Source organism: Paraburkholderia tuberum STM678 (assembly GCF_902833905.1).
Classification (GTDB): Bacteria; Pseudomonadota; Gammaproteobacteria; order Burkholderiales; family Burkholderiaceae; genus Paraburkholderia; species Paraburkholderia tuberum.
Window position 1 is genome coordinate 170,183 of sequence record NZ_CADFGP010000009.1, and the last position, 55,547, is coordinate 225,729.

Here is a 55,547-nt window from a genome sequence, read left to right on the forward strand (position 1 = left end):
AATTCCGGACACCCCCCGCGCTTGCCCGTCACGCATTGGTCCGCCCACGACCTTCGACGCGCAACTCGGACGCTTCTTGCAACGCTGGGATGTCCCAACGATATTGCCGAGGCAGTCCTCGGCCACGTACAGCCCGGAATCATCGGCGTCTACAACCGCCATACTTATCACAGGGAAAGGCGTGAGTGGCTCACGCAGCTGTCGCATCGCCTGGCGGCTCCAGCGCCGCCCAGATCTCGTTGCTTATTTTTCGTCTTGTCATCCTGCCAGGATATGGCGTTTGGGCCCAGCCGCGCTGTCCAGGTTGTATTAACGACTCTTAGCGGGAAACGGCATACCACTACACCGCGTAGCTGATCACGTCGGGTGGAAATCGATAGCCAACATAGGAGAGCGGGTTGTCGACGGCGGTATCGTTCTGTTGGGCGGCTGCTTTCATGAACGAAATCATCGCCGGGCCCCTTAAACCTGCCGATACGTGAACAAAGCCTGGAGAGTATCTCCGTCTTAAGCATCCTTTCAGTTTCGTCTGCATACCATACGATTGTCCATTTCGTCCGGTGGCCCAGCCGATGTCCACGTGATTTGGTGGCGGTCGAGTTGATCACCAGGAAAAGAGTCCAGGGGCACCTTCATGACCTTCGGGGACTTTCGTGTTCCGCCTGACTCGCGGCGGTTCCCATGATCCATAAAAGTTCGACCGTTAGCGTACCGGCCGTGACCGACGTGCCGCGGCACATTGCAATCATTATGGACGGCAATGGCCGCTGGGCGGCGCAGCGCAAGCTGCCCCGAGTGGCCGGTCACGTGAAGGGTGTCGAAGCGGTCCGCGCGATCGTCGAGGGCTGCGCGCGGCGCGGCGTCGAATTCCTGACGCTGTTTGCATTCAGTTCGGAGAACTGGCGCCGGCCGGAGGACGAAGTGTCGTTCCTGATGCGTCTGTTCGGGGCGACGCTACAGCGTGAAACGGCACGGTTGCACAAGAATGGCATCCGCTTGCGCGTCGTTGGTGATCTATCGGCGTTCGATGCGCACCTTCGGGCGCTCGTGAAGCGAGGGGAAATCAGAACCGCCCACAATACACGTATGACGCTGACCATTGCGGCGAATTACGGCGGTCGCTGGGATATCCTTCACGCTATAAGCGAGCTACCCGCACGGAGTGCCGTCGATGGTCACGCCGTGCCGGTCGACGAAGCCAGCTTCGCGCAATATCTGGCGATGGCGTACGCGCCGGAACCCGATCTGCTGATCCGGACCGGAGGTGAGCAGCGCATCAGCAACTTCCTGCTATGGCAGCTCGCGTACACTGAACTCTACTTCACCGACATATTCTGGCCAGATTTTGACGACGCCGCGCTTGATGCAGCGCTCGCATCATATCGGGCGCGCGAACGTCGTTTTGGGCGCGCAAATGCATGACAGAGGTGTGAAGTATTCACTCATGCTAGACGCCTACTTTATCGGAAGGAGATGGGTCACTCAGACAATCTCCTGCTGTACGAAATGGCCGGTGCCATTCTGTCAGCCGCGCCGCGATCGCGGCACGCCACTGGCGAATTGCGCAACCGCTACTTTTCCCCGCTCGTCGAAGTGCTTGAGGCCGTCAAGGCCTGTTTCCGACACTGGATCAGGTCAAACGAGATTTTGCGAAGATTATGCTGCATTATTCAAGACGCTCTGTTTAGTTATCGCGACCCAGCGACATTTGGCTCAAAAGCTGTGATTTGCAGGAGACGAACTATGGGCTACTGGGCTTATAAGGAGGTTCGGTCCATGCATTTCCTTGGGACTCGGTGCTCGCCGTGCAGGATTCGCTCAGGCGGGCTGGCCTGTGGTTGCTGCAATGCGGAGACGCCGGGTCATTTGACCAACGTCAAAACCCTGCGGTGCAATGAGAAGAACGTGAGAGAAGTCCAGGATGCGAAGCTTATCTGATGCTTAGCGACGTCATGTTTGGGATGACTGAACAAACCGGAGCGATGCTTCGAGCCGTGGGATTTCTCATGTAATCAGCGTACTCCTGGGCAACTTAAGGCGGAGGTTAACGATGCGCATCAACGGCGAAGGTGTCGAAGCGTGCATTGTCGGCGCGCTATTGGTGTTCAATGCCGCGCCCGGCCTCTTTCAGGAAGAGCAGGCAAATGGTGTCGTCGATGCATTGAGGCAGCGCAGAGTCGGCTCGGTGTCGATCCGGCTCGCGCGTTATCGTGATGATGTGGGCCGCCGGCCTTCAATGCTTCAGGCAAGTGTCGGCGTTCTTCCATGTGCAGACGTCGAGTCCGGTGTGAATGACCGGAGGTACCGACTTCCCTTCCGCGAGGTCACGCATGACCATCGCGGCGCGGTAGCCCATTTCCTCGGGCCGCTGGCCGACGAGCACATTCACCTTGTGTTCCTTGAGCGCTTGCAGTTCGGGCCCGAGCGTATCCGCCGAGACGATCACGAACTTGCCGTTCTTGATCTTGTCCATTATCGGCGCGACAACCTGCGAATAGGCCTGCGGCGCAAAGAGAGGCCAGCCGCCCGCTAGCAGAAAGGCGTCGAGACCGGTAGGGTGGGCGGTCAGCGTGTCCTGCATCATCTGGTTCGCCTTGGCGGCGTCGTCGTTCACGTAGAGCGGACAGCCACTGATCTCATGCCAGCCGTTCTCGCCAGCGAGCTTCGTGATCCCTTTCTTCCCGGAGAGCACATCGCGCGCGCCCTGGGCCCGCTGGTTGATGTTCTCCGCTGCCGGATTGCCCATCACCAGGCAGACATTGCCGCCTTTCGGCATCAGCATCTTCAACTGCTCGCCAAGCTTGGCGCCCAGTTCGTAGTTGTCGGTGCCGACATAGGCCTTGCGCAGCGACGCATCCTTCGGCAGCAGATCGGCATCCGCGGTGATGATCGGGACCGATCCGCCGCGGCGGCGCAGCACCTCCGCCACAGCCGGCGCGTTCGCGGGCGAGATCGCCATGCTCGCGACGCCCTTGGTCAGCAGGTCGTCGATGATCTGCACTTGCGCGCTCTCGTCCGCGGCGGTCGCGGGACCGGTGTAGTAGCAGTTGTAGCCTTCCTTGTTGAGTTCCTTGTTCGCCCGTTCGCATCCTTGATGCATGAGGTCGAAGTACGGGTTGTCGAGACCCTTCACCACCAGCGCAAGGGTCTTATCGGCCGCGAAGCCAGAGGACGCCAGCATCGCGAGTCCTCCAGCCGCGGCAAGACACATCCACAGTTTCTTCATTGCTTCCTCCTGTTCGGCGCCGGCTCTACGGTGCCCATGTGGGCCTACACAGTCTTCATAACGATCCAACGTCAGGCCCGAAATCGGAACTCGGCCTTGGAGCGGATCCTCGCGGTCTTGTGAACCCATGCGTGCGGCAGTTCCGCGCCTGATCCGGCCGCACCCGCTTCCCGCGGCACCGGCCGGGAAGCGGCCGGCGCGTCCAACGACATTTCAATCTCCTTGCCGCTCGCCACCGAGCCTGTTAAAGAGCACCGCGACGACGATGAAGCTGCCGACGACCGTGCCCTGCCAGAACGCGTCGACGCCGAGCAGGATCAGGCTGTTGCGGATGACCTCGATGAGCGCCGCGCCGACGATCGTGCCGAAGGCGCTGCCAACCCCGCCGATCAGATTGGTCCCGCCGACCACGGTAGCAGCGATCACACGCAGTTCGTCGCCCGTGCCGAGGCCTGTCGTCACCGCGCCTAGCCAGCCGACTTCGAGAATCGCCGCGACGCCCGCCATGAGGCCGCAGAGCATGTAGACGGAACAAACGATGCGGCGCACCGGTACGCCGGTGAGAGTCGCCGCATGACGGTTGCCGCCGATCGCGAACACATAGCGGCCCCAGCGGGTCCAGCCGAACGCGAACCAGAACAACAGCCCAAGCAGGATCAGGAACCACACCGGATTGGCGACGCCGAGCGTCGCGCCGCCGCCGAGCGCGAGGAGCTTGCTGCCGTCGGGGCCGAAATCGAAAATGGTCCGGCTGCGGGAGATCACGAGTGCGAGGCTGCGGCCGACGCTCAGCATGGCGAGCGTCACGACGAAAGGCTGCATGCCGAGATACGCGATGAGCAAGCCGTTGACGAGGCCGACCAGCCCGGCGGTCAGTAGTCCCATGCCGATACCGGCCCAGATCGGGTAGCCCGCGTTCATGACGACCGAGAGCACGATACCGCTGATGCCGATCGTCGAGCCAACCGAAATGTCGATGCCGCCCGTGACGATCACCGCCATCATTCCCAGCGCCACGATGGCGACGAAGGCGAAGTTTCGCGTAACGTTGAAAAGATTCTCGGAGGTCGCGAAGGTCGAGGTCGCGAAAGACAGGGCGATACAGGCGACGATCGTTGCCAGCACGACCCAGAACACCTGGCTTGCGAGCATTCCCGACCAGCGAGTATGCGTCCTCGCGGACTGTGGATCATCGAGCAATGGCGGGGTTGTAGGGGGCCTTCGCGGCGCGTCGTTCAATGTGGTGGCTCCGATGCGAGGCAGGTTCAGGCAGCGGCGATGGCGCCGGTGATCAGTCCGGTCACTTCTTCCGGGGAGGACTCTTCGGTCTTCTTGTCCGCGACCTTGCGCCCGCGCCGCATGACAACCACCCGTTGGGCAACGGCGAATACGTCAGGCATGCGGTGGCTGATGAGGATGACGGCGATACCGTGTTCGGACAGGCGTCTGATGAGATCCAGCACCTCGACGACCTGGCGCACACTGATCGAGGCGGTCGGCTCGTCCATGAGGACGAGCCTTGCTTCCGAGAGGCGCGTGCGGGCGATGGCCACCGCCTGCCGCTGTCCCCCCGACATTTGCCTGACGAGGTCGCGCGGGCGCGTCTCGGACTTCAGTGCCTTGAACAGTTCACCCGCACGCCGATACATGGTCGCGTGATCGAGCACGCGGATAGGCCCGAACCCGACCCGCGGTTCGCGGCCAAGGAAAACGTTGGCGGCTGCCGTCAGGTTGTCGCAGAGCGCGAGATCCTGATAGACGACTTCGATGCCGCGCGCGCGCGCGTCGACCGGCTTGTTGAAATGCACGGGATTTCCATCGATGAGAATTTCGCCGTGCGAAGGTGGAAAGTTGCCGGCGACGACCTTCACCAAAGTCGATTTCCCGGCCCCGTTATCGCCCATGAGCCCCACGACCTGACCTGGCTCCAGACTGAGCGTCACGTCGGTCAGGGCCTGAATGGCGCCGAAATGCCTGGAAACGCCTCTGAGCTCAAGAAGACTCATGGACAGTCGTGCTCGCTGGAGTGGGGGCGTCCATGGCATTGGCCGGACGGCCAGTAGACACGCGAAGGAAGTAAATATTTTTTAGCGCACGATAGGGCATTTAGCAAGGCACTTTGGCCACCTGTCGAACGTGCCGCCGAATCGGAAGGCGCGTCCAGTGCGGCTGCGCACGAAGCGGCGAGCGGTGGCCGCTGAGGGGCGTCGAGCCGCTCGCGTCCATCGGAAAATGTCATCCAGCGGACTTCGCGCCACAGGCGCCGCTCCTGGCATGACAAGTACGATCGCCCCAATTAAGCCAGGCCTGAAAGCTTCTGGCGCGTCCGTGCGAGGGTAATCACCCATTAGCCCAAGCGGTCTTGGATGTCTTGAGAATGGATCGTACGGACACGGGCTAAAGGGCTGGCACGCAGAGATCGTCGCTGGCGCGCCGGCCGTCGACGAACGCTCATCCCTGGCGCCGCTGCAAGATCACCAATCTGGCGATTTGGCCGCTCCGCCAACCAGTGGTGTCTGTTGAACCTGAAACTGCCCCAGCGCCCAACCGAATGACTCGATTTCCCGCTTATGCAGCATCGCGAGCTTCAACAGGCACCGCTCGCCTTTTTCCGTCAGGTGGACCTGCACGAGTCGCCGGTCGGAAGCGTCGGGGCGACGCTCGACGAGCCCGGCGGCTTCGCAGCGGGACACGAGCGCCGCGGTACCGTTGGGCGCTGCCTGCAACCGTTCAGCCAGTTCGCCGATACTGGCCCAGGAGCGCTCGGGAAATCCCCTGACGTGAAGGAGCATCTGATATTGCAGAGGCGTGACTCCTTCCGCGTGAGTAATTTCTTCCGAATATCGCAGGAACCTGCGTAACTGGTAACGGAATGCGGACATGGCTTCGAGATCCTGCTTGTTGGGCATGCCGACCCGGATGTGCGGTGATGTTTGCTTCACTTTGCTACCTGTCTCGTTCGGAACATGGACCAGGCGCCTGAAACCGGATTCTCTGCAGCCTTGCTGAAATCCTGTTGCTCTATCGCAAAGCGCACCGGCAATGCGGCGTGACGGGGTGACAGCGCAAAATCGTATCAGATGGATTGCGTGCCCGCGCCGGATCTGGATGCGGTGAACGGTGGGTGTTCCGTATCGCCACGACCATCAAGGTTGGTGAACACGCGTTGATAGGACTATAGTGCATGGCACGGCATGACATGATTGCCGAGGCCTGTCTACCCGGTCGCACCGACCGATTCAGGCGGGCGGTGCGATGTTCGATCATCCCCCAAGACCGCTCGGCTTCTTTCTGCGGGGACCTTGTATTGCGTGCATGGGACCGCTCGAGGCTCCCGCGCCGAACGATGACGCGGTGTTGTCATGCGAGGAGAGGCGGGATATGGCCCCCACGAAGCTCGACGGCAAGGAAGGAGATTCGGCGCCTCCTGAAAACGCGCAAGAAGTCGTGAAGCCGCTCGACCTCTATCGCATGAGCATGCTGGGGTTCTGCCTCGGGATCGTGACCGGTTTTGGCGCGGTCGTGTTCAGGATGCTGATCGGCACTATCCATAATGCGGCGTTTCTCGGACGCCTTTCGCCGCTCTACGACGCGAGCCAGTTTACCCCGCCGTCGCCGTGGGGCGCATGGGTGATTCTTGTGCCGGTAGCAGGCGGCTTCGTGGTCACGTGGCTGGTAAGCCGCTTCGCACCGGAAGCAAAAGGGCATGGCGTGCCAGAAGTGATGGACGCGATCTATTTCGGGGGCGGCGTGATCCGTCCGGTCGTGGCGGTCGTCAAGTCGCTCGCATCGGCGATCGCGATCGGCACCGGTGCGGCGGTGGGCCGGGAAGGTCCGATCATCCAGATCGGTTCGGCAATGGGCTCGACGCTGGGTCAGTGGCTGCGGATGCCCGCCAGTCAGCGGATCATTCTCGTTGCGAGCGGCGCGGGGGCCGGCATTGCCGCGACGTTCAATACGCCGATCGGCGGCGTGCTGTTCGCGACCGAGCTGATGATGCCGGAAATCAGCGTGGGGACTTTTCTGCCCGTCGCACTGGCAACGGGCACCGCCACGTTCGTGGGACGGCTGTTCTTGGGCGGAGCAGCGGCTTTCCTGGTTCCCCCTCAGCTCGGAGCGCTCGATAACCATCTCGCGAGCGGCTTCACGCTGCTGCTTTACGCGCTGCTCGGGGTCGTGGCCGGCGTGGCGGCCGCGTTTCTGATTCGCGGATTGCACTGGGCGGAGGACGCCTTCGATCGCGTTCCGGGGCGTTTTGCGCGCCACGCGCTCGGCATGCTGTTCGTCGGCGTAATGATGTATCTGCTGATGCGCTACGCAGGCCGCTACTACGTGGAAGGCGTGGGCTACGCAACGATCCAGGCGACGCTCAATGAACAGTTGCAAGGTGGCCTGTTCCTGCTGCTGCTTGCGCTGTGCAAGATGGCCGCGACGTCGGTTAGCCTCGGCTCCGGCTCGTCGGGCGGCGTGTTCTCGCCGTCGCTGTTCATCGGCGCGACGTTGGGCGCCGCGCTGGCGTCCCTGTTCCATCTGCTGGTGCCGGCCGCTCCGGTCAGCGTGCCTGCATTCGCGATGGTCGGCATGGGGGCGGTGGTCGCGGGCGGCACGGGTGCCGCGATGACGGCAGTGGCGATGATCTTCGAAATGACGCGCGATTACGACATCGTGCTGCCGATGATACTTGCGGTTGCGTTCAGCATCGGCACCCGCCGGCTCCTCTCGCGCGAGACGATCTACACGATGAAACTCGTCAGGCGCGGTCATGTCATTCCCGATGCGTTGCACGCCAATATGTTTCTCGTGCAGAACGCGGGGGCGATCATGGAGGCCGACATACTGGTGCTCGACGTGGAGGTCCCGTTTCGCGATCTCCTCGATCGCATGGGCGTCGCGCCGTTCCGGCACATCGTCGTCACGAAGGCAGGCATGCTGTACGGCGTGCTGCGCATCAACACCGGCCTGCGCCGCGCGGTCAGCCATGACAATCCGACGGTCACGATCGGGCAACTCGCGAATCGCAACTTCATCGTCGTGAAGCGATCCGATGCGGCGTTCGAAGTGATCAGCGAACTCCGGCAGCGCCGCGCGGTGATGGCGGTGGTCCTCGTCGATGCCGCTGTCGATGGCGCGTTCGACGTGTCCGGCGTGATTGCGAAGGAGCATATTGCGGACGCCGTCGCCCGCAGTATCGATATTTTCCAGCCCCGGGCTCGCGGCAGGACCGCCACGCCGATGCAATCCGTGCGCGTCAACGACGCTTCGTATGCCGTGCACGGCAGGGGTCTCAAGGTGAGCGACCGTGAAGCTGAAAACTGAGTGGCGGACGTTGCGCGAGCGGCTCAAGGCCGCGGTGCACCTTGCGGATTCCGGGAGCACACGGGAAGACCGTTCGCCCGACGCAGCCCCCGACCCGCGCGAGTGGGTGATCGTCTATCGCACCGAGCGCGGGTTCTGCTGCATGTACCGGGGCGAGCCGGTCGAATTCGACGAGATGCTGGACGTGCAGATATGGTCGGAGGAAGAGGACGTGCGGCTCTGGTACTTCGGGCTTTGAACTGGTCCGCGGGTCGTGCGCTGCGCAATTAGCGGTACACCAGGTCGGCGCGGCGATTCTGCGACCACGACGCCTCGTCGTGCCCCAGCGCAACCGGTTTTTCTTTGCCCAGGCTGACGGCTTCCAGTTGCGTCCCGGGCACGCCAAGCGTTTCCAACTCACGCATGACGGCCTGCGAGCGCCGCTCGCCCAGGGCGAGATTGTATTCGGTGGTGCCGCGCTCGTCGGTGTTGCCCTGTATCAGCACATGCTGGGACGGATGCCGGCGCAGATAGTCCGCATGTGCCTGGAGTAGCGCCTGATAGTCATCCCTGACGCTATAGCTGTCGAAATCGAAATAGATGCTTCGCTTTGCAAGCGGACTGTTGGGATTGTTCAGTTCGTCGATCGTCGAGGGACTGGTACTGAGCGCCGACGCATTGGCAGCCTGGCCGCTCGATGTGACCGTTTGCGGCGTTTTCGTTTCATGACATCCGGCGAGCAGCGCGAGCATCACGAACGTGAGCCGGATCGTGCATTTTTTCATTCTGTCTCCCAGAAAAGTGACGACGTGGAGCAGGGCAGTACGTCGAGGGAAGCGACGTCTTGAAGTCTATGTGGCGTTTGCGTGGTGTGCCTCCGTATTTTCCCAGGCGATGCCGCCATCGGAGCAGCCGCCGTTATCTCGCGAAGGTCATCTGAATGAACTCCTGCCGTGTTCCCCCTTCCTGGTTTTCCGAAGAAGGTGCAGGAATCGCTTGAATAAATGTCACAACGTGCTTATCCTAGGGGCTAGTGGTGTGGGACCTGGCGTGCCGATATTGCATGTTATGGCGTATGGTCCGTCAGCAAGCCCACTCGTTTTCAGGCGACAGAAGGCGATTCCCCTCCGCCCAGCTTCACGGCTGGGCTTTTTTTTCGTTGATCCCTATCTGACGTTGAATCCGTCTGCCACTTTCTTCCGCATCCTGGACAGAAGAACGCTGCAACATGTTCGGCGGCTTTGGTTCCACTATGGAATCTTCTGGGTGGGCCCGTTGGTCACCGCTCTCGTCGCAGTGCTGGAAGCGCATCTGATTGATGCAGATTGTGACATATTGCGGCGTGCCGACGATCCACGTCGGCGCATCGCTGATGCTTAACCTGCGGCACTTCCATCCCGCGCGATTTCGGACCATCCGCTACTCGCCGTCGCGGTGCTGCTGATCGGCGTCGTCTCCGGGTTGGCAAGGCCTTCGTGATTGTCATCGCGATGATCAATAGGAACGCACTGGTCATTCGCTGATGGCGACCGCGCTGATTGCCAGCCGCATTTCGAGGGTTTTTGCGCCACCACTTTGCGAGGCACGGGCGGAGCGTTACAGATATATCGGCATGTAGTACTGGATTTCGGATGGGCCGCTTTGAGGCGAGCGTTGCCTTGCGACATCCATACAATGAAGTTGTTCATGGCATATGCGCTGAGTTTGCGCAAATTGTCGGACAGAGGCTGGGACAAGGCATGCGCGGCCGCTGCGGGGCCATATCCGATCATCGGGGGTAAGCACCGGGTGCGGGATCCATCGGTGCGCTGCACTCGCAGATAGGGAGTAAACACAGATTTATTTGGCAGAGGCCACCCGCTATCATGCAGCGACTGTGCCGTGAGGCGGCAAGTTCCAAACGTCTGAATTCTGAAGTGACACAGCGATCATTCATGAAGTCTGCGCCAGACTCATCAAAACTCCTTCGCAAGCTCACCAAGGCCGTGCTGTTGGTCGCGACAGCCATTTGCGGCAGCGTGAACGCGATGACAGGTGATCGTATGCTGGACGAGTTAGTGCCGCTGGATTGCTCTGGTCCATGGGCCAAGATGAGGTCTTCGAGCAGAGGCTCGACCTCTGAGGCAGTATCCTCTCCAACGACACCATGGTATCCGGAGCGCGCCGATCCGTATTCCCGGTCTTCTTTGGCGGACATATCGCTGGCAGCGCACGGCGAAATCCTGGCGTTTGACGATGCATACACGCCGTCACGCAATGCGTTTGGCGCAGGAAGTTTCGCACTCAGCGCGTTGGGTTTCGGGGCTTCGAGCCTCGATTAATCATCTCAATCGCGGTAGCGAGGGCCGTGGCTGGTCTTGCCTGATTGTGGAGGGGAACTCACCCATTCGAAATCGGCCATCTCTGTAACGGACGCCGCGCACGAAACGCCGATGTGGTCCCACAATTTCGCGTTCGCTTTGGCGCAATCTTTGACAAGCGGATCGGTTGCGAGCGCGACCACTGCCTACGATGCTGCCAGATCTCCCAACACCCGGCGCGAGCATCGGAGTTGTTCCAGATGCCTCAATAGAGGAAGGATTCTTCAGAGTGGAGATTTTCCCGCGTCTCTTTCATGCGCATCCCGGGACATTTACTGAAGCGCTTTACCCGCGCACCGCGCCGGTGTGCGTTGAATCACCGCGATAGACCGGCTGGCACTCAGACGTTTCGTTACATCTCATGGAATTATGTCATATCGTGCACTAACATTTGATATGCGTTGGAAATCCGAAGCGTAGAAATCGGAACCAGCTTTCCCAGGAGGAGAGCGCGAGCATTGCTCGGACGTGTCCATTCTGTGGGAGACCGAAATGGGAAGACTATCGACCGCGGGCCGACGGCATCGCCGGCTCGTACTGAAGGCTGCTGCCGCAGCCGGAATTGCGCAGATCGGCGCACCCTTCATCATCAAGGCGCGCGGAGAGGTTCCAATCAAATTCGGGCTCGACGACCCGCTGACAGGTACCTATGCCGAACTCGGCAAGAACGAGCAAATGGGTTGCGAATACGCGATCGATCAGATCAATGCGCGCGGGGGCATATTGGGTCGTCCGGTTCAGCTCATCGTGGAGGATTCCACCAGCGCGGATACTGGCGCTGCTGTACAGAAGGCGCGCAAGCTGATCGAACGTGACAAGGTGGACTTCCTGCTTGGCAATGTCAACTCGGCCATGGCGCTTGCGATCGGGCAGGTTTCAAACGAATTGAAAACACTGCACATCGTGACGGGTGGGCATACCGACGCCGTGACCGGTAAAGATTGTCACTGGAACGTCTTTCGGGTCTGCAATACGACGAGGATGGAAACCAACTCGGTATCGAAGGTCCTGTTCGACCGGTACGGAAAAAAATGGTTTTTCATCACTCCAGATTACGCATTTGGCCACACCTTGCAACTCGGCTTCGAGGCGAGCCTGAAGAAGTTCGGAGGGGTGGAGGCTGGAGCCGCGTTGGCGCCGCTTGGCACCACCGACTATTCGTCATATTTGATCAAGGCGCAGGCTGCCGATCCTGACGTCATCCTGTTTCTTACCGCAGGTCAGGATGCTGTCAATTCGCTTAAGCAGGCGGTGCAGTTCGGCCTTAACAAGCGTTTCCACATCGCCGGGGCGCAGCAGGAACTGGAGGTGCTCGAGGGCTTGCCGCCGGATGCGCGAATCGGTACGTGGGTATTCGAATGGTACTGGGACCAGCCCAACGTACCCCACGTAGCGGAATACGTGGCCGGCATCCGTAAGAAGGCCGGGAGAGTGCCGACTGCCAGACACTGGTTCGGGCACGTCGCTGTCAATAGCGTTGCACTCGTCGCTAATCAGGAGAAGACGCTTGACGCGGTGAAACTGGCGCGGGCGCTCGAAGGCTTCAAGTTGCCGCCGGACGTAGGGCTGATGCCGGACACACCGTTCTATCGGGCCGGCAACCATCAGCTCATGCCGGATCTCTATGTGGGACATGCGGTAGCGCAGGGACCTAGACCTGATGATTTATTCCACGTCGATCAGCTGGTAAAGGGCATCGACGCGGCGCTGCCGGTCAGCGAAACCGGCTGCCGTCTCACATGGGCATGACCGGTTCGGGGAGCCAGACAGGGGACTGAGTGCCTAATGATGTCGCGCTGCCGCAACTGCCGCGCGACCGATGAGCCGGGACATCGGAAGCGGACGTCGGCAGCACAGGTAACGGTATGACGCAATTGATCCTGTTCAACGTTTTCAACGGTATCGTCATTGGCGCGTTTTACGCGCTAATGGCGCTTGGCCTGTCGCTGATCCTGAATCTGAGCGGTGTCATCAACTTCGCGCACGGCGGATTCCTGGCAATTGGCGCTTACCTCGCCTACACGATCATGCCGTATGTCGGCTTTTGGGCGGCGCTTGTTATTGCCCCCTTGCTGACGGCTGCTCTCGGACTGCTGATCGAGCGGGTACTGATTCGCCGGCTGTATGGAAGAGATCCCCTATACAGTCTGCTGCTCACGTTCGGGCTCGCGTTTCTGCTGCAGGACGGTAGCCGCTATATCTGGGGGCCTCAGACATTGCCATACCAGATTCCGGACGCGCTGAACCGGCCATTGACGTCCTCGTTCTTCTTTCTAACGGGCTATCGTGTGTTCATGGTCGTTCTGGTTGTGATCGTCGTGGCGGCGCTCTTCATGTTCCTGAAGTTCACTCGATCCGGCATTCGTATCCGCGCTGGTGTCGGAGACCTCGAAACGGTCGCGACACTGGGCGTGAATGTACGGTGGCTTCGCAGCATGAATTTCGGCCTCGGCATCTTTCTCGCGGGGCTGGCTGGCGTACTGGCAGCCGGCATGCTCGGACTGCAACCGACCATCGGTGATTCGCTCATCATGCCGAGTTTCGTTGCGATCATCGTCGGGGGACTGGGCAGCCTGCCGGGTACGCTGCTCGGCGGCATTCTCATTGGCGTCGCTTCTGGCCTGACTTCTGTCTTTTTCCCGTCCGCGACCGAAGCGGTGATTTACGTCCTGATGGGGCTAGTGCTGCTCGTACGTCCGCGCGGACTGTTGGGTGAGGAAGGGAGGGTCCAGTGAGATCATCACTGCAACTCGCGGGGGATGCGGCGGTCTGGCTGGCGCTCGCAGCCATGCCGTACTGGATCACCTGGCTCGGCGGCTATACGGCACTTGGTACACGCGTAGTAGTAATGGCATTGGCGGCGATGGCGCTCAATTTTCTACTCGGTTTTACTGGCGTGTTGTCGTTCGGTCACGCGGCATATTTTGGTCTCGGCGCGTATGGCGTTGGTATGACGATCCGTTATCTGGTGCCGAATACGCTGCTTGGTATCGTCATTGGGGTCGCGGCCGGCACGCTGGCGGCGGCGCTCATCGGCGCGCTGATTGCCAGGCTTCGGGGCGTCTATTTCGCGATGGCGACGATCGCATTCGGCCAGGTGTTCTACTTCGTCGCCTTTCGCTGGAACGCCGTGACTGGCGGCGACGATGGGCTCTCCGGATGGCATCGCATGCCTCTCCACTTTGGCCAGCAGAGAATCGACATTCTTGGCAACAGCACCGTGTTTTACTATTTCGTTCTGCTTTGCTTTGCCGTGTCGGTTGCCGTCATGACTGCGCTGTTGCGCTCTCCGTTTGGCCGTACGCTTCTGGCGATACGCGAGAACGAAAAGCGGGCGCGCTTCCTGGGGCTGCCGGTGGAGCAGCATATCTGGCTGTCGTTCGTGATCTCCTGCTTTTTCGTGAGTTTTGCCGGTACCTTGTACGCGCTACTCAATAACTTCGCCGATCCGCATGATCTGCGGTGGGACCAGTCAGGCGATTTTGTGATCATGGCCGTGCTGGGGGGAATGCGCTCGTTGTGGGGACCGCTGATCGGCGCGGCCGTCTTCGTGCTGGTTCAGGATTACATCTCCACACGGACTGAGAACTGGATGTCGTTTATCGGCCTGCTGTTCATCCTCGTCGTTCTGTTCTTTCCCCGTGGCGTGCTGGGCATCCGGACGGGCGGGGTGCGTTCATGAGCCTGCTCGTAGTCGATCACGTATCTCACCGGTTCGGCAATCTTCGCGCGGTTAGCGATGTTTGCCTGACTGTGGAAGCCGGTGAGCTTCGCGCGGTAATTGGACCTAACGGTGCAGGAAAGACGACGTTCTTCAATCTGATCAGTGGGTTCTTTCCGCCTACGTCGGGGCGTATCGTGTTCGACGGACGCGACGTGACCCGGCTTGCGCCTCATCGCCGCGTTGCCATGGGAATGGCGCGGACTTTCCAGATTACGGAAGTTTTTCCTGAGTTGTCCGTTCGCGATAATCTGCGGATTCCGGTCGAACTTCGGGCCGGGCACAGGCTCTCGCCGTGGCTATCGAGGGCGGCGCGCGCGACCGTCAACCACCGGCTGGAAGAATTGCTCGTGCTCGGCGGACTCGAGCAGCGTGCGCGCCGGTTGGTGGGCGAGCTGTCGCTTGGCGACCAGCGAGCCACGGAAATCATCATGTCGCTCGCACTCGAACCCAGGCTCCTGCTCCTCGACGAACCGACCGCGGGGATGGGAGATCAGGAAACCTACGACGTGACGCGACTGATACGACGCCTGCACCGCGATCGATCGCTGACGATGATTCTGATCGAGCACGACATGCGCGTCATCTTCCAACTGGCACAGCGCATCATGGTGCTCGCCGAAGGCAGGATTCTGGCAGAAGGAACGCCGGAAGAAATCACCGGCAATCAAGCCGTGCAAGCAGCCTATCTGGGAACAGCAAAATGAGTGCCCTGGTTGCCGAGGGACTGCAGACCTGGTACGGCAAGAGCCACATTCTGCATGGCGTATCGGTGGACGTTGACGACGGCCAGATTGTCGCCCTGGTAGGGCGCAACGGCGCCGGCAAGACGACAACCATGCGAAGCCTGATGGGATTGACCCGGCCACGCGCGGGAAGGGTGAGCATTCTAGGCCGCGAAACGACCGGCTGGCCGCCAGACCGGGTCGCGTCGCTCGGTGTCGGATATGTGCCGGAGGGTAGGCGCATATTCGCGGGTCTCAGCGTGGAAGAAAATCTGCTTGTGCCCAACGGGCGCACCGGTCCTTGGACGATCGCACGTGTGTTTGAGCTTTTTCCCCGGTTACGCGAGCGTCGGAACAGCAAGGGCCGGCAACTCTCCGGAGGGGAGCAGGAAATGCTCGCGATCGCACGCGGCCTGCTGCTCAACCCACGCGTACTGCTTCTCGATGAGCCGTCTCAAGGTCTCGCACCGCTGATGGTGCGGGAAGTGTTTGATGTTATCGTCAGAATGCGCGCCGAAGGCATGTCGGTGCTTCTGGTTGAGCAGAACGTTCGAGCGGCTGTCGAGATTGCCGACGCGGCTTGCGTGCTGGACGATGGTCGGGTCGTTTTTTCCGGATCCGCGCGAGAACTTGCGCGCGACGAAGCTCGTGTGCGTACTCTGGCCGGGGCCAGTGCGAGCGATTGGCGCATGCTCGACGATGCTTGAATCGCATGAAGCCATGCACGAATTTGAAATGGCACAGTGTGAACTAACGCTCGTCGAAGCGCACGGGCATTTCCAAGCCCTTTAATTGTCGCTTCGGTTCACGGCGGGAATTTTATCGCCGTTTATGCGGTCGAAGCGTTCAGGATGAGCCGTTCATGTATGACGGTGCGCGGATGCGCACCGCCTCTTTCGCGCAACGCCGGTTCAAAAACCGAACTCCGGGGCAGGCGCAAGGAGACCAGAAATGAGCACGATTTCCGACCTGACGCTATCGGGCAAACTGCGTCGCGATGCTGGGATAGTGGGGTTGCTGTTCGCAAGCACCACTAGCATGATTGGTTCAGGGTGGCTGTTCGGCGCCTACCATGCATCGAGAATAGCCGGTCCGTTGAGCATAGGCAGTTGGGCGCTTGGCGCTGTCATCATCATGCTGATTGCGCTATGTTTCGCGGAGCTTGCCGCCGTTTTTCCTCGTAGTGGGGCGCTGGTTCATATGAGCCACGCGAGCCATGGCGACGGACTTGGAAGGTTGTGGTGCTGGCTGCTCTTCCTCGCCTATGTCCCGGTGCCTGCAGTCGAAGCCGAAGCAATCGTCACTTATGCAAGCAACTATCTGCCATGGCTGATCCGTCCTGGCTCCGCCGGGGTGCTGAGTTTGGCGGGCTTCTTCGTGTGCGCCGGTTTGCTCGGAATCACCGCGCTGCTGAATCTGATGGTGATCAGATGGCTGCTCAACGTCAATTCAACCATTACGTGGTGGAAAATTCTGGTACCGATACTGACCATCGTTGGCTTGATGGCAGCGAGCACCCACTGGGATGTCGTGCGTGCGGCGCCTGACACCTACAAGCTCTCCGGCATGTTCACGGCACTTCCCGCAGCAGGTATCGTTTTCAGCTATTTGGGCTTCCGTACTGCGATCGACCTCGGCGGCGAAACGGCCAATCCACATCGCGACATTCCGCTAGCCGTGATTGGCTCGGTCGTGCTCGCTGCAGTGGTTTACATCATGTTGCAAGTGGCCTTTATCTGGGCGCTGTCGCCGGTCGATCTCGCGCACGGATGGGCACACCTCAGCTTCAAGGGGGAAATGGGACCGTTCGCTGGACTTGCCGCGACGCTCGGGCTCGGCTGGATGGCGACGCTTCTCTATATCGACGCCTATATATCGCCTGGCGGCACGGGGCTGATGTATGTAACCGGCGGATCGCGCGTCCTCTTTGCTACGGGCGAAATGGAGGCCGGTCCCCGCGTGCTGACAAAGCTGAACCGCAACAAGGTGCCATGGCTGGCGGTTCTCGTGATGTGGGTGGTTGGCACCATTTTCCTGCTGCCGTTTCCTGCATGGCAGAAGATGGTCGACTACATTACGTCGGTTACGGTGCTGACATATGGTCTTGGTCCGGTCGCGTTGCTGGTGTTGCGCCGTAACCTTCCGGAACTGCATCGTCCATTTCGCATGTGGGCCGCGCCCGTGCTGGCGCCAGCCGCATTTATCTGCAGCAACCTCGTAATATATTGGACTGGCTTTGCAACGAACACCTTTCTGTTTGCGCTGGTGGCGATCGGTTTCGTACTCTACGCGGCGTACTACCACATCGTCTTGCGCAAAGCTGCGAAAGACTTCGGCTGGAACAACATTGCGTGGCTGTTGCCGTGGTTTGGGGGCATCTGGTTATTGTCGTGGCTCGGCGGCATCGGTGGCGGACTCGGTGTGATCGGATTCGGTTGGGACATTCTTCTAGTGGCGCTCTGGAGCGTGATCGTGATGAGGCTCGCAATGCGCTGCGCGTTGCGCGTCGAGCAGACGCGAGCAATGATGGAGCGAATGGACGCGACGAGTTGACTGGCAACGCCATCGTTCAGCGAGGGAGGAGTCAACGGAAGCTCGATCCGTTAGCGGGGCGCTTGAAGGGACTACCCGAGTACCCGCCTGAACTGCAAGCCAGACTTCCAACGGTGAGATCTGGTCAGGGAGTCGCGCTCATGTAATGAGCGGCGATCGAGCAAGACTTGTCTAACCGGAAGCGACGGGCAGAATGAGCGCCCTCTAACGCCGATGATCACGAGTATGTGCGATGAACCTGACGTCATTGCGCATCAGAAGCGGCAGTGGTCGCTTCGCGCTGCTAGCACATCATGCGAACGCTAACTGGCGAGGTCCGGTTCTTCGCACTACCCAGTGCTGCCGCCTTGCGTCCGGATGGCTCCTTATTAAGCGTCCTTTAAGCACCACGGCCTAGCTTTAAAGCGTCAACTGTTCGAAGTTCAAGCCCTGTGAAAGTCTCGCATGCCATATGCGCCGCCGATGTGAGCGCGCAAGGCCGCATGCGACGTCTGGAACTGGACACTCGCTGAGGAGAATGAACCATGAAAAGGCATCAGGTTATCGCTGTCACGTGCGCGTTGCTCTCCGCCGCCTATTGTGGTGCGACCGTGCAGGCCGCCGAGTCCCCGCGGGCCGTCGCGTCGGACATGGGCAAAGTCTCGGGGAAAGGAAACGAGGCCTTCCAGCAGATCGAACTTGCGCGACTCGCAATCTTCAACGGTAACGGTTCGGAGGCCGCCACGCTTGTAAAAGCCGCCCAGAAATCACTGCAGGAAGCGCAGGCTGACAATACTGCTTTTACCAAGGCTGAAAAAGACTTGAAACTTCCACCCACGGCTTCCGGTGCGCCGCATGTCCAAGCGGACGTCGCTCACGCTTCGCAGGAGCTGACGTGGCTTCCAGTTGGCGCTGACGTAACTATCACCGACAATCTCGCCCAGTCTTCCGAGAAATCCAAAGCGGTGGCATCCGCGAATGAGCACATCAAGCAAGGTCAGCGGGATCAGGCGCTCAACGCCCTGAAGGTCGCGAATATCAACGTTGCCTACACCATGGAACTCGTTCCGCTAAAACTGGTGATCGCGGACGTCAATGACGCTGCGAGGCTGATCTCTCATCACCAGTACTATCAAGCAAATGACGCCCTCCGGCAGGCGGTGGCGAGCGTGCGGTATGACTGGGTCGACCTGGACGCCATTCCTCAGCACGCACAAACCGCACAAATGGCTTCGAAGCCTGCCGAGCATCCCGCCTCGTCCGCGAGCGCACGATGAATCTGTCCGCGATGCCAAAGCGTCCCTGGCGGTACAGAGGGACAATTTAGCGTTAGCTTATTCTGGAGGGTCATCACGCCCCCAAAGAGCAGTCGATCATGGCATTTATTGCCTCCGCTTATGCCACAACACAACGAACGTCGTGCGCAGCTAATGAGCGCTGCCCGCGAGTTAGATTCATGTCGACCTGCCTGCGCGCCGGTAAGGTATGGTCCGCGCATCTGATCTTTATATAGCACAATGTGACACATTGGCCTACACTTTGGATATCGAGATTAGCGCAAGCCTCGTTGCTGGTTATAAGCGTCGATTGCATCAGGCGGCCGTCTCGGCGGCCGTCGCAACGGCACAGTTGTCGTTCGCGGAGAGGTCTGTATGCTTGTTACGTTCAAGTGCCGTTCAACTCCGGACGTCGTCATGCTGCGGAACCTCGCGGAATATCTCCTCGCAGCCATTGGTAAGCAAGTCGCCACTCGTGGCGTCATCAGCCACGACGAACTGGGTACGGTGATAACGCGACTTGAACGCGCTATCGAAGATCAGGCACGCACCGAATTAGCCCTCAACGTCCTCCATCACGTGCCGAACGACCATAGTTCAAACAGTGCGGCCGCGACCGTCGAACATCGCGCCTGGCCATTGCTCGACATGATGCGCGAGGCCCATCGCCATGGCGACGATATTCTCTGGGGTATTTAGACCGTTGGAGCGCTGAGGTGCCGGCGCATGTCTTCGTTATTGCGAGACAGCGCCGATGCCGTTGTCAGCGCAAGAGCGTTCCAGGGGATAGACGCGATAAGTCTGCAGATGCGACCTGACGTTCATTAGCGACCTGCCGCATCGGACCAATAATTCTCGACATGTCGCGAAGCTAAATGATTGCGATCCGACGTAATCTGCGCGAGCGGTAAATCGCGCGTGCCCTTCGTCATGCGGCCGTAGGACGAGAGGTCTGGCCGCATTCGACCCGCTTCCGGGAGCGGGAGCCCTCGCAGCGCTCAGGGTTCCAATGACCGTCTGGGGATCGTTGAAGGCCGCATAAAAGAGAGAGCACGCCGTCCCAGATCACCAGGGTCTCAAGCAGCACGCCGGCTGGCTCACGAGCCGGGTTTTAAGTTTCGTTTAAGTTTTCGCGTCTAAATTCCTGGAAATGTCATGTCGTGCCATAATATTGCACCAGGCTTTCAGCGGGTGCGGCGCGGAATCGCGTGACTTCGACGTGTCCTCAGCTTGCCGGTCAAGCACGTCCGACTGCGGCATCGGCAGCTATCTTCACCCAGCGACTGCTGGGTTTTTTTTTACACGATATGAGCGCAACTTCCACATCGGCCACTTCCCGCTCGCGCATGAGTGCGCTCGAGCTGCGAGCGACGCTGTCGCTCGCCGCGATCTTTGCACTGCGCATGCTCGGTCTCTTCATGATCATGCCGGTGTTTTCGGTGTATGCGAAAACCATTCCCGGCGGCGACAATCTCCTGCTGGTCGGCATCGCGCTGGGGGCGTACGGCGTCACTCAATCGCTTTTCTATATCTTCTACGGCTGGGTTTCCGACAAGGTTGGCCGCAAGCCAGTTATCGCGACGGGTCTCGTAATATTTGCGATCGGCAGCTTCGTCGCCGCGGGGGCGCACGATATTGTTTGGATAATCGTCGGTCGCGTGATCCAGGGAATGGGCGCCGTTTCCTCCGCGGTGCTCGCTTTTATTGCCGACCTCACTGCCGAGCAGCACCGCACAAAAGCAATGGCGATGGTGGGTGCCTCGATCGGCATTTCTTTTGCGGTGGCGATCGTGGGTGCGCCTCTGGTGTTCCACTGGCTCGGGATGAGCGGCCTGTTCTCGCTGGTCGGCGCGCTCTCGATTCTCGCGGTGGGCGTGGTGATCTGGGTCGTGCCGGATTCGCCGAACCGGCCCGTCCACTTGCGGGCGCCATTTGCCGAAGTGCTCCACAACGTCGAGCTGCTGCGCCTGAACTTCGGCGTGCTCGTACTGCACGCCACGCAAACGGCGCTGTTCCTTGTGGTGCCTCGCCTGCTCGTCGACGCAGGGCTGCCGGTCTCGTTGCACTGGAAGGTCTATCTGCCGGTCATGGGTATTGCGTTCGTCATGATGGTGCCGGCCATCATTGCCGCGGAGAAGCGGGGGAAAATGAAGGCCGTGGTCGTCTCTGCAATCGGTCTGATCCTCATTGGCCAGCTATTGCTTGGCTCGCTCGAACATACACTCGTTATCGTGCCCGCCGTCCTGTTCGTGTATTTCCTCGGCTTTAACATCCTCGAAGCGTCGCAGCCCTCGCTCGTCTCGAAGCTCGCGCCGGGCGATCGGAAGGGTGCGGCCACGGGCGTATACAACACCACGCAGTCGATCGGCCTTGCCCTCGGCGGCGTGGTTGGCGGCTGGCTTCTAAAACACGATGGCGCGAACGCGGTGTTTTATGCGTGCTCCGGGCTCATATTGTGCTGGCTCGCAATCGCGTTCAATATGAAGGTTCCGTCACCGCGGAAAGCCTGAGTCGCGCTTCTGGCGCGAAATGCAGCCCGTGAGGGCGTCGCCGGAAAAAACCCAGAAGAAAAACAGGGGAACAGATCGTGCGCATTCTCGCGCTGATGGACCGTCGAAAGCTGCAGCGCATCAACCGGTTATGGCTCCACTATGGCGTGTTCTGGCTGGGGGCGATCGCCGTAGGCCTGGTCGCGGTGCTTTACGCGAAGCTGATCGATTTCGGCTACGCTGTGTTCCTTCGCTATGCGGCTGACTGGTTCTGGCTGCCTCTGATTGTGGCGCCCGCAACAGGCGCCGTTACGGTGTGGCTTACACGGCGCTTCTTTGACGGTTCCGAGGGCAGCGGTATCCCCCAGGTGATCGCCATGCTGCACGGGCCGAACGAACTCGGGCCACGGCTGCTCACACTGCGTATTCTCGTTGGAAAGATTCTGGTCTCGTTCCTGGCCCTGCTCGGTGGCTTTACCATCGGCCGCGAAGGTCCGACCATTCATGTTGGCGCCGCCCTGATGTTCAGCCTGAGACGCTTTTACCCGAGTCGTTTTCTGGCGATCCGGCCGGGCGTGCTGGAGCGCAGACTCGCGCTCGCGGGTGCGGCCGCCGGTTTGTCGGCGGCATTCAATGCTCCGCTCGCAGGCGTGGTGTTCGCCATTGAGGAACTCATGCGCAGCTTCGAGCAGCGCGCGAGCGGCGTGCTGATCACGGCAATCATCTTCGCTGGCGTCGTTTCACTTGGGCTGCAGGGAAACTATGTGTATTTCGGCACGATCGATATCGGGTCGGGATTGCCCCGATGGCTCAGCCTCGCCGTGGTGCTGATCGGTATCCTTGCGGGCGCGCTAGGGGGATGCTTCTGCTGGCTGTTGCTCAACACGAAGCGCTGGATGCCCGAAGTTCTGCTCGAACTGCGCGTGAAGCGGCCTGTGCTATTCGGCGCGCTATGCGGCCTGGTCATTGCGCTCGTCGGCGTGAGCGCCAATGGCCATACATTTGGCAGCGGCTATGCCGAAGCGCGGAGCATGCTGGAAGGCAGCGCGCATGTCAGCGCGGCATACCCGCTCCTGAAGATGGTCTCGATGGTGGGGTCGTATCTGCCAGGCGCGCCCGGAGGCCTGTTCGCCCCGTCGCTCGCGATCGGGGCTGGCATCGGCAACACGGTTCACATGGCGTTCTCGCAGATCCAGCTTCCGATGCTCATCGCGCTCGGCATGGTCGGCTATCTGGCGGCGGTCACCCAGAGCCCAATCACGGCGTTCGTGATCGTCATCGAGATGATCAACGGGCACGCGCTCGTTATCTCGCTGATGGCCACGGCGCTCATCGCGAGTCGCGTCTCGCGCTTTTTTGCGCCACCGCTGTACGAGGCGCTCTCGGAGCGTTATCTGCGCAAGCCGTGAGGCAAAGGCGACGGTAGGTCGAACAGACATCGACGGAGTTCATATGGGGATCGCAGACAGAATCGAAAAGCGTCTATTGGGCATGGCGCGCGTGCTATGTCTGATCGCGCTGGTTGGCGCCATCCTGGCGATGATCGCATTAATGTTTGCGCTTGGCGTTCCGAGGACGGCAGCTGTTATCACAGATCCGCCCGTCAGCGCGAGCGAGGTACTCTCTTCGATAGCGGGTTCGGAGGCGGCCAACGACGGTCTGAAAATCGGCAGCGCGAACGGCAACGCCATGGCGGATGTCGCTGGCGCCGCGGGATTAATTATCCCCGCTCCGCTTAATGCCCTGTTGAACCAGAATAATGCAAGCCAACCGCTGCTCAAGGCGTGGCTCGAGCGTATTCCCCAAGCCGACCGACAGCAGTTCCTGGATGAACTGTCCGACGTTGTTGCGGCTGCCGGGCAGCACGCTGCCACGTGGGAATGGGACAACCGCGAGCGGTATGTTGCAGCGGCCATGGATCAGTATGCCCGTGTCAAGATTGGGCGGATTGATGCGGCCCAAAGCGCCGTTCAGGCGGCAGAGGGCAAAAACGCTCAGTTCGGTTCGTCGCTGGGAATTCTTCTCGCGTTGACAGGTTTCCTGACTTTGCTGCTCCTGCTCACAGCGATCGAGCGCAATACGCGTAACAGCGCGGTGAAAAGACAGGAATGAGCTGGCGCGACTTGAGATGGGATGCCGATGTAAGGTGTTTTCTGTTGCACCAGCTGTTCTGAACCGGCGCGACCTCTCGCCACTCGCACAGCGCGGGCCGGAGACGCACGCCGGATTAAAGTCGAGACAGGTGGCGCAGTCGCTCCTCTGACGGCAGAGTCGATCGCTCGACCTGCTGGTTTGATCTGTCGGAGCGTTTCGGAGGCCGCGCCAACGCGAGGCCAAACTCACTTCTTGCGATTCTGACCGATGGCCCGGGCAACGTGCCGAGCGGGATCATCGCTATTCTCTGATCGTCCTTTTCGCGCCCCGGCGACGTGCTTAACGATGCATCGCGACCGTTCGGTTGACCTGCAATCTCGCTTGGTCATCAGGAGACCTGTAACCCGGCGTCTGCCCGAATCCAGCCGTTGTTCATCAGCCAATCTTGCAGAGCCGGAACGGCAGTTGCTCTTCTGTGCGCTATTTGTGCAAAGCCTTTCAAGACCAACGATGACTTACGGTACTTTTCCAGCCTGGCTCCATAGTCTGTCAATCGCCTGGATTGTGTTAGGCGTGGTGTGTGCCGTCATCATTGTGACTGACGAGGTAAGACATCCGCAGAAGATGTGGATCATGAGCCTGGTTTGGCCGCTGACCACGCTATTCGGCACAGTTCTCTGGCTTGCTGCCTATTATGCATGGGGACGCAACGTGCTCGCCGCCGAAGCTGGCGATAAAACGCAACCGTTCACAGTGATCGTGATGAAAGGCACTAGTCATTGCGGCGCTGGTTGCACACTCGGCGACATTGTTGTCGAATGGTCAGCGTTTGCGTTTCCAGGGTTGGCGGTGTGGTTCGGATGGCACAGCGTATTCAACGAGAAAACTTTTGCCGTCTGGATCCCAGACTTCATGATCGCCTTTCTGCTAGGAATCGGTTTTCAGTACTTCACCATCAAGCCGATGCGCGACCTGTCAATTGGACAGGGCGTGATCGCTGCAGTCAAAGCGGATATTGCCTCGATAACCGCGTGGCAGATTGGCATGTATGGAGCAATGGCGATCATTCAGTTCCTATGGTTCAAGCCGGTTTTTGGCGGCATCGCGAACGTGACAAGTTCGGAGTTCTGGTTCGCCATGCAGATCGCCATGCTCGCGGGCTTCGTAACGAGCTACCCTGTGAACTGGTGGCTGATTCGTTCCGGTGTGAAGGAGAAGATGTAGACCAAACCCTCAGCGAAAAGGGCGCTGATGGCGACAGGCAAAATCGCAACTGACGTGAAGGCGGTCCCACAGCCTCACCTCCGTTCCGCGTCCAGAAAATACCCATTGACCGCATGAAATCCGCCGCGCTTCGGAGCGGGTTGATCGCCACTGCTCTGTTCGCTGCGCGTGCAGGTCCGCCAGCGCGAACCGACGCTTGCCGGCGGAATGTCACAGCAGACCGATCGTAGCTAGCGCGGCTACGTAGCGGCGCTGCATTAAGACCTCAGCTGGTGGTTGTACCTTAAAAGTCGTCGTTGTGGTCAGAGAAGCTCGAACCCTGGTTCAGGGTTGATCGCGTTGAAAAAGGCCGTGACCCGACTGTATCGCTGACGGTATCAACCTCTCAGTGGTCCGGCGTAAGCGTTGGCGTAGGTTTGTACGAGAAGGCTCGCCCGCGTCACCATTTCGACGAGAACGAGTAGACCGCCTCGATAAGCGGGTTGGCGGCGGCTAGCGGTGCTTGCCACCAGGCCAGCACCTTCAGCGCCGCTTGAGCCGCCCGCGGCTCATGACTGAGAACCTAGAACACGCCGAAATCGTCATTGCTGTCGGGAATCGCGGCGAGCAGGTTGGCAAGCGCGCGCCAGCCCGTGAAGCTCGATAGCCTTATCGCTATGCGCAGCCAGCGCTCGGCGCGTGAGCTCGGGTGCGTTGACGGTGTTGACGCTACGCACTGCATCCGTCGCATTGCGTTTTTCGTTGATCTGGCGTCGATCGATGCGCGAAGCAACGGGCAGGTCTGCATGCTGTCTCTCCAGTGTTGAACGCCTTCGACGCTGTTCGCGCCGCGCCACGCCGTCCGCTTGCCCTACATCCACGCGGATCACCGCGCCGCCGCTGCCGTACCGGCCACGCCCGATAGCAGCGCCCTCAACACCTGTCGCAACGTGGTGGCGCCGAAGCGTCGCTCGCTGATATTCGCCTCGACGTCGATGCGTCCAGCGTTGTGCGCGTCGTACAGATCGACGATCAGTTGGGCGTGCCGCTCGCCGAGCCCGGCGCCGCGCAGCACGGCACTCCATTCGTCGCGCGGCACCCGGTGGGCGATAACCGGCCGCCCGGACAGTTCGGCCAAGGTACGCGCGACGTCGAGCGCGCTTACCCGCTCTTTCCCTTCGATACTGACCACCCGTGGCGTCGCGCGCGAAGGCCCTTCATCGAGCAGCAACTGCGCGGCAAGCTCGCCGACGTCCTGCGCCGCGACGGTCGGAAACAGCTTGTCGAGCGGATCATGCAGACTCGGCAGCGCGCCCCGGCCGAGCGCGACCGGCAGCACGCGTGCCCAGTTCTGCATGTGCTCGGCGGCGCGCAACAAGATCAGCGACGACGCGACGGTGCGCAACTGCGTTTCGAGGTAGTGGAACAGCGTCGTGATGCCGGTGCCATCCGCGTGCTCGGCGCCGTAGTCGGACAGCGCGAGGAGCCGCGGTGGCGCGCTCATGCGCAAAGCCGCGACGCCCGCGTCGATGATGCGCCGCATCGCGGCCGCGGGATCGTCATGCGCTCGCGGCACCGGACAGAGCCATTGCACTGCCTGCGCGCCATCGATCGCGCGCGCGACCAGCTGTGGGTCGTTCAGGTCGGCGATCGCGAGCTCGCAGCCGATTGCCGCGAGCGCTTCGGCTTGCGTGGCGTCGCGCACCACCGCGCGTACCTGGTGGCCCGCGCGACGCAAGGCGGTTGCGCTCGCGTGTCCCACGTGACCGGTCGCTCCGAGAATGACGAACACGTTGTGCTCCTTTTGAGGATCGCTATGACGTGATGGTAGGGACGCGGTGCTCGCGAGGCGCTCAGATCTGGATGACTTTGCGCAGATCCGGATGATTTTTTACGCCGATGCCGCGCAGGTCGCGCGAATCGCGTTGGCTGTTCGCGAGCTACGCAATTCCGTCACGCCGGCGAACCTGCCAGAAACGCCGCACAATGCAGGCATCTCGCCGTCATTCAGCTCACTCAGGAGACAAGCGATGAACGCCGTCACCCCGATGCCCGCGCCGGCGCCGCACGGCGGCTCGCGCATCGCCGTGCGCACGAGCAGGGCGCTTGGCTGGCAAGGCTTCGGTGCGGAGCTGGTCAACGTGTCGGCCGGTTTGCATCGGATGTCCGCGTTTCGCCATCATCGCGTGGGCGTGCACGTTGGTGCGCCGGTGACTGCGCGCTGTCTGTGCGATGCGCGCCGCCACACGCGGATTCAAGCGCACGGCGACGCCGACGTGATCCCCGCGGGGCTCGAAGGTCAGTGGAACGATGACGCCGCCTGCACGATTTTCAGCGTCTGGTTTGCCGAGGACTTCGCACGACGGACCGTCGAGCAACTCGCATTGAACTCGGCCGACGCGCAGCTGCGCCCGCGCTTCCAGATGCGCGATCCGCGCTTTCAGCATCTCGCCTGGGCGCTGCGCGCGGAGCTCGAAGCGGACGATGCGTCCGATCCGCTCTACGCCGAAAGTCTGTGTACGGCGATGCTGGTGCGTCTGATCGGCGTCGAAGCCATGCCGGGCAACCTGCGGCGTACGCTCGCGCCGCGCACGGCCGCACGTGTGATCGAGTTTATCGACGCGCATCTCGATCAGCGTCTGACGCTCGACGAGCTCGCCGCGCAGGCGCAACTGAGCGTGCCGCATTTCAAGGCGCTGTTTCGCGACACGCTCGGTGTGCCCGTGCATCAGTACGTGGTACAGCGCAGGGTCGAGCGCGCGCGAACGCTGCTGCTGCAGGGACGCCTCAGCGCAAGCCAGATCGCGCTCGAAACGGGCTTTGCGCATCAGAGCCATATGGCGCACTGGATGTCGCGTTTGCTCGGTGCAACGCCGCGTGAACTGCGCGGCGCCGCGCGCGATGACACGGCCATGTCGGGGCAGGAGAGGACACGACGTTGATGCGCGAACCGCGCGGCGCGGAACCCATCCGCTTCAACCGGGCGCGGCCCCCGTCAACTGCGCATAGACATCATGCGCTAGCTGCAGCAGCTCCTTGCGATCGATCCCACCCGACACCGCATAGCCAAAATCGCCGTCGACCCAATAGAACACGTTGACGGGCCCCGCCTGATACAGCTTGAACGCGGTCGTATTCGCGTTCTCGCGACGATGCGAGATGCACAGCGTGACGCGCTCGCCGTTCGGTCCGCGATACATGAACTGCGCGGTCGGACCGTCGTCGCCGGGCAGCAGGCGGCCGCCCGACAGCATGAATCCGCTCTTCGACAGCATCGGCGGATGGACCTCGGTGCCGAGCCGGTTCGCGAGCCATTGCACGAAGTCCTGCTCGCGATCGGCGCTCATGTCGCCCGGCCGGTCGATCGCCGGCATGTAGACGACGTGCGCGAGCGCCGCCTGGCGCGCGAAGCCCTCGGCGCTGTCCGCGCTGACCGGACGATTTCCGGCTTGCGTTTCGGCCCCAGGGTCGGTTCGATCGATCGCAACCGGTGGAATCAGATCGTTCCTGTGCATGCCGATGCCCACGCCGAGCACGAGCGCCGCGGCCATGCCCGCGAACTGCGCGGCAAAACGCGGCCAGTTCGCGGCCGCTCGCGCGCGGCGCGGCACACCGGTCTGCAGACGCTTCGGCACGGGCTCGCTGAGCACGCGGTCGTAGCGCTCGTGAAGCAGACCATTGAGCGAAAAGTAATCGCTGACGCGCGCGGCCAGCTCCGGATTCTGTTCGAGCGCGCGCTCCACCTCGTCGCGCCGCTCGCCGGACAGCGTGCCGTCCACGTACGCGTGCAAGTCTTCTTCGCCGATCGGCATTTGCGGCTCGCTCATCGCACCACCTGTAATTTCGCACCGGGCTGGGCGCCCGCCATCAAAGCCCGCAGCCGTTCGCGTCCGCGCGAGAGCCGCGACATCACCGTGCCGATCGGAACGTTCAGCGCGAGCGCGACATCGGCATAGCTCATCTCCTCGAGACCGACCAGCAGCACCACCTCGCGCTGTTCGACCGGCAGCCGCTGCAACGCGTAGTCGAGGTCGCGCATTTCGAGCGAACGCGTCTGGCCCGACGGCACCGCGAGCTCGCTTTCGGCGATGCTGTCGTCGTCGACCGCGACGTGGACCGCGCGCGCCGACGCCTTGCGCGCCTGATTCGCGAAGACGTTGTGCATGATCGTGAACAGCCACGCGCGCAGATCGGTGCCCGGCTGGAACAGACGGGTGCGGCCGAGCGCGCGCTCGAGCGTGTCCTGCACGAGGTCGTCGGCGAGCTCCCGATTGTTGATCAGCGCCCGCGCATAGCGCCGCAGACGCGGCACGTGCTCGATCAACTCGTCACGGACATCCATGGTTGATCCCGGTCAAGGGGCGTGGGGGTGGCATCGGCTTCACTCGCGTCGGTATCGATACGCGCCGGGCCGGTCGCGGAGGCTTCCGTCGCACGATGCGTTCGAACTGCAAACACCTGTCAGCGCATTTTATTCCGCGAGGGCCGCACGCACCGGCGTCAGCGCGCGCTCATCACGTCGGCGGCGCGCATCAGGCCGTGGGTGCGCGCATTGCCCGCGACGACGAAACGCTGCCGCTGCGCGGTCCACGTCAACAGCCGCAGCTCGCCGATGCGGCGCGCGGCCCACTGCGGCTCTTCCCGCGCAAACGGCGCCGCGGCCGACAGCACGACCACCGGTTGCTGATCGCCGTTCAGATAGACGAGTTCGTCCGCGCGCTGCAATGGCCCGAGCCGCAGCACGCGTTGCTCGACGAGGCGCAGGCCGATCGCGCCGAGATCCGGCGCGGCTGGATCGACGCGCGTCGGCGATGCCGAGGAAAAGGGCCGTGCGGTGGCTTCGGCGAGCGCCATCACGGCGGCATTATCGAGCGCTCGTGCCGACACCTGAGTCGCCAGGAGCCAACCGCTGATGGCGCTCAGCATCAGCGCGAGCGCGACGAGCGCGACAAGCGTTCGGCGTGCGCGACCACCCGGTTGCGGGCGCATGCGCAGCGGGCGCGATCCGCCGAGGCGCCCAGGCGCGGGCTCCTCGGCGGTCTGAAAGGTGGCCTGGATCTGTGCGTTCAAGCGGTCGTAAAAGGCGACACGCCGTGCTTCCGCCGGATGCTTGCCGAGATAGTCGCGCAGCGACGCGGCGCGCTCGGGCGTCAGCGTGCCGTCCGCATAGGCCTGGATGTCGTCTTCGGAGGGCGGAGCGCCGGAGGGGCGGTGAGTCGAGGTCATGATGATGCGCGGTCTTGATTGCTGCTATCGGACGGCTAACACGGCGGCGGAGACATTTATTCCCCGCGCCGGCGATGTTTTTTTCACGCCACGAATACAGGAATAAACGCTGCCCACCCGTGGTTCTCCCTGGTGCGAACCCGCACAACTCTCCAAGGAGTCGATCATGAAAAAACTTTCGTTCGTTGCTTTGTCGTTCGTCGTTCTCGCCGCTTCGTCGAGCGCATTTGCGCAGGGCAAGACACGCGCTCAGGTGTACCAGGAACTGATCGAGGCGCAGCAGAACGGTCTCGACTACATCACCGACGCGTCGTATCCCGATGTCAGTCCCGTGTTCGCACGTCAGGTCGAGCAGCGCAAGCAGGCGCTCGCCGCGAGCCACGTCGCGAACTCGGGAGCGCCGGCTGTTGGCACCCATTGAAGCAGCATCGGCCACTGGCGCGCGAATGGGTTTGAATGTGCGCGCCAGGGCCGGATGGAATAGACCGTAGCGAGGCGTGTTCGCCCGTACGTTGGTCGATGATTCGATCGACCCATCGATCGAATCATCGATCCATCCGGCAAGGAGTTTCCGTGACACCACCCTTCGCACCCAAACCCAACCCCTCCGGCTCCGACCCGCGGCCGATCTGCGTGCCATGCCGGCTCGCCGCGATCGGCGCGGTCGCGCTCGCGCTTGCGGGCGGCTTCGCCTACGCCGCGGGGTGGCTGACGCCCGCGCGTCTGACCGCCCCGCGCATCATCGATACGTTCGAGGCGGTCGCGGGCCCGCATCCCGGCTATCGACGCAATCACGCCAAGGGCCTGTGCGTCGACGGCTATTTCGACAGCAACGGCAATGGCGCGGCGCTGTCGCACGCGGCAGTGTTCGCGCCGGGCCGCACGCCGGTGTCGGGTCGCTTCGCGGTGCCCGGCGGCAATCCGTCCGCGCCCGATACGAGCTCGCCGGTGCGCAGTCTCGCGCTGCAGTTCCGGCTTCGCGATGGCGAACAGTGGCGTACCGGCATGAACTCGACGCCGGTGTTCGCGGTGCATACGCCAGCGCAGTTCTATCAGCAATTGCTGGCCGCGAAGCCCGACCCTGCGACCGGCAAACCGGACCCCGCGAAGCTGAAGGCGTTCTACGCGGCCAATCCCGAGACGCAGCCGTTCCAGCGCTGGGTCAAGTCGCACGCGCCGTCGTCGAGCCTCGCGAACGCCGCATACTACGGCATCGACGCGTTTCTGTTTACCGATGCCCACGGCACGACGCGCGCCGTGCGCTGGGCCGTCGTGCCCGACACGCCTTACGCGCCGATCACCGCGGCGCAGCAGGCCGAAAAGAACTTCCTCGCCGCCGATCTCGACGAGCGTCTGCAACACGGACCGTTGCGCTGGCATCTGCTGTTGACCGTCGCGCAACCGGGCGACCCGACCAGCGACGCGACGCTGCAGTGGCCCGACGACCGCCAGCGCGTCGACGCGGGGACGCTCGTGATCGAACGCACGACGTCGCAGGAGGACGGCGCCTGCCGCGACATCAACTTCGATCCGACGATCGTGCCCGCCGGCATCGCGCCATCGGACGATCCGCTGCTCGCCGCGCGCTCTGCGGCTTACGCACAGTCGTTCCAACGCCGCACGCGCGAGGAGGCGCTGCATCCCGAGATCCATCGAACCCGGCCAAACGGAGAGCCTTCATGACGCGCACCCGCACTCACTTCAGTCCGCTCGCGCGGCTGCTGCACTGGACGATGGCGCCGCTGATCGTCGCGATGCTGTTTATCGGCGTGGGCATGGTGGCGACGGTATCGCGTGCCCATGATGCGTTGGTCGCGCTGCATCGGCCGCTCGGCATCGCGTTGCTGCTGCTCGTGCTGGTGCGGCTCGCGGTGCGCGTGATGCGCGGCAGTCCGCCATTGCCCGCGCGCATGTCGAAGCCGCAACGAATCGCGGCGCATGCGTCGCACCTCGTGCTGTACGGGCTGATGCTCGCGATGCCGCTGATCGGCTGGGCGATGCTATCGGCGGCCGGCTATCCGGTCACGCTGTTCGGTCCGCTGCATCTGCCGCCGATCGCACCGCACGACGTCGCGCTGTTCGCGCTGCTGCGCGCGCTGCATACGTGGCTCGCGTTCGCGTTGTTCGCGACGGTGCTGCTGCATCTGGCGGCGGCGTTGTTGCATGGGCTGATCCTGCGCGACGGGGTGTGGGGCAGCATGGCCCGCGGCGAACGCTAATATGGGTCGAACCGCGGCTTGACCGGGTTGCTCCCGAACTGTCCAGATCGGCCGCCCTGGCGATTTTCGTCCAACGCGTAAAATGGCCGGTTATCACTGGCAAATCGCAACTGGACAGAATCGGCCGGGCGTCGCGCGGCGCCCAGTCATCCACGCGCGCTTGCCTTCGCCGGTTTGAACAGGAATGCACGCGGATGTCGTCAGTTTTCTTCGATCGGGAAAGGATTGCGGAATGGCTCGGTGAGCACACCGTCGCCAAGGCGCGCTCGGTAGGCGCGGTCAGCAACGTCAAATGGCAGGGAGACACGCTGTCGGGCGACGTGCAGGGCTCGCAGCCGCGGCCGTACCTGACGCGGGTTCGCTTTCGCACCGATGGCGGGTCGCCGTCGGCCGAAGGCAAATGCACGTGCCCGGTCGGCCGCAATTGCAAGCACGTCGCGGCGCTGCTGCTCGCGGAACTCGACTACCACGACGAGATGGATCACATCACGCAGGTCGAGGACGGCAGTGACCCGGCGACGTCGGAGGTGTTCATTGCGCGACGGATTACGGTGCCGGGCGCGCCGCCGGCGCCATCACCGTCTCCATCTTCATCTCAAGGTGTGCGACCCGAACTGGTCAGCTGGCTCGAGCGTTTTCGCGCGCGCGCCCGCGCGGCCGACGCCGCCGAAAAAGACGCCGCCCGGAAGCTCGACGCCACGCGCAAGGAAACGCTCGCCTATCGGCTCAACTGGTCGCGTTTTCATATGCGCCACGAAGTCGTGCTGCATCGCGCGCGTTGCGACGCGGACGGCGTGATCGTCGAAGTCGGCGACAGCTGGGGCGACGTCGAGGGCGCGCTGCTCAGGCAGCCGCGCTTCGTGTCCGACGAAGACCTGTCGATCCTCCGCGGCCTATGGCTCGGTCGCTCGCGCGAGGACCTGGGCCAGTTCGTGCTGCGAGGCACGAGTGGCGCGGAAACGCTGCAGAAGCTGATCGCGACCGGGCGCCTGTTCTTCGACTTCGAGATCGCGCCGGGCCAGGCCGGACCCACGCCGCTCGCGCGCGCCGCCGACCGCCTCGGGCGCATCGAATGGGAGCCGCTCGCCGACGAGCGCCTGCGCCCGGTACTGCGCACCGAACCGCGCGCGAGCATGGTGCTGCCGACCGAGCCGGTCTGGTACGTGGACGGCGTCGCCAACGAGGCGGGCGTCGTGCCACTGTCGCTGCCGTTCCAGCAACTGCCCGACTACCTCGCGATGCCGCCGATCTCGCTCGCCGAGGCGCCGCTCGTCGCGTCGGTGCTGCGCGAGATCGCGCCCGAGTTGCCGCTGCCGCCGACCCACGACGCGCCCGCGATTCGGGTGATCGACGTCGAACCGGTGCCGGTGCTGACGCTGAACAGCCATGCGCTGCCCGGCGCGGGGAAGGGCATCAAAACGGCGAAAACCGCGAAAACCGCGAAGGCCGCGGAGCGCAAGTCCGCCGCGGTAGAACTGGCCGCCGCGAGCTTCGACTACGACGGTGTCAGCATCAACGCCGACAGCAGCGTGACGCTGGTGCCGTTGCCGGGCGGCGACGTGATTCACATCCGCCGGCGCTACGACGCCGAGAAAAAGCGTCTGCTGGAATTGCGCAAGACCGGTCTGCAAAAGGTGCCGACGCGCAACCTGCATGCGTCGCGTCTGTTGCCCGACACGATGCTCGGACTGCCCGACACCGACGCGTGGTCCGAGTTCGTCAACGACGCGGTGCCGGATCTGGTCGCGAAGGGCTGGCGCGTGACGATGGCGCCCGAGTTCCGCTACAACGTGATCGAGATCGACGCGATCGACGGCACCGCGCAGCAGGCTGGCGATGGCTGGTTCGATCTGGAGATGGGCATCCGCGTCGGCGAGCGCAACGTGCGGCTCGAGCCGCTGCTGGCCGATCTGTTCCGGCGCGATCGGCGCTGGCTCTCTGGCGCGCTGGAGCGTATTCGAGACGACGAGCCGATCGAGCTGAAGACCGAGGAGAACAAGCGCCTGCGGTTGCGCGCCGATCGTCTGAAGCCGGTGGTGCGCGTGCTGGTCGATCTGTTCGATTCGCTCGGCGGCGCGCTTGCCGAAGGCGCGCCTCTGCGCGTGCCCGCGGTCGATGCGGGTCGCCTCGATGCGCTGCACGACACCGGCCGCTGGCAGTTCAGCGGCGACGATTCGATCCGCGAGCTCGCACGCCGTCTGCAAGCCGGTCCGGGCCCGCGCGAAGTGCCGGTGCCGCGCGGGCTGAAGGCCGAGCTGCGCGGGTACCAGCACCAGGGCCTGAACTGGATGCAGTTCCTGCGCGAACAGGATCTGGCCGGCGTGCTCGCCGACGACATGGGCCTCGGCAAAACCGTGCAGACGCTCGCGCACGTTCTCGCCGAGAAGGAAGCGGGGCGGCTCACGCATCCCGCGCTGATCGTCGTGCCGACCACGCTCGTGCACAACTGGCGCGAGGAAGCGCGCCGCTTTGCGCCGGAGCTGACAGTGCTGGTGCTGAACGGGCCGCAGAGAAAGGAGCGTTTCGAGCAGATCGGCGAAGCCGAGCTGATCCTGACCACTTATGCGCTGTTGTGGCGCGATCAGAAGGTGCTCGCCGAGCACGACTATCATCTGCTGATTCTCGATGAGGCGCAGTACGTGAAGAACGCGACCACCAAAGCCGCCCAGGCGATTCGCGGCTTGCGGGCGCGGCATCGGCTGTGCCTGACGGGCACGCCGCTCGAGAATCATCTCGGCGAGCTGTGGTCGCAATTCGATTTTCTGCTGCCGGGCTTTCTCGGCAGCCAGAAGGACTTCACGCGACGCTGGCGCAATCCGATCGAAAAGAACGGCGACGACGTGCGCCGCGCGTTGCTCGCGCGCCGCATCCGGCCGTTCATGCTGCGCCGTCGCAAGGACGAGGTCGCGAAGGAGCTGCCGCCGAAGACGACGATCGTGTGTCCGGTCGATCTCGAAGGCGCGCAGCGCGACCTGTACGAAACCGTGCGCACCGCGATGCAGCAGAAGGTGCGCGCGGCGGTCAGCGCGCAGGGGCTCGCGCGCAGCCACATCATCGTGCTCGATGCGTTGCTGAAGCTGCGCCAGGTGTGCTGCGATCCACGGCTCGTGCGCACCGCCAGCGGTATCGCGGACGGCGCTGCCACGGGCGGCGGCGAGCGCGCGATACGCTCGGCCAAGCTCGATCTGCTGCTGTCGATGCTGCCCGAGCTGATCGAGGAGGGACGCCGCGTGCTGCTGTTCTCGCAGTTCACCGGCATGCTCGCGTTGATCGCCGAGGCGCTCGACGAAGCCGCCATCCCGTACGTCATGCTGACGGGCGACACGGCCGATCGCGTGAGCCCGGTCGAGCGGTTCCAGCAGGGCGAGGTGCCGCTGTTCCTGATCAGCCTGAAGGCCGGCGGCGTGGGGCTGAACCTGACCGCCGCCGACACGGTGATCCACTACGACCCGTGGTGGAACCCGGCCGCCGAGAACCAGGCGACCGACCGCGCGCATCGGCTGGGACAGGACAAGCCGGTATTCGTGTACAAGTTGATCGCGGCCGGCAGCATCGAGGAAAAGATCGTCGCGTTGCAGGAGCACAAGGCCGGGCTCGCCGACAGCATTCTCGCGGAAGATGCGGCCGGCGCCGCAAAGTTCTCGGACGACGATCTCGACGCGCTGTTCGCGCCTATGCCGGACATCGAAGGCGCGCGTTGAACGCGCGGGCAAGCGACCGAACGAGGCAACGCAGACGGGCCGCGCAGACACGCAAGGGGGAAATCTGACGCGCCGCAGCAACGCCAATCGGGGCCACACTGTAACAAAGCGTCTGTGTATGTAAATTACCGTCGATGGGGACTTTAACTCATACCAATTTCGAACTCGCGCTGTGTAGGACTTGCGCGTCGCGCGCCGCTGGTGCGGCGCGTAATAACTACTTCGCCAACGGTTACAAAGGAAGTTCTTTCATCTTGAGCACGGCTTTTCTCTCGGCTAACGTGACGTTACTCGTGCGGTTAGACCCCGGCGAGCGTGTGTAGTGTTTGTGAGCGGCGTTGCTTCGACAGGGGCAGCGCCGCATTTTTTTTCCGGCGGCCCTAACGCTGCGCATCACTCGCTGATGGTCCGTCTCGCGGCGCGTCATCGCGTCGGCCAACAATGTGAAGCAGTCGAATGTCTCATTCAAAACGAGGGCTTTGAGTTGCTCGCCCGACCAGGCCGACTGCCTCGAATGACAACTCGGCCGGGACAAAATCTAACAATGTTTAAACGATTTCTTTTGAGATTATTCTTATACTGAACGCGCAATTGTTAAATAAGAGTACCTGAAAGGAATCTTAAAGCCGATAAGCGAGCATGGTCTAAAAGCCGCACCAGCAAGGATCTTCCGTCCGCAGTGTCACTTCCTTCCGGCGCCGGCTAGTGGTGGCAGACCAGAAAAACCTGAAAAACGCGTCAGCCGTTTCTGATTAGGGTTTTTCGCGACGGATTGCCGGTACAAGGCAAACGGGAAGAAAGAAGGTTTTCGATTATCATGATCTGCCCTGCATAATCGCTATGGAAATTACATTTATGCGCTGATTTCCGCTTCATGAAAGCAGCGTCATGGCGGGGTACGGCGAGGGACCATTAATCAGAAAGTAACAGCCGGAATTTTTTGGGAAGCCGGATCGGCGGTGCTGCGCCGTCATCCCGGTCGTCAGCCGGTATACCGGCCGTCAGCCATGAAGGCGCTGTTGCGTTGTGGGGTGTTATGAGAATTGCAGTCCTCGATGATGATTCGGCTCAGGCCGACCTTGTGTGTCAAACGCTGTCCGCCGCTGGACACGTCTGTCACGCGTATGGCGCAGGGCGCGAACTCGTGCGCCAGTTGCGTCGTCAGACGTTCGATCTGCTCGTGCTCGACTGGAACGTTCCCGACATGTCCGGCGAAGAAGTGCTTCGCTGGGTGCGCGAAAGCCTGTCCGAGCGCCTGCCGGTGCTGTTCATGACGAGCCGCGGCCGCGAAACCGACATCACTTCGATTCTGAATACCGGTGCGGACGACTATCTCGTCAAACCCGTGTCGGGCGCCGTGCTGCTCGCGCGGGTCAGTTCCCTGCTGCGGCGCGCGTATTACCTGAAGCCGCCGGCAACGAGGGAAGTATTCGGCGACTTCGAGTTCGACCTGAGCGTCAAGCACGTCGTGGTCCGCGGCACCCCGGTCTCCGTCACGCAGAAAGAGTTCGAACTCGCGCTGCTGCTGTTCCAGCATATGAGCCGGCCGTTGTCGCGCGCACACATTCTCGACGTGATCTGGAAGCAGGCCACGGACATCCCGTCGCGCACGATGGACACTCATGTGTCGATGTTGCGCAGCAAGCTCGGTCTGCGCCCCGAGCACGGTTATCGGCTCACGCCGATCTACGGCTATGGCTACCGCCTCGAGCGGATCGAAACCGGCACACCACCGGCCGCCGACGACGAACCCACTGAAGAAGCGGGGGAAGCGTGACGGTCTGCGTGGATGGGGCGGCATCGGGCAGCGCCGCCATGCCCGGCCGCCGCGCCGCCGCGTGGCTTGCCGCGGCCTGTCTGATGGCAACGGGCGCGACCGGCTGGAGCGCGCTCGCGCACGCGCAGCCCGCGCGCGGCAAGACCGGAGCGAAGGCGTCGCCGGTCTACGCTTCGTACACGACGCACGAGGGCGACACGCTGTATGACATCGCCGCCCGCTACATGGCCGATCCGACCGACTGGGCGCTGTTGAGCAGCCTCAATCACGTGCCCGCGCCGCGCCGCATGGCGGCCGGCATCGTGCTGCGTTTGCCGTCCCGAAGGCTGCGCCAGGATCGGGACACGGCTCGCGTGATCGCGACCAGCGGTCCGGTCGAGCACGCGTTCGACTCGAGCCCCTATCTGCCGCTGAAAACCGGTGAAACGCTTGCCGAAGGCGATCGCTTGCGCACCGGCACGAACGGGTTCGCGACGCTCGAGCTGCCCAGCGGCTCATACGTGACGGTCGCGCAGAACGGCGAACTCAATATCGAGAGACTGCGGCACGTCACGCTGACCGGCGTCGCCGATCGCGTCTTTGAGCTGCGCGCCGGCGAGGTCGAGAGCCAGGTCACGCATGCGAAGCGACGCGATGATCGCTTCCAGATCCGTTCGCCTTCGGTGGTCGCCGGAGTGCGCGGCACGCGTTTTCGCGTCGATTACGACGGCGACACGCAAACCACCGCGGTGGCGGTGCTCGACGGCGCGGTCGGCGTCGATCCGGCCACGCAGCATGGCCAGAGCGCCGCGCCGGCGCCAGGCAGGCCGTTGCAGGCCTCCGAGCAGCTGGTCGAGGCAAGCTTCGGCAACGTTACGCACTCGGGCGGCGCGGTCGGCAGTCCGGTCCAGCTGTTGCCCGCACCCGCGCTCGCGCGGCCGGCGCGCGTGCAGGACGGCAAGAGCGTCGCGTTCGACGTCAACCCGGCCGAGCACGCGGTCGGCTATCGGCTGCAGATTTCGCACGACGCCGATCAACTGGACCTGGTGCGAGACCTGCGCGTGAGCGCGCCGCATGCCGACTTCGGCGATCTGCCCGACGGCACGTACTTCGTGCGCGTCGCGTCGACCGATAGCAACGGTCTCGACGGCCTGCCGAACGTGTACGCGTTCGAGCGCCGCCAGCTGGGGCTGGACGCTTCGGCCGCGCAGCGCGCGGGTAGCCGCGACTACGAGTTCCGCTGGTTCGTCAGCCGCAGTAACGTGCCGACCCGTTTCCGCTTCCTGCTCGCGAACACGGCCGAACTGAGCCATCCGGTAATCGATCGCCCCGATCTGCCGGGCGGCGAACTCGTGATCAGCGATCTGCCTCCGGGCGTCTACTACTGGACGATCGTCGCCGAGCAGTTCGACAACGGCCGCTTCTACGAAAAGAGCAGTCCGGTCCGCTCCTTTACGCTTGCGCCCTGACGCGGGTAGATTCTCGGGGCCGGCCTGCTGGCCGGTCCGTCCTCCCGTTCCCGACTATATCGTCCATGCCCGCCACTTCTACGCGACTGAGCCTCGACCCGCGCGCCCGTCTCGGACGGCGGGCGGGCCGGCGCTTTCTGATCGAGTGGGTCAGCGTTGGCTGTCTCGGTCTCGTGGTGATCCTGCTGACGTCGTTCGGGCGCGTCGGCGCCGGCATCGATCTGCTGGTGTACGACCAGTTTCTGAAGCTGCGCGAGCAGCCGCGGCTGTCCGACATCGTCGTCGTCGAGATCGACAACGCGAGCATCGACGCACTCGGCCGCTGGCCGTGGCCGCGCAGCGTGCACGCGCGGCTGCTCGAGCAGATCGCCGCGGCCAGACCTGCCGCGGTGATCTACGACGTGCTGTTCACCGAGCCCAATGTCGACGACGCCCAGCTCGCCCACGCAATTGCGCTGAGCCCGACCTATCTGCCCGTGCTGCTGACGCCGCCCGATGCGAGCGGCAAGCGCACCGTCGATGAACCCGTCGCGCCGCTCGCGCAGGCTGCTGCCGGGCTCGGTCACATCAATTTCGAAGTGGACAGCGACGGCATCGTGCGCAGCGTCGCGCGCTTCCAGGGCGACGAGCGCTCGCGCTGGCCGCAACTGACGGTGCTCGTCGCCGACGCGGTCGAACACGGCAAGCTCCATCTGCGCGGCGGCCTGCCGCCGCGCCCCTCGAACGAGCCCGCACGCGGCAGCGACGACGGCGGCGAAGAGCGCTTCCTGATTCCGTTCGGCCCGAACGCCGCGAACTACCCAAAGCTCAGTTTCGCCGACGTGCTCGCCGGCAAGGTGCCGGCCGATCAGTTGCGCGGGCGCATCGTCGTGATCGGCGTGACGGCGTCGGGTCTGTACGACCGCTTCGCGACACCGGTATCGGGCGAGCTCGGTCCGCTGCCCGGCGTCTACATCCACGCGAACGTGCTCGACACGCTGCTGAGCGGCCGCGAGATCCAGCCGGTCGCGCTGTGGGTCGTGTTCGCGGCGGCGCTCGGGCCGCTCGCCGCGCTGCTCGCCGGCTTCCTCGTGCTGTCGCCGCGCCGCTCGTTGTTGCTGACCGGCGCGCTGGTGCTGCTCGCCGCGACCGGCAGCGCGCTGCTGCTGTACGGCGGCAGGCTGTGGATCTCGCCGGTGCCGGCGATCCTCGGCGTCGTGATCGTCTATCCGATCTGGAACTGGCGACGCCTCGAAATGACGATGGCGTATCTGCGCGGCGAACTGCAGCGTCTCGCCGACGAGCCGCATCTGCTGCCCGAGACGCCGAAGCGCCGCCGCGAGTTCGGCGGCGACGTGCTCGCGCAGCACATGGCGCTGATGGCGCAGGCCGCGCAACGGGTGCAGGACATGAAGCGCTTCGTGTGGGGCAGCCTCGATAGCGTGCCGGAGCCGATTCTCGTCAGCGACGTGGCCGGCGTCGTGCTGATCGCGAATCACGCGGCGAAAGCGCATTTCGCTCGGCTAGGCGCGCCGATGCCCGAAGGCCAGCCGATGCAGAGCGTGCTCGGTGGTCTCACGCTCGTGAAGACGATCGATACCGGCGCGGCCACGGACAACGAGCGCAGTCTGTCCGCGCACGCGCACTGGCCGGCGCTCCTCGATCCGACGCGCGGCGAGTTCGCGGCGCTGATGGCGCAGGGCGTCGAGGTGCGCGACGCGAACGAGCGCGACCATCTGCTGCGCTATGCGACCTGCACCAACGCGCAGGGCGAGACGACCGGCTGGATCGCCGGTCTCGTCGACGTGTCGGCGCTCCATGCGGCCGAGCGTCAGCGCGAAGACGCGCTGCGGCTGCTGTCGCACGACATGCGCTCGCCGCAGGCGTCGATCATTGCGCTGGTCGAGATCGAGCGCGCGCGGACCGAGCCTGCGCTCGCGCGCAGCGTGCTGGAGCGCATCGAACGTTACGCGCAACGCGCGCTCACGCTTGCCGACGACTTCGTGCAACTGGCGCGCGCCGAATCGCAGGCCTATGTGCTCGAGCCGCTGAGTCTGACCGAACTCGTCATCGATGCGAGCGACGAGGTCTGGCCGCAGGCGCATGCGAAGCGCATCGCGCTGCATACGGAATCCGCCGACGACGCCGACGACGATCCCTGGATCTGCGCCGACCGCTCGCTGATGACACGCGCGCTCGTCAATATCCTGAACAATGCGGTCAAGTACAGTCCGCCCGACACGCGCATCGTATGCAGCTTCGCTGGCCAGCCGGCGGCAAAGCGCGCGGGCAGCGAGGCGCCGCGCGTGTCGTGCACGATCCGCGACCAGGGCTATGGCATTCCTGAGGAGCAGCAAGCGGGATTGTTCGAGCGCTTTCGCCGTTTTCACGAGGCGGAGCGGCCGGAAGTGGGCGGCGCGGGACTCGGCATGGCGTTCGTCAAAACCGTCGTCACGCGCCACGGTGGCAGCGTCGAAGTCGTCAGCGCGCCCGGCGAGGGGACGGCCTTCACGATCTGGCTGCCCGCGCTCGACGACGCGCCCCTCGACGAATCGATCGCACCGCGCGTCTGATGCGCCTTTGACGTATTCGATGTACTAGAGAGAAAACAAACAATGGCAAAGATCGCTCACCTCTGTGCCGCGCTGGCCGCGGCGAGCCTCACCGCTTGCGCGGGCCTGAGCGCCGACGTGCACACCGTCTCCGCTAACGGCGCCGACCGCGCCGTTGCGCTGCAAGGCGAGCAGACCTATTCGCTCGCGCGCACGCAGCCGCAGGACGACAGCGCCGATCATCCGCAAGTCGAAAAGCTGTTGCGCGACGAGTTGGCGAAACACGGGTTCGTCGATACGGCGGGCAAGCCCGCGCATTATCTGCTGTCGATCGCGTATAGCACGCGGCCGGCGTCGATCGGCATCGGCGGTGAGGATTGCGCGCCCGCCGATTGCGGCGCGGGCAGCGACGGTCCAGGCGCGCTGCTGTTTGGGCGCAAGTATCAGCACGCGCTGACGCTGCGCTTTTTCGACTACGCGAGCGGCGCCGAGCGCTACAAGGTCGGCGCGGTGTTCATGGATCGCGACGCGGACCCGCTGCATGCACTGCCGTTGCTCGTGAAAACCGCGCTCGCGAAGCTGCCGTTCGATGCGCCGGTCGACTGGCGTGTGAAGCTCAGCATCGACAAGACGAGCGGTGAGCCGAACGTCGACTCGATGGAGCCGCTGCAGCGTTAAAACACCGCCTCGGGTCGCCGGGGCCGCGAGTATCAGTTATTCCTGCGCCGGCTCGTCTCGCGGCCAGCGGTTTTCGAACACGCAATCGGCGAGCGGCAGACGGCTCGCCCAGCGCTCCGTTTCGAGCATCGGCTCGGTATAGAACGCAGCGACGTGGCCGAGGCACAGAATCGCGACCGGCCGCGCGCCTTCCGGCATCGCCAGTAGCTGGTGCACCGCGTCGACATCGAATAGCGACACCCAACCAAGCCCGAGTCCTTCCGCGCGCGCGGCGAGCCACATGTTCTGGATCGCGCACGCGACCGACGCGAGATCCATCTCCGGCAGCGTGCGGCGGCCGAAGACGTGTCGCTCGCGCCCGTCCATCAACGCGATCACCAGCAGCTCCGCGCATTCGCGCATGCCTTCCACCTTCAGCTTCATGAACTCGTCGCGGCGCTTGCCGAGCGCGTCGGCGGTGGCGAGCCGTTCGCGCTCGACGATGTCGCGCAAGCCCGTGCGCAGCGCCGCGTCGGTGATGCGCACGATGCGCCACGGCTGCATGTAGCCGACGCTCGGCGCGTGATGCGCCGCGTCGAGCAGACGCCGCAGCACCGCCGGATCGACCGGATCGGGCACGAAGTGGCGCATGTCGCGGCGTTCGTAAATCGCGCGATAGACCGCTTCGCGCTCGGAGTCGTCAAAAGGCTTCGCCATGAAAGAGGGCGGCCGTGAAAGCCGGGTTGGAGGGCCAGTAAGCGTGCATATAGGTTGCCACAATCGGGCCCACGCGGAACACCGCTTCGCCGGGCGTGTCGCTGTGCGCGCGCGTGGCGAAGCGCTGCGGCGCGAGCGGCGTCGCGAGCTTCGAGTAGTGGAACGTGTGGCCGGTCAGCGTGCCGTGGACGCCATCGATCTGCTGCATGCCGAGCGACGTGAAGCGCGTTTGCATCGTCGCGTGACCGGGTAGCAGGCCCAGCATCGGCGTGCTAGTGCCTTGCGCGTCGGTCAGCGTGTCGAGCAGATAGAGCATGCCGCCGCACTCGGCGACCAGCGGTTTGTCCGCCTCGACGTGCGCGCGGATCGATGCGGCGCTGTTCACGTTGCCCGCGAGCGTCGCCAGATGCAACTCGGGGTAGCCGCCCGGCAGATAGAGCGCGTGCGTGCCGGCGGGCAACGCTTCGTCGGCAAGCGGCGAGAAATAGCTGAGCCGCGCGCCGAGCGCTTCGAGCAGCGCGACGTTGGCCGGATAGATGAATGAGAACGCGGCGTCGCGCGCGATCGCGATGTGCTTGCCTTCGAGCAGACGCGGCAGCACTTCGGGCGAGGGCACGCCGAAATCGACCGGCGGCGGCAGTTCGGCGAGCGCGGTCGACGCGAGCGTATCCGCCGCGCGTTCGAGGCGCGCTTCGAGATCGTCGATTTCATCGGCCTGGTGTAGGCCGAGGTGGCGGTCGGGCAGCGTGATCTCGTCGCTCGCGGCGAGGTGGCCGCACCAGCGCAACTCGGGCGGCAGTGCTTCCTGCAACATCTGCGCGTGCCGAGCCGAGCCGACGCGATTCGCGAGCACGCCGTGGAACGGCAGTTGCGGCCTGAAGCGCGCAAGGCCGAATGCGATGGCGCCGAAGGTCTGCGCCATCGCCTGCGCGGAAATCACCGCGAGCACCGGCACGCCGAACGTGGTCGCCAGATCGGCGCTGCTCGGCGTGCCGTCGAACAGGCCCATCACGCCTTCGATCAGGATCAGATCGGCTTCTTGCGCCGCCCGCGCGAGCAGGTTGCGGCATGCGCTTTCGCCGACCATCCACAGATCGAGCGACAGCACCGGCGCGCCGCTCGCGCGCGCGAGGATCATCGGATCGAGAAAATCCGGCCCGGTCTTGAACACGCGCACGCGACGTCCGAGCCGCCGGTGATAGCGCGCGAGACCGGCGGTGATCGTGGTTTTGCCTTGTCCCGACGCGGGCGCGCTAATGAACAGCGCGGGGCACGCCCCGAAGGAAGTCCCCTGGGGGGACGCCCCGAAGGAAGTCCCCTTGGGGGGCGCCCCGGACGAAGCCCAGTTGGGGGATGCCGACATCGCTCAGAACTCCACGCCGCGCTGCGCCTTCACACCTTGCTCGCGATACGGATGCTTGATCGCGCGCATTTCGGTGACGAGGTCGGCAGCTTCGATCAGCGCGTCCGGCGCATGGCGTCCGGTCACGACGACATGCAACATCGGCGCACGCGCGTTGATCACCGCGAGCACTTCGTCGAGCGGCAGGTATTCGTACTTCAGCACGGTGTTCAGCTCGTCGAGGATCACCATCTGGTAGTCGCCGCTTTCGATCATCCGCCGCGCTTCGTTCCAGCCTTTGCGCGCGGTCGCCATGTCGGCCTCGCGGTTCTGCGTGTTCCACGTGTAGCCGTCGCCCATCGTGACGAAATCGCATTGCGCGATCGCGCCGAGGAAATCGCGCTCCGACGTATGCAGCGCGCCTTTGATGAACTGCACGACGCCGAGCCGCATGCCGTGGCCGAGCACCCGCACGGCCATGCCGAACGCGGCCGTGCTCTTGCCCTTGCCGGTGCCGGTGTTGACGATCAGCAGGCCTTTTTCGACGGTCGCGCCGGCCTGCTTCTTTTCGTGGCCTTCGCGGCGGCGTTCGGTCATGCGTTGATGCGATTCCGGATCGGTTTTCATCGAGGGTCCTGGTTTTGAGAGGCGGGATAGGATGGGGGCGCGTCGCTAAGGGCAGCATTGTTCACCGCTGCGATCGCCACCGTGATGCCGGCGTGCGCGGTCTTGCGTACGATTAGACGCGCGTTTTGCGCGGTTGTGCCGGAGTCCTGCGCCGTTGCCGCCAGCAGCGCGCACGGCTCGCACACACCATCGACACCGAGATGCGCGTGTGCCGCCGCCGACGGCGACGCGACCGGTACCGCGGCGATCTGCTCGCGGCTGAACAGTTGCAGCGGCAGCTGATGACGTGAGCAGAATTCGAGCAGACCGGCTTCGTTGGCTTTGATGTCGATCGTCGCGATCGCGCGGATCTGCTCGAAGGCATTCGATCCGAGCGCTGCGCGGACGGCGGCTTCGATCTCAGCGGCTTTGCTGTGCAAGCGGCAACCGATGCCGACGCTCAGCGTTTTGATCGCGCGTCCGAGTCCGTGTCGTGTCGCGCTCGCTGCCAGTTCGTGAGCAAAGCCGGCGTCGCGTTTGGCCGCATCACGCGCCAGTGCGAGCGACGCCACAGCGCCGATCACGACGATCGCCGGCGAGCCGAGCCCCGCGCGCGCCACCGCCTCGGCGAACTCGCGAAGCGGCGCGAGCACATGACGCTGCTCAGGCCGCGTCGCCGACTCGATCGCCGCGCACGGCGTGTCGGCGGACATGCCGGCCGCGAGCAATGCGCGGGCGATCTCGCCGAGCCGGCGCATGCCCATGTAGATCACCAGCGTCATGCGCGTCGCGGCGAGCGCGGCCCAGTCCGGTTCGCCACTGCCGGCGCCGTGGCCGGTGACGAACACGACGCCCTGCGCGAGATCACGATGCGTGACCGCGATACCGAGCGCCGCGGGCGCCGCGATGCCGGCCGTGATGCCGTTGATCACGTCGACTTCGATACCCGCGGCCTGCAGCGCCTGCAACTCTTCGCCGCCGCGGCCGAACACGAACGGATCGCCGCCCTTGAGCCGCGCGACGCTGCGTCCCGCGCGCAGATGCCCGAGCATTTGCGCGACGATGTCGGCTTGCGGCGTCGACGGATGGCCGCCGCGCTTGCCGACGTACACGACTTGCGCGTCGGTGCGCGCGAACTGCAGCACGTCGGGATTCACCAGATCGTCGACGAGCACGACATCGGCCTGCGCGAGCGCACGGGTGGCCTTCAGCGTGATCAGTTCGACGTCGCCGGGACCGGCGCCGATCAGCCAGGCGCGCGTCATCGCGGCGTGCATGGCGCGCGCCATGCGGTGATGGAAGAAGAGAAGCGGCGTGCGACAGCGCGCGCGGCGGTGAATATAGAGGTCATGCGCAACTGCGAATCCGGGCACGCGCGATGCCGCGCTGCTACGCCTTCACATCCGTTCCCCGCGGATTCCGGCGGCCGGCGGCGCCGCGTGATGCACGGATGCAATGCGGCACCGCCTCCGCGTCTGGCCGGTATCCGGGCTGGCGGCCTCATGCGCTTCGCCTTCCCGTCCCGGTTTGTGGATTCGCGGGACAGTGGCATCAAAAAACGCATGCGCGGCACGGCGGAATCGAAGGCGAATCGAATCGCGCGCCGCAGGTCGCTTACCGTTGCGGGGACAGCACAGGTTGAACGCGCGAGGCGCTGCCTGTTTCCCGTTTAACTGCACACGCGAGCGCATGTGCGGGCACCAAACGCGCGCATACGATAGCACATGGCGCCTTGCCGGATAAGCCTCGGCGGCGCTTTCCGGCTCGGTGCGTTGCTTGACTGCGCAAGGCCGCGGGCCTACACTCGCACGCACTTTGGGTGCTCGCATGCGCGCTCGTGCGCATGCAGTTAAACGGGAAACAGGGAGCCACCTGCTCTGGAGCGGCTAACCTGTGCTGTCCCCGCAACGGTAAGCGAAAAGCGGTTCCGGCTTGATAGCCGGGCACCGCAGTGCCGGCTTCGATGTCCTCGCGCAAGCTCGCGTGGACATTTCACCACTGGACGAGAAACCACTCGGCCGGGAAGGGGAAGCGGCGCTTTCGCCAGCCCGGATACCGGCCCAAAGAAGCAGAACGACCGCCGCGGGGATGCGGCGGCGCGTTCATGACCTCAGTTCCGCTTTCTGTATTTCCGTTGTCGCGGCCATGCCGTCGTTCGTCCCCGTGTCTGGTGATCGCTGGTACTGCTGCGCGTGCTTCATTCGCTCCATTCGCCAGCCGACGCGGACCCACGCGCGGACTTTCCGGCATACCGATCAACGCCAAGGGATGGACCTCACGATGCAAACTCAATTGCGCAAGATCCCCGTCACGATCGTCACGGGCTTTCTCGGCAGCGGCAAAACCACGCTGCTGCGGCACATTCTTCAGCATGCGGGCGGCAAGCGCATCGCGGTGATCGTCAACGAGTTCGGCGAGCTCGGCATCGACGGCGAAATCCTCAGGGCCTGCGGCATCGGTTGCGATGAAAACGGCGTCGAGACCGAAGGGCAATTGTATGAACTCGCGAACGGTTGTTTGTGCTGCACCGTGCAGGAAGAATTTTTCCCGGTGATGGAAAAGCTCGCGGAGCGCCGCGATGAACTCGATCACGTGCTGATCGAAACGTCGGGCCTGGCGTTGCCGAAGCCGCTCGTGCAGGCGTTCAACTGGCCGCAGATCCGCAACGGCTTCACGGTCGACGCGGTGGTGACGGTGGTGGACGGCCCGGCCGCCGCGAGCGGCCAGTTCGCCGATAACCCGCTCGCCGTCGATGCGCAGCGCAAGGCCGATCCGAATCTCGATCACGAGTCGCCGCTGCACGAGTTGTTCGAAGACCAGTTGTCGGCGGCCGATCTGGTGATTCTGAACAAGACCGATCTGATCGACGACGCGCGGCAGCACGAGGTCGAAGCCGCGATCCGCGCGGAGATTGCGCCGCAGGTGAAGATCGTACGTGCGCAGCAGGGGCGGCTCGACCTGCATACGCTGCTGGGCCTCGAAGCGGCGTCGGAAGAGACGATCCACCTGCGTCACGACCACCACGGCTCCGCCGACGACCCCGATCATCACCACGATGAATTCGATTCGGTCGTCGTGCAGGCACCCGTACCGTCGCGCGACGCGGCGCTCGCCGCCTTGCAGGCGCTCGTCGAAACCCACACGATTTACCGTGTCAAAGGCTTCGCGGCACTGCAGGGCGCGGCGATGCGTCTCGTGATCCAGGGCGTGGGCCGGCGCTTCGACAGCTACTTCGACCGGCGCTGGCAAGCGGGTGAAAATGGCGACGGCGCGTTGAGCCGCTTCGTGCTGATCGGCGCAGACCTCGACCAACACGCGCTGCAACAGGCGTTCGACGCGGCGCTCGGCGCGACGTCGAACGCGACGGCATAAACGGGCGCACCAGCATGCATCTGCTGCGCACGACGCCGGGCGGCTTCGTCGACGATACGCAGGGCGTGATCCGCATCGATCAGCAGCCCGCCGAGATCGTCGTGCTCAGTTCCGCCGACACCACGCTGTCGCTGCTCGCGAGCGTAGTGCCGCGTCTCGGCGACGGCTTTCCGAGCGTGCGGCTCGCGAACGTCACGTATCTGCGTCAGCCTGCCTCGGTCGATTTCTATCTGGACGACGTGTTGCAGCATGCGCGCGTGGTCGTCGTCGATCATCTCGGCGGCGAAACGTATTGGCCGTACGGCATCGAGCAGGTGGTCGCGCTCGCGCAGCGCAAACAGCAAACACTCGCGATGTTTTCCGGCGATCTGCAGGAAGACCCGAACCTGCTCGCGCGCAGCACCGCGAGCGCCGGGTTGTGTCAGCAGCTGTGGCGCTATCTGCGCGAGGGCGGTCCGCAGAACGCCGAGGCGTTTTTGCGCTGCATCGCGTATCGCGCGCTCGACTGGGGGCGCGAACCCGATCCGCCGCGCGCGTTGCCGGCCGCGTCGCTGTATCACCCCGAGCGCGATACCCCCATCGTCGCCGACTGGCAGGCGCGTTGGCGGCAAGACGCGCCGGTCGTCGCGATTCTGTTCTACAAGGCGCATCTGCAGGCCGCCAATACCGCGGTGTTCGATGCGCTGATCGACGCGCTCGAAGCGCAAGGGCTCAATCCGCTGCCGCTCGCGATCACGTCGCTGAAGGATGCGGTGAGCCGCGATGTCGTGCAGTCGCTGTGCGCGCAACATGGTGTCGCGCTCGTGCTGAACACGACTGCGTTCGCCGCTTCCGCGATCGACGACCCGGAGCCGCTCGCGCTCGCCGGCGACGCGCCGGTGTTTCAGGTGATCCTGAGCGGCGGCAATCGCGAAGACTGGCTGAAGGACAACCACGGCCTCAATTCGCGCGACATCGCGATGCATATCGCGCTGCCCGAAGTGGACGGGCGCATCATCACGCGCGCGATCAGCTTCAAGGGGCTCGCGTATCGCTGTGCGCATACGCAGGTCGACGTGGTCCGCTATCAGCCCGACCTCGAACGGGTGCGCTTTCTCGCCGAGCTGAGCCGGCGCTGGTGCCGTTTGCGTTCGCTCGATAACGCCGACAAGAAAGTCGCGTTGATTCTCGCCAACTATCCGATGAGCGAAGGGCGCATCGGCAATGGCGTCGGGCTCGATACGCCGGCGTCGGTGGTCGGCATTCTGTCGATGCTGCGCGATGAAGCTTATCGTGTCGGCGAACTACCCGAAAACGGCGACGCGTTGTTGAACAGGCTGACCGAAGGCGTGACCAACGATCCGGTCGTACGCGATCTGCGTCCGGCCCTGCAAAGCCTCGCACTCGACGACTATCTCGCGCATTTCAACGCGTTGCCGGCGAGCGTGCGCGACGCGTTGAACGCGCGCTGGGGCATGCCCGAGCAGGACCCCACGCTACGGCGCGGCCGCTTCATGATCGCCGGCTGGCGCTGCGGCCAGGTGTTCGTCGGCATTCAGCCTGCGCGTTCGCGCGAGCACGGCGACTACGCGAGCTATCACGATGCGGAGCTCGTACCGCCGCACGCATACCTCGCGTTCTATTTCTGGCTGCGCCATCAGTTCGGCATCGACGCGGTCGTGCACGTCGGCAAGCACGGCAACCTGGAATGGCTGCCGGGCAAAAGCGTCGCCTTGAGCGACGCGTGCTGGCCCGATCTGATTCTCGGACCGATGCCGCATCTGTATCCGTTCATCGTCAACGATCCGGGCGAGGGCAGCCAGGCGAAGCGGCGCGCGCAGGCGGTGATCATCGATCATCTGATGCCACCGCTTACACGCGCCGAAAACTATGGGCCGCTGCAGGACCTCGAACGCCAGGTCGACGAATACTACGAGGCATTGATGGTCGATTCGCGTCGCGCGAAGCTCTTGCGTCGCACGATTCTGACGACGATCGTCGAGCATCGGCTGCACGAAGAGCTGAGTCTCGCGGCGCCGAACCGACAGGACGATGAAGACGCGCTGCTCACACGCGTCGATGCGTGGCTGTGCGAGCTGAAGGAAGCGCAGATTCGCGATGGCCTGCATACGTTCGGGCAGTCGCCGCGCGGCGTGCAGCGGCGCGACACGCTGCTCGCGCTCGGGCGCTTTCCGGTCGGCGATGGGCGGGCCGGCAAGGCGGGGCTCGTCGACGCGCTGGCGCGCGATCTGCGCATCGATCATCGGTTCGACCCGTTGACGGTGGATTGGGCCGCCGCATGGGACGGCCCGCGACCCGAGGTATTGCAGCGGGTCAGCGATGCGCCGTGGCGACATTACGGCGATACGCGCGAGCGGTTGGAATTGCTCGCGGGCGAGCTGTTGCGCGGCGTCTGCGGTGTCGATTGCGATGACGCGGATCGTTCGCAGGCCGTCCCCGTAGCTGACGAAAGTCTGCCGCAAGCGGCACAGGTGATCGCACGCCTGCGCGACGACGTGCTGCCGCGTCTCGACGCCTGCGGCCCGCAGGAAATGACGCAACTGAAGCGCGGCCTCGAAGGACGTTTCGTGCCGCCAGGTCCGAGCGGTTCGCCGTCGCGCGGTCGGCCCGACGTGCTGCCCACCGGCCGCAACTTCTATTCGGTCGACACGCGCGCGGTGCCGACGCAAGCCGCGTGGGCACTCGGCCTGAAATCGGCGCAGCAACTGATCGAGCGGCATCTGCAGGAGCACGGCGATTATCCCCGCGCGATCGGCCTGTCGGTCTGGGGCACCGCGACGATGCGCACCGGCGGCGACGATATCGCGCAGGCGCTCGCGCTGCTCGGCGTGCGGCCGAAATGGGCGCCGGGCAGCCACCGTGTGACGGACTTCGAGATCATGCCGATCGACGCGTTCGATCGGCCGCGTATCGACGTCACGTTGCGCGTATCCGGTTTCTTTCGCGATGCGTTCGCGAACGTGATGCATCTGTTCGATGCGGCCGTGCAAGCGGTTGCCGAACTCGACGAGCCCGCGGAGCTGAATCCGATTCGCGCGCGCGTGCAGCGCGAACGCGATGCGTTGATCGCGCGCGGCATGGACCCGGTCGAAGCGCGCAAGCGCGCCGGCTGGCGCGTGTTCAGCGCGCGGCCGGGTACGTACGGCGCGGGTCTGCAGCAGATGATCGACTCGCGCCAATGGCAGACCGACGCCGATCTCGCGAACGCGTATCAGGCATGGGGCGGATATGCGTACGCGCAGAAGAGCGCGGGCGAGGAGGCGCATCAAGCGTTTGGCACGCGCCTCGCAGTGATGGACCTCGTGCTGCAGAACCAGGACAACCGCGAGCACGACGTGCTCGATTCGAACGACTACTACCAGTTTCAGGGCGGCATGGTCGCGGCGGTGCGGCATCTGGCAGGTCAGCAGCCGCGCGTCTATCACGCGGATCACAGCAATCCGGCCGCGCCGCGCGTGCGGACCTTGCAGGAGGAGATCGCGCGCGTGATCCGCTCGCGCGTGGTCAATCCGAAATGGCTCGACGGCGTGAAGCGCCACGGCTACAAGGGCGCGGCCGAGATCGCCGCGACCGTCGATTATCTGTATGGCTACGACGCGACCGCGCGCGTGATCGCGGATCATCAATACGCGCTCGTCGCCGATGCTTATCTGAATGACGCCGATACGCGCGCATTCATGCAACGGCACAATCCGCATGCGCTGCATTCGATTTGCGAGCGTTTGCTCGAGGCGATGCAGCGGGGGCTGTGGCAGCAGCCGGGTGACTATCGCGCGCAGGTGGAAACGCATCTGCTTGCGAGCGAACAGCAGATCGAAGGAAGACAAACATGAATGGAGCGATGCGAGGAGCGGACGACGCAGGTTGCTCCGCCTGTGTATCGGGTACGGCGGCGCGGCCCATTTTTCCGTTTGCGGCGCTGATCGGCCAGGCCTCGTTGCAGCAGGCGCTGGTGCTCGCGGCGATCGACCCGGGCTTGGGCGGCGTATTGATCAGCGGACCGCGTGGCACCGCGAAGTCGACTGCCGCGCGCGCGCTTGCGGAACTGCTGCCGGAGGGAGAGCTCGTGAATCTGCCGCTTGGCGCGAGCGAGGATCGTTTGATCGGCACGCTCGATATCGAAAGCGTGCTGCGCGACGGCTCGGTGCGCTTCTCGCCGGGGCTGCTCGCGAAGGCGCATCGCGGCGTGCTGTACGTCGACGAAGTCAATCTGCTGCCCGATGCGCTCGTCGATGCGTTGCTCGATGCGGCGGCGAGCGGCGTCAATACCGTCGAACGCGATGGCGTGTCGCATAGTCATGACGCGAGCTTCGTGCTGATCGGCACGATGAATCCCGAAGAGGGCGAGTTGCGGCCGCAATTGATCGACCGCTTCGGTCTGATGGTGGAGTTGCAGAACGCGTTCGAGCCGCAGGTGCGGCAGGCGATCGTCAAAGCGCGGTTCGCGTTCGATCTCGATCCCGTTGGGTTTCGTACCGTTTACGCGGAGCAGCAGGCTTCATACGTGCAGCGAATTCGCTCGGCGCGCGCGGCGCTGCCGCTGCTGTCGTTCGATGACGCCGTCCATGCGCGCGTGAGCGCGCTATGCATCGACGCGGCCGTCGACGGCCTGCGCGCCGACCTCGTGATGCTGCGCGCGGCGCGCGCGCTGGCCGCATTCGAACGGGCAGGTGCGGTGACGGTGCGGCATGTGGAGCGCGTTGCCGATCCGGTGCTGCTTCATCGGCGGCGTCAGCATGATTCGCAACATGCGAATCAGCGCCGGCCAGAAAGCGCGGCGCCGACACGGGACGTCGCTGCGGGTGCATCCGGCGATACGGCCGCATCCACGACACCTTCCGCCGACTCCGAGTGGGGCTACCTGCCGCCCGAGCCGACGGCGGCTTTGCCTGTCAAAGGCGTCATTGCGCTCGACGCAAAAAAACGCTGAGCCATCGGAAAGGCGCCGCCGCTGACTCGCGCAGCGGTTTTCGATGGCGAGAAGGCGTGGGGGCGGATTCGCGCGACACGTCGCGCGGCGAACCGGGCAGGCGCATTGCATGGCCACCGACGCTCGCCGCGATGCGCGAGCACACGCTGCGTCGTGAGCATCTGCGTTTCGTACGGGAAGTGCCGCGTGGCGGTGTGCTGCATTGCTTCGTGCTCGATTGCTCCGGGTCGATGCTGGCGGGCCAACGCCTCGCGTTGGCGAAGGGTCTACTGACTGCCTTGTTCGACCGTGCGAGTGCGATGCGCGCCGAGGCTGCGCTGATCTGCTTCGGCGGTGCGGGAGCGGATGTGCGCTTCGGCCCCGCCGTGCCGCGCTGGTGGAACGAGCGATGGCTCGCGCCCGTGGGCGGAGGCGGCGGTTCGCCGCTCGCGTCGGGCGTGCGCAGCGCCGCGCAACTGCTCGAACGCTGCGCGCGGCGACGGCCGGCCCAGCAGCGCTGGTTATGGATTCTGACCGACGGCCGCACGAGCGACGAACCCGCGCGGCCGGCCGACGTCGATGAAGTCGTGTTCGTCGATTTCGAGCGTGGTGCGATACGGCTCGGTCGTTGCGAGGTGCTCGCCGATGCCTGGGGAGCGCGGCGGTTGACGCCGGAAGAGTTGCTCGGCTGATCGATGTGCGCGCAGCGAGGTCGACGCTGCTGTGTCCGCACGCGCGTTGCTTTTGTGGCCGTACCGCTTATTTCAGTCCGTTGGACCAGTGCTGCACATTCTCCTGACGATCGAACACGAACACCTTCATCGCCATCTGTTGAACGGAATCGAGTTGATCCAGTTCTAGCCCATGCATGGACGGCTCGCCAGGCGTTTTGCCCTTCTGAACGTTGCGGATCACCGCCGTCGTCTCGATCTGTGAATCGTATTCGGCCGACTTCAGCCGGAACGCGATGCGCAGCCGCTCGCCGACTTCGCCCAGTGTCCATGACGCACTCAACGACATGCCGAGCGCGCTGATGCCCTTGGCGAGTCCAAGGCCTTCGTAAGTGTCACCGCTCCCGCCGATGCCAAACCGCACGGGCAGGTGCGCGTGGACGCGGATCGATTTGCGCTCACGGAGCCGGCGGACCATACCGGGCCTCGACAACACGGCATAGTCGAACGGCACGCGGCAGACCGCTTCGACCGTGCAGACGAAACGGAACACGGCCTGACTCGCGATCGCGACGACCTCGACGTTCTCGCCGGGCGTGAGCGGCAGCGGTTGGCCCTGCAGCATCGGCGGCGTGACGAACAGCGCATGATTCGGCGCGAAACCGATGATGCCGCAAGGTTGCATCGGCGCGCCGCTGCCGAGTTGCGAACGCATGCCGATCAATGTGCCGATCTCGAGGTGCATGTCCTTCAGCGTCAACTCACCGGCGTGGTCAGGCTGGGCGGTTGGCGCCGGCGGTTGTTGGGCGCCGAGGTCGAACAGGTCGCCGCGTTGCGGGCGGAAGTGTTGAAACAGAAAGGCGCGCTCGTCGGTGGTCGCGAGCGTCGTCGCGCTTGCGAAGAGCAGCGTGCCGTCGGCATCGACGATCGGCCATGGGAGCGGCGTGCCTACCGGCACCGTATCAGGCTCGAGCATCGGGGATGCCGCGGCGGGCTGGGTGTCCTCGACGTGTGCGTCGACGAGATTGTCCATAGTCGGCAGCTAATTTAAGTGGCGGGATGATCTGATTGACGGCGGGGAAGGGTAGAACTTTAATTTGGGGAGCGGTGGTGAGTTCGAGCCGTGCTCGGACTACTTTGTTTTGTCGGTATCAGGACTTCGGCGGGTTGAATCGGATGACTAACTATTTCCGCTGATTTTCGGTCTGGCCAGAGTTGACTCTTTTTTAGGGCTGGCGGCAATGCGATGGAGATGGCAGTCTTTGCTCCCAAAATAAATTCGCAGAAGGGTATTGACGTGTTGTCGACCGCTCTCCATAATCCCGTTTCTCTGCTGCAGACGCAGCGACGCAAACGAAGCAGTGCCGGGTAGTGGTGGTTCAGGCGCGGCGGGTTTGGCGGACCGATCTTTAAAAACTAACAGTCGATAAGTGTGGGCGCTTGATGCGG

The 55,547-nt window shown here is 63.7% G+C and carries 46 protein-coding genes, 1 pseudogene and 2 riboswitches; of the genes and pseudogenes, 29 read left to right on the forward strand and 18 right to left on the reverse strand.

The window, feature by feature from the left end:
* Positions 1–681: 681 nt before the first annotated feature.
* Complete coding sequence (gene uppS / locus HWY30_RS10525) at positions 682–1,422, forward strand: polyprenyl diphosphate synthase (RefSeq protein WP_090805968.1); 741 nt, start codon at positions 682–684, stop codon at positions 1,420–1,422.
* Positions 1,423–2,233: 811 nt separating this feature from the next.
* Here uppS and HWY30_RS10530 read toward each other — a convergent pair.
* The 4 genes from HWY30_RS10530 to HWY30_RS10545 form a co-directional block, all read right to left on the reverse strand.
* Positions 2,234–3,226, reverse strand: a complete 993-nt coding sequence (locus HWY30_RS10530) for a sugar-binding protein (protein WP_090805965.1) — start codon at positions 3,224–3,226, stop codon at positions 2,234–2,236.
* Positions 3,227–3,439: 213 nt separating this feature from the next.
* The gene (locus HWY30_RS10535; RefSeq protein ID WP_090805964.1) at positions 3,440–4,378 is read right to left on the reverse strand and encodes an ABC transporter permease; all 939 of its coding nucleotides are present in this window, start codon (positions 4,376–4,378) and stop codon (positions 3,440–3,442) included.
* A gap of 113 nt (positions 4,379–4,491) precedes the next feature.
* Positions 4,492–5,232 (reverse strand): ATP-binding cassette domain-containing protein, encoded by a 741-nt coding sequence (locus tag HWY30_RS10540; protein WP_090805962.1) that lies wholly within the window; start codon positions 5,230–5,232, stop codon positions 4,492–4,494.
* 468 nt (positions 5,233–5,700) lie between these two features.
* Positions 5,701–6,135 (reverse strand): MarR family winged helix-turn-helix transcriptional regulator, encoded by a 435-nt coding sequence (locus tag HWY30_RS10545; protein WP_090805961.1) that lies wholly within the window; start codon positions 6,133–6,135, stop codon positions 5,701–5,703.
* Between the two features lie 472 nt (positions 6,136–6,607).
* Between HWY30_RS10545 and HWY30_RS10550 the strand changes: the two genes are divergently transcribed.
* Both HWY30_RS10550 and HWY30_RS10555 read left to right on the forward strand, forming a co-directional pair.
* Positions 6,608–8,542 (forward strand): chloride channel protein, encoded by a 1,935-nt coding sequence (locus HWY30_RS10550; RefSeq protein WP_090810060.1) that lies wholly within the window; start codon positions 6,608–6,610, stop codon positions 8,540–8,542.
* Positions 8,526–8,780, forward strand: a complete 255-nt coding sequence (locus HWY30_RS10555) for a hypothetical protein (RefSeq protein WP_090805959.1) — start codon at positions 8,526–8,528, stop codon at positions 8,778–8,780. The genes HWY30_RS10550 and HWY30_RS10555 overlap by 17 nt, the downstream gene beginning before the upstream one ends.
* A gap of 28 nt (positions 8,781–8,808) precedes the next feature.
* Here the strand turns inward: HWY30_RS10555 and pal are convergent, their stop codons facing one another.
* The gene (gene pal, locus HWY30_RS10560; protein WP_090805958.1) at positions 8,809–9,306 is read right to left on the reverse strand and encodes a peptidoglycan-associated lipoprotein Pal; all 498 of its coding nucleotides are present in this window, start codon (positions 9,304–9,306) and stop codon (positions 8,809–8,811) included.
* A gap of 352 nt (positions 9,307–9,658) precedes the next feature.
* On the reverse strand, positions 9,659–9,937 hold the full coding sequence (locus HWY30_RS10565; protein ID WP_143037191.1) for a hypothetical protein: 279 nt from the start codon (positions 9,935–9,937) through the stop codon (positions 9,659–9,661).
* Between the two features lie 518 nt (positions 9,938–10,455).
* Between HWY30_RS10565 and HWY30_RS10570 the strand changes: the two genes are divergently transcribed.
* The 13 genes from HWY30_RS10570 to HWY30_RS10630 all read left to right on the forward strand — a co-directional run bounded on the left by HWY30_RS10570 (position 10,456) and on the right by HWY30_RS10630 (position 24,943).
* Positions 10,456–10,842, forward strand: coding sequence for a hypothetical protein (locus HWY30_RS10570; protein ID WP_143037190.1), 387 nt, complete (start codon positions 10,456–10,458; stop codon positions 10,840–10,842).
* A 531-nt stretch (positions 10,843–11,373) separates the two neighbouring features.
* Complete coding sequence (locus HWY30_RS10575; protein ID WP_090805956.1) at positions 11,374–12,630, forward strand: ABC transporter substrate-binding protein; 1,257 nt, start codon at positions 11,374–11,376, stop codon at positions 12,628–12,630.
* Positions 12,631–12,746: 116 nt separating this feature from the next.
* On the forward strand, positions 12,747–13,616 hold the full coding sequence (locus HWY30_RS10580) for a branched-chain amino acid ABC transporter permease (RefSeq protein ID WP_090805954.1): 870 nt from the start codon (positions 12,747–12,749) through the stop codon (positions 13,614–13,616).
* A gap of 53 nt (positions 13,617–13,669) precedes the next feature.
* Positions 13,670–14,563, forward strand: coding sequence for a branched-chain amino acid ABC transporter permease (locus tag HWY30_RS10585; protein WP_244168782.1), 894 nt, complete (start codon positions 13,670–13,672; stop codon positions 14,561–14,563).
* Entirely contained in the window at positions 14,560–15,309 is a 750-nt protein-coding gene (locus HWY30_RS10590; RefSeq protein ID WP_090805951.1) for an ABC transporter ATP-binding protein, read from the forward strand. The genes HWY30_RS10585 and HWY30_RS10590 overlap by 4 nt, the downstream gene beginning before the upstream one ends.
* On the forward strand, positions 15,306–16,034 hold the full coding sequence (locus HWY30_RS10595) for an ABC transporter ATP-binding protein (RefSeq protein WP_090805950.1): 729 nt from the start codon (positions 15,306–15,308) through the stop codon (positions 16,032–16,034). Before HWY30_RS10590 ends, HWY30_RS10595 begins: the two co-directional genes overlap by 4 nt.
* A gap of 244 nt (positions 16,035–16,278) precedes the next feature.
* Positions 16,279–17,880 (forward strand): APC family permease, encoded by a 1,602-nt coding sequence (locus HWY30_RS10600; protein ID WP_090805948.1) that lies wholly within the window; start codon positions 16,279–16,281, stop codon positions 17,878–17,880.
* Between the two features lie 524 nt (positions 17,881–18,404).
* Positions 18,405–19,136, forward strand: a complete 732-nt coding sequence (locus HWY30_RS10605; RefSeq protein WP_090805947.1) for a YfdX family protein — start codon at positions 18,405–18,407, stop codon at positions 19,134–19,136.
* Positions 19,137–19,511: 375 nt separating this feature from the next.
* Entirely contained in the window at positions 19,512–19,835 is a 324-nt protein-coding gene (locus tag HWY30_RS10610) for a DUF1840 domain-containing protein (protein ID WP_090805945.1), read from the forward strand.
* A gap of 647 nt (positions 19,836–20,482) precedes the next feature.
* The gene (locus HWY30_RS10615; protein WP_090805943.1) at positions 20,483–21,646 is read left to right on the forward strand and encodes an MFS transporter; all 1,164 of its coding nucleotides are present in this window, start codon (positions 20,483–20,485) and stop codon (positions 21,644–21,646) included.
* Positions 21,647–21,741: 95 nt separating this feature from the next.
* Positions 21,742–23,034 (forward strand): chloride channel protein, encoded by a 1,293-nt coding sequence (locus HWY30_RS10620; RefSeq protein WP_090805942.1) that lies wholly within the window; start codon positions 21,742–21,744, stop codon positions 23,032–23,034.
* Between the two features lie 43 nt (positions 23,035–23,077).
* Positions 23,078–23,737: a hypothetical protein gene (locus HWY30_RS10625; protein WP_090805940.1), complete on the forward strand. Its 660-nt coding sequence runs from the start codon at positions 23,078–23,080 to the stop codon at positions 23,735–23,737.
* A 327-nt stretch (positions 23,738–24,064) separates the two neighbouring features.
* Positions 24,065–24,943 carry a DUF4396 domain-containing protein gene (locus HWY30_RS10630; RefSeq protein WP_244144863.1) on the forward strand — a complete coding sequence of 293 codons (879 nt, stop codon included), beginning with the start codon at positions 24,065–24,067 and terminating at the stop codon, positions 24,941–24,943.
* A gap of 562 nt (positions 24,944–25,505) precedes the next feature.
* On the opposite strand, the gene HWY30_RS10635 is transcribed toward HWY30_RS10630, so the two are convergent.
* A complete protein-coding gene (locus tag HWY30_RS10635) occupies positions 25,506–25,673 on the reverse strand; it encodes a hypothetical protein (protein ID WP_176078873.1) in 168 nt (55 codons plus the stop codon).
* Between the two features lie 135 nt (positions 25,674–25,808).
* Positions 25,809–26,714, reverse strand: a complete 906-nt coding sequence (locus tag HWY30_RS10640) for an NmrA family NAD(P)-binding protein (RefSeq protein ID WP_090805935.1) — start codon at positions 26,712–26,714, stop codon at positions 25,809–25,811.
* Between the two features lie 238 nt (positions 26,715–26,952).
* Here HWY30_RS10640 and HWY30_RS10645 point away from each other — a divergent pair, with 238 nt between their 5' ends.
* Complete coding sequence (locus tag HWY30_RS10645; protein WP_090810058.1) at positions 26,953–27,864, forward strand: AraC family transcriptional regulator; 912 nt, start codon at positions 26,953–26,955, stop codon at positions 27,862–27,864.
* A 33-nt stretch (positions 27,865–27,897) separates the two neighbouring features.
* Here HWY30_RS10645 and HWY30_RS10650 read toward each other — a convergent pair whose 3' ends face one another.
* From HWY30_RS10650 to HWY30_RS10660, 3 genes are all read right to left on the reverse strand, one after another.
* Positions 27,898–28,749, reverse strand: a complete 852-nt coding sequence (locus tag HWY30_RS10650; RefSeq protein ID WP_090805934.1) for an anti-sigma factor family protein — start codon at positions 28,747–28,749, stop codon at positions 27,898–27,900.
* Entirely contained in the window at positions 28,746–29,264 is a 519-nt protein-coding gene (locus HWY30_RS10655; protein WP_018421072.1) for a sigma-70 family RNA polymerase sigma factor, read from the reverse strand. Before HWY30_RS10655 ends, HWY30_RS10650 begins: the two co-directional genes overlap by 4 nt.
* Before the next feature lie 158 nt (positions 29,265–29,422).
* Positions 29,423–30,148: an anti-sigma factor family protein gene (locus HWY30_RS10660; protein ID WP_090805932.1), complete on the reverse strand. Its 726-nt coding sequence runs from the start codon at positions 30,146–30,148 to the stop codon at positions 29,423–29,425.
* A gap of 166 nt (positions 30,149–30,314) precedes the next feature.
* Between HWY30_RS10660 and HWY30_RS10665 the strand changes: the two genes are divergently transcribed.
* The 8 genes from HWY30_RS10665 (at position 30,315) to HWY30_RS10700 (ending at position 42,502) form a co-directional block, all read left to right on the forward strand.
* On the forward strand, positions 30,315–30,569 hold the full coding sequence (locus tag HWY30_RS10665) for a DUF4148 domain-containing protein (protein WP_090805931.1): 255 nt from the start codon (positions 30,315–30,317) through the stop codon (positions 30,567–30,569).
* A 206-nt stretch (positions 30,570–30,775) separates the two neighbouring features.
* A complete protein-coding gene (locus tag HWY30_RS10670; RefSeq protein ID WP_425199367.1) occupies positions 30,776–31,831 on the forward strand; it encodes a catalase family peroxidase in 1,056 nt (351 codons plus the stop codon).
* Positions 31,828–32,367 carry a cytochrome b gene (locus tag HWY30_RS10675; RefSeq protein ID WP_090805927.1) on the forward strand — a complete coding sequence of 180 codons (540 nt, stop codon included), beginning with the start codon at positions 31,828–31,830 and terminating at the stop codon, positions 32,365–32,367. Before HWY30_RS10670 ends, HWY30_RS10675 begins: the two co-directional genes overlap by 4 nt.
* A gap of 194 nt (positions 32,368–32,561) precedes the next feature.
* Positions 32,562–36,068 (forward strand): DEAD/DEAH box helicase, encoded by a 3,507-nt coding sequence (locus HWY30_RS10680; protein ID WP_090805925.1) that lies wholly within the window; start codon positions 32,562–32,564, stop codon positions 36,066–36,068.
* Between the two features lie 1,036 nt (positions 36,069–37,104).
* Entirely contained in the window at positions 37,105–37,845 is a 741-nt protein-coding gene (locus tag HWY30_RS10685) for a response regulator transcription factor (RefSeq protein ID WP_090805924.1), read from the forward strand.
* Entirely contained in the window at positions 37,842–39,293 is a 1,452-nt protein-coding gene (locus HWY30_RS10690; RefSeq protein WP_090805922.1) for a FecR family protein, read from the forward strand. Before HWY30_RS10685 ends, HWY30_RS10690 begins: the two co-directional genes overlap by 4 nt.
* A gap of 65 nt (positions 39,294–39,358) precedes the next feature.
* Positions 39,359–41,845: a CHASE2 domain-containing protein gene (locus HWY30_RS10695; protein ID WP_090805921.1), complete on the forward strand. Its 2,487-nt coding sequence runs from the start codon at positions 39,359–39,361 to the stop codon at positions 41,843–41,845.
* A 42-nt stretch (positions 41,846–41,887) separates the two neighbouring features.
* Complete coding sequence (locus HWY30_RS10700) at positions 41,888–42,502, forward strand: DUF4136 domain-containing protein (RefSeq protein WP_090805919.1); 615 nt, start codon at positions 41,888–41,890, stop codon at positions 42,500–42,502.
* A 36-nt stretch (positions 42,503–42,538) separates the two neighbouring features.
* Here the strand turns inward: HWY30_RS10700 and bluB are convergent, their stop codons facing one another.
* The 5 genes and pseudogenes from bluB to cobA form a co-directional block, all read right to left on the reverse strand.
* On the reverse strand, positions 42,539–43,198 hold the full coding sequence (gene bluB / locus HWY30_RS10705; protein WP_090805918.1) for a 5,6-dimethylbenzimidazole synthase: 660 nt from the start codon (positions 43,196–43,198) through the stop codon (positions 42,539–42,541).
* Entirely contained in the window at positions 43,182–44,561 is a 1,380-nt protein-coding gene (locus tag HWY30_RS10710; RefSeq protein WP_244144864.1) for a cobyrinic acid a,c-diamide synthase CobB, read from the reverse strand. Before HWY30_RS10710 ends, bluB begins: the two co-directional genes overlap by 17 nt.
* A gap of 3 nt (positions 44,562–44,564) precedes the next feature.
* Entirely contained in the window at positions 44,565–45,167 is a 603-nt protein-coding gene (cobO, locus tag HWY30_RS10715) for a cob(I)yrinic acid a,c-diamide adenosyltransferase (protein ID WP_090805916.1), read from the reverse strand.
* Complete coding sequence (locus HWY30_RS42675; protein ID WP_425199368.1) at positions 45,164–45,658, reverse strand: cobalamin biosynthesis protein; 495 nt, start codon at positions 45,656–45,658, stop codon at positions 45,164–45,166. The genes cobO and HWY30_RS42675 overlap by 4 nt, the downstream gene beginning before the upstream one ends.
* 15 nt (positions 45,659–45,673) lie before the next feature.
* Positions 45,674–46,411 (reverse strand): annotated as a pseudogene (cobA, locus tag HWY30_RS42680) (uroporphyrinogen-III C-methyltransferase); the annotation flags it as partial.
* A 195-nt stretch (positions 46,412–46,606) separates the two neighbouring features.
* Positions 46,607–46,866, reverse strand: a riboswitch (cobalamin riboswitch).
* A gap of 80 nt (positions 46,867–46,946) precedes the next feature.
* Positions 46,947–47,224, forward strand: a riboswitch (cobalamin riboswitch).
* Positions 47,225–47,426: 202 nt separating this feature from the next.
* Between cobA and cobW the strand changes: the two are divergent.
* From cobW to HWY30_RS10740, 4 genes are read left to right on the forward strand one after another with little or no spacing between them, the layout of a single operon-like run.
* A complete protein-coding gene (gene cobW / locus HWY30_RS10725; RefSeq protein WP_279613279.1) occupies positions 47,427–48,518 on the forward strand; it encodes a cobalamin biosynthesis protein CobW in 1,092 nt (363 codons plus the stop codon).
* Between the two features lie 14 nt (positions 48,519–48,532).
* Entirely contained in the window at positions 48,533–52,351 is a 3,819-nt protein-coding gene (gene cobN, locus HWY30_RS10730) for a cobaltochelatase subunit CobN (RefSeq protein WP_090805913.1), read from the forward strand.
* Entirely contained in the window at positions 52,348–53,448 is a 1,101-nt protein-coding gene (locus HWY30_RS10735) for a magnesium chelatase ATPase subunit I (protein WP_090805912.1), read from the forward strand. Before cobN ends, HWY30_RS10735 begins: the two co-directional genes overlap by 4 nt.
* Before the next feature lie 56 nt (positions 53,449–53,504).
* On the forward strand, positions 53,505–54,119 hold the full coding sequence (locus HWY30_RS10740) for a vWA domain-containing protein (protein WP_176078877.1): 615 nt from the start codon (positions 53,505–53,507) through the stop codon (positions 54,117–54,119).
* A gap of 67 nt (positions 54,120–54,186) precedes the next feature.
* On the opposite strand, the gene HWY30_RS10745 is transcribed toward HWY30_RS10740, so the two are convergent.
* Both HWY30_RS10745 and HWY30_RS41035 read right to left on the reverse strand, forming a co-directional pair.
* On the reverse strand, positions 54,187–55,131 hold the full coding sequence (locus tag HWY30_RS10745) for a flagellar brake protein (protein WP_090805910.1): 945 nt from the start codon (positions 55,129–55,131) through the stop codon (positions 54,187–54,189).
* Between the two features lie 147 nt (positions 55,132–55,278).
* On the reverse strand, positions 55,279–55,547 hold a 269-nt coding region (locus HWY30_RS41035; RefSeq protein ID WP_208524310.1), incomplete at its 5' end, for a hypothetical protein.

Coding starts and splice junctions, on each gene's coding strand:
- uppS (WP_090805968.1), top strand. CDS start 682: ATGATCCATAAAAGTTCGACCGTTAGCGTACCGGCCGTGACCGACGTG.
- HWY30_RS10530 (WP_090805965.1), bottom strand. CDS start 3,226: ATGAAGAAACTGTGGATGTGTCTTGCCGCGGCTGGAGGACTCGCGATG.
- HWY30_RS10535 (WP_090805964.1), bottom strand. CDS start 4,378: ATGCTCGCAAGCCAGGTGTTCTGGGTCGTGCTGGCAACGATCGTCGCC.
- HWY30_RS10540 (WP_090805962.1), bottom strand. CDS start 5,232: ATGAGTCTTCTTGAGCTCAGAGGCGTTTCCAGGCATTTCGGCGCCATT.
- HWY30_RS10545 (WP_090805961.1), bottom strand. CDS start 6,135: ATGCCCAACAAGCAGGATCTCGAAGCCATGTCCGCATTCCGTTACCAG.
- HWY30_RS10550 (WP_090810060.1), top strand. CDS start 6,608: ATGGCCCCCACGAAGCTCGACGGCAAGGAAGGAGATTCGGCGCCTCCT.
- pal (WP_090805958.1), bottom strand. CDS start 9,306: ATGAAAAAATGCACGATCCGGCTCACGTTCGTGATGCTCGCGCTGCTC.
- HWY30_RS10565 (WP_143037191.1), bottom strand. CDS start 9,937: ATGGTCCGAAATCGCGCGGGATGGAAGTGCCGCAGGTTAAGCATCAGC.
- HWY30_RS10570 (WP_143037190.1), top strand. CDS start 10,456: ATGAAGTCTGCGCCAGACTCATCAAAACTCCTTCGCAAGCTCACCAAG.
- HWY30_RS10575 (WP_090805956.1), top strand. CDS start 11,374: ATGGGAAGACTATCGACCGCGGGCCGACGGCATCGCCGGCTCGTACTG.
- HWY30_RS10580 (WP_090805954.1), top strand. CDS start 12,747: ATGACGCAATTGATCCTGTTCAACGTTTTCAACGGTATCGTCATTGGC.
- HWY30_RS10585 (WP_244168782.1), top strand. CDS start 13,670: ATGCCGTACTGGATCACCTGGCTCGGCGGCTATACGGCACTTGGTACA.
- HWY30_RS10590 (WP_090805951.1), top strand. CDS start 14,560: ATGAGCCTGCTCGTAGTCGATCACGTATCTCACCGGTTCGGCAATCTT.
- HWY30_RS10595 (WP_090805950.1), top strand. CDS start 15,306: ATGAGTGCCCTGGTTGCCGAGGGACTGCAGACCTGGTACGGCAAGAGC.
- HWY30_RS10600 (WP_090805948.1), top strand. CDS start 16,279: ATGAGCACGATTTCCGACCTGACGCTATCGGGCAAACTGCGTCGCGAT.
- HWY30_RS10605 (WP_090805947.1), top strand. CDS start 18,405: ATGAAAAGGCATCAGGTTATCGCTGTCACGTGCGCGTTGCTCTCCGCC.
- HWY30_RS10610 (WP_090805945.1), top strand. CDS start 19,512: ATGCTTGTTACGTTCAAGTGCCGTTCAACTCCGGACGTCGTCATGCTG.
- HWY30_RS10615 (WP_090805943.1), top strand. CDS start 20,483: ATGAGTGCGCTCGAGCTGCGAGCGACGCTGTCGCTCGCCGCGATCTTT.
- HWY30_RS10620 (WP_090805942.1), top strand. CDS start 21,742: ATGGACCGTCGAAAGCTGCAGCGCATCAACCGGTTATGGCTCCACTAT.
- HWY30_RS10625 (WP_090805940.1), top strand. CDS start 23,078: ATGGGGATCGCAGACAGAATCGAAAAGCGTCTATTGGGCATGGCGCGC.
- HWY30_RS10630 (WP_244144863.1), top strand. CDS start 24,065: ATGCATCGCGACCGTTCGGTTGACCTGCAATCTCGCTTGGTCATCAGG.
- HWY30_RS10635 (WP_176078873.1), bottom strand. CDS start 25,673: ATGCGACGGATGCAGTGCGTAGCGTCAACACCGTCAACGCACCCGAGC.
- HWY30_RS10645 (WP_090810058.1), top strand. CDS start 26,953: ATGAACGCCGTCACCCCGATGCCCGCGCCGGCGCCGCACGGCGGCTCG.
- HWY30_RS10650 (WP_090805934.1), bottom strand. CDS start 28,749: ATGAGCGAGCCGCAAATGCCGATCGGCGAAGAAGACTTGCACGCGTAC.
- HWY30_RS10655 (WP_018421072.1), bottom strand. CDS start 29,264: ATGGATGTCCGTGACGAGTTGATCGAGCACGTGCCGCGTCTGCGGCGC.
- HWY30_RS10660 (WP_090805932.1), bottom strand. CDS start 30,148: ATGACCTCGACTCACCGCCCCTCCGGCGCTCCGCCCTCCGAAGACGAC.
- HWY30_RS10665 (WP_090805931.1), top strand. CDS start 30,315: ATGAAAAAACTTTCGTTCGTTGCTTTGTCGTTCGTCGTTCTCGCCGCT.
- HWY30_RS10675 (WP_090805927.1), top strand. CDS start 31,828: ATGACGCGCACCCGCACTCACTTCAGTCCGCTCGCGCGGCTGCTGCAC.
- HWY30_RS10680 (WP_090805925.1), top strand. CDS start 32,562: ATGTCGTCAGTTTTCTTCGATCGGGAAAGGATTGCGGAATGGCTCGGT.
- HWY30_RS10685 (WP_090805924.1), top strand. CDS start 37,105: ATGAGAATTGCAGTCCTCGATGATGATTCGGCTCAGGCCGACCTTGTG.
- HWY30_RS10695 (WP_090805921.1), top strand. CDS start 39,359: ATGCCCGCCACTTCTACGCGACTGAGCCTCGACCCGCGCGCCCGTCTC.
- HWY30_RS10700 (WP_090805919.1), top strand. CDS start 41,888: ATGGCAAAGATCGCTCACCTCTGTGCCGCGCTGGCCGCGGCGAGCCTC.
- bluB (WP_090805918.1), bottom strand. CDS start 43,198: ATGGCGAAGCCTTTTGACGACTCCGAGCGCGAAGCGGTCTATCGCGCG.
- HWY30_RS10710 (WP_244144864.1), bottom strand. CDS start 44,561: ATGTCGGCATCCCCCAACTGGGCTTCGTCCGGGGCGCCCCCCAAGGGG.
- cobO (WP_090805916.1), bottom strand. CDS start 45,167: ATGAAAACCGATCCGGAATCGCATCAACGCATGACCGAACGCCGCCGC.
- cobW (WP_279613279.1), top strand. CDS start 47,427: ATGCAAACTCAATTGCGCAAGATCCCCGTCACGATCGTCACGGGCTTT.
- cobN (WP_090805913.1), top strand. CDS start 48,533: ATGCATCTGCTGCGCACGACGCCGGGCGGCTTCGTCGACGATACGCAG.
- HWY30_RS10735 (WP_090805912.1), top strand. CDS start 52,348: ATGAATGGAGCGATGCGAGGAGCGGACGACGCAGGTTGCTCCGCCTGT.
- HWY30_RS10745 (WP_090805910.1), bottom strand. CDS start 55,131: ATGGACAATCTCGTCGACGCACACGTCGAGGACACCCAGCCCGCCGCG.